We start from the raw sequence: 57671 nt of genomic DNA on the forward strand, positions 1-57671 counted from the left end.
CCGTTTCGCCGAGGGGTACGGGGCGTGGGCGCCCCCGGAGGTGTGGGCGCGCGCGGGGCGGCCCGCGGGGGCGGGCGCGGCCATGACGTTGCGGGCAGCGCCCGAGGGCACCGAACCCGAGCTGGGCGCCGCCGGAGCCGAACCACCGCCGCGCGGTGGCGGTGTCGGCGCCGGGCCGCGGGGCGCGCCGCCACCGGGACCCGCGCCGCCCGGACGCGGACCGGCGCCGCCGCTGCCGAAGTAGCCGGCCGAACCGGGCGCCGCGGCGGGCCGGGAGGCGACCGCCTTGGTACCGATCGCACCGAGCGCCATCGCGCCGACCGCGGTACCACCGGCCACCATCAGACCGGAACCACCGGTGCCGACCGTGGCGACCGCGGGTGCGACCAGGCGCATCAGCGCGGGCAGCACGAACGCCACGCTGCACAGCAGCACCAGCGCGACCAGCATCCGCTGTGCCTGTTCACCTTCCGGCAGCCCGGCAGAGGTCGTCGTCTCGTCGACGTGTCCCGCGGTGGTGAACGCGATCATGTACACGATCGCGGCGACCGGTTTGAACAGCATGAACGCGATGATCCAGCCGACCAGCTTCTGATACGACTGCTTACCGGTCCCGGTCGCCGACGCGGCCGCGGCCAGTGGCAGCACGCCGGCGGCGACCACCAGCAGACCCTGCCGGACGATGGCGAGCACGATCTGGGCGAGCGCGCCGAGCAGACCGACGATCGCGATGATCAGCACCAGACCGGGCGAGAACGCCTGCAGCTTGGACGTTTTCACCATCAACTCGGCCATGTTCTTGGCATTGCCGCCGGTCGCGTCCTCGATGATCCACTCGGAGAACCGGTCCGAGGCCCTGGTGCCCGCGACGATCACCGCGCCGAGCATCCACGAACTGAACACGACCCGGGCGAAGAGCCGGAACGATTCGGCGGCCTCGCTGACGGCCGCCCCGCGTCTGGCCTCGGCCAATCTGCCACCGGTGATGATCACCGAGGCGATCAGCAACAACATCTGGATCTGATAGGTGTAGTCGTTGATCTTGGTGAACAGGGCGCCCGAGTCGCTCACCGCCTCGTTGGGCACCTTCATCCAGAAGGTCAGCGCCAGGATCAGCGCCTCGCCGAGACCCTTCATCAGCGAGTCGACCACCTTACCGAAGGTGGAGTCCCACGCCTTGTCCTTGACCGCGGTCGCCGCGTCGCCGGGATGGGTGGCGGCATTGCCCGCCTTGCACACCGCCGAGGCGGCGTCCCCGAGGGATACACCGGGAATGGCGACACTGTCGAGTGTGTCGTGCAGCTCGTTGCATGCCTGGTCGAAGCCGTAGGTCTGGCCGTAGGCCACCGTCGGCGTCGCGATCATCACGGTGAAGATCACCGCGAATATTGTGACGATCCGCCTCAGCATTGTTGGCACCCCTCGATGGTCCGCAGGGAATCGATCCGGGCTGTGCTGCTGTACACCGATGCTCACCATTTCGTCCACCCCGCCAGCGATTCCACATATTCGGTCTGGGTATTGGTCGTGGTCGACGGCTTGAGCCGCCAGTCGCCCTCGTCCCACACCACGATCATCCGCATGGCGGCATACAACTGCTTGCCGTCGATGACCGGACCGCGCGAGGCGAGTCGCACGATGGCCATGTCGTCGGCGTAATCGTCGATCTTGAACGCGTCCGATGCCACGAAGTAGCGGGTCACCTTCTCCGGCTGCTGTTTCGGCAGCCGGTCGCTCGACAGCGCCGAGTCGTAGGCGGCCAGCTGCGCCGAACTGACCCGCACCTGCGTGACGTACAGGTCGCGATCGGCGGGCCTGGCGTTGAGCCGGTAGGTGATCTGCGCGGCGGCGAGCGCGGCGCCCTGCGGGGTCCGCGCGTAGCCGACGGCCAGACCGTCGGAGATCCTGGTCGGCCCGTCGGAGGTGGAGAACGGCACCGAGGCGCCGTACACCCGCTGCCAGCCATGCGGTTTCGTCGTGCCCTCCGGCGCCCCGGTCAGCCAGTCCGAATCGACGGGCGTGCGCTGGGTTCCCGGTACCTGCGCCAGCGGCTGACCCGCCGGGTTGTTCGGCACGTCGACGCGCCTGCCGAGCAGATCGATCTCGGGATCGGCGAAACCCGTTCCGCCCGCGGCCTGCGCCGGCGGCGGCGCGCTGTCGGTCTCGGCGTCGCTGCTGGTGAAGTACACGACCGCGCCGACGACCAGGATCAGGGCGAGCAGGGCACCCGAGGCGATCATGCCGAAAGAAGCGCGGTCGCGCGCGCCCGGCTCCTTCTCGCTCACGTCGGTGCCTCCAATGTCACAATGTCGGTGGGTAATTCGTCGATCGCGTCGACGGGCCGGTCGGTGGACTGCGGATCGGGTAACTGCAGTCGCCAGTCTCCGCCGTACCAGCTGACCGTGGTGTGGTTCACCGCCCTGGATCTGTCCGAATATTCGGTATAGACATCGACCCGGGACTGTTCGTCACGGTATTCGGTGATTTTGTAACCCAACAATCTCGGCGCGTACTCCGGCGCGGCGGGCCCGGTGATCGACAGCTGCACGCGATTGATCGCCCACTCGTCGCGGGCCGGACCCGGCACGAGTTCCTGATTCACCACGGTGGCCCACTGGTTGTCGGGCGCCACCGACAGCCGGATGGTGTGGGTCAGCGCCGCCAGCCCTGCCCCGCGCGGGGAATGCTCGAAACCCGTTGCGGCGCCCTGGGCCACCGTCGCCGGGCCCTGGTCGGACTGGGGCAGGGCGATGCCCTGGTAGTCCTGCCAGCGCACCCCGGTCGGTGCGGCGGACAGGTCGGGGCCCGCGTCGTCGCCACCGCCGCAGCCGACCGCCGCGGCCAGCAGGGCGATGCCGACCGCGACCGGCCGTGTCACTGTGGAATTCATCTTTCCGTCCGAACCCTCACGCCGGCAGGAACGCCAGCGCGATCGCGGAGGCGGTACTGGCGACCGCCGCGCCGAGCAGGCTCATCAGGACGCCGTGTGAGGCGTCGTTGACGGCCAGGTCGGAGCGGAACGCGATCCACAGCCGACCCGCCGACAGGATCATCCAGGCAAGGCACGACAGCAGGACGAACCAGAGCAGCCAGTTCAGCAGCTGCATCATCGGCGCCAGCACGTCGGCCGGGATCTGCTTATAGGCGAGCACGGTGATCACGTACCGATGACCGCGTTCATGATGGTGCCCGCGCTGGTCGCGACGACACCGCCGATCATGGCGCCGGCCACCATCTTCGGCGACTCGAGGCCACCGCCGGTCCAGCGCTCCCAGGCGAACTTGCCGCCCGCGTAGGTGATGCCGCAGATGCCCGACAACAGCACGAACCAGGTGAGGTATCGCACCAGCTGCAGGATCTTCTCCGAGCCGGGAGGAGCTTCCGGTGTCGGATTACCCACCTGGGCCAGGACGGTGCCGTACGTGTCCTGCACGGCGAGGAGGATCATGCTCATCGGGTGCCTTTCTCCCACTGTAAAGGTGTTGTGCCACAAACACTTCGACGCCGACAACCGTTTGTACACCACCGGCGGCCCGACCGCCCGGCGTTCACGATCGACCCTCCCCCGGGCCAGGCCCGTCGATACTCGCGCGGATCGCGGCGACCAGATCGGTTCCGAGCTCACCGATCTCGGCGGGCACCTCGTCGAGCGGATCGACCCGGCGCTTGCGCGGCGCCACGTCGTCGCCCGGTGACCACACCGGCAGCGCCTCGGACTCGACCAGGGTCCATTCCTCGATCCACGGCACCTGCCAGACGTGCCCGGCGAGTGAGCCGACCACATCCCGGTACCGCCGGATCTCCGGTGGTACCCGTCCCGGGCGCGCGGCGACCGTGATCAGCCCGAGCACCAGCGACGGACCGGCGAGCCCGGCGTGGTGCTGGCGCAGCAGGTCGTGCGCGCGGGTGAGGCCGGAGATGGTCTCGCGCGCGACCAGGACGACATAGGGGGATTCCCGGTCGAACACACCGGGCCACCGGCCGCGGGCGTCGGCGGCGGGGGCGAGCACGTGGGCGAGCGTGGTCGCGCCGGAGCCACCGTGCACGCCGAGCAGCCACACCAGCGGCGCCCGGCCAACCCCGGGCACCGGACGATCCCAGATCGGCGCGCGCAGCGATTCGGGCGGCGCGACGACACCGATTCCGGCGGGCGCCGGTTCACGACGACGACGAAGATTCATAGCGGCCGTCATGATGCCACCCCGGCGAGCAACCGCCCATATGCCGCACGCGTCGCCTCGGTCAGTTCGCTGTGCCGAACCAGCTCACCGCGGGCCAGATGCGGGTCGTAGGGGATCTCGACGACCTCGCGCACCCAGCCGGACAGATGCTCGCGCAAATGCTCGGCTACCCGCGAGTCGTCGTGCGAATACTGGTGTGAGACAACGATGGTGGTGTCGGCGACGACACCGGCGCCATCGTCACCGTAGTGGTCGTCGAGCCATTCCAGCGTGACCCGCAGGCGGTTGGCGGCGTCGACGCGGGCCGGAATCGCCAGTACCAGTGCGATATCGGCGTCGTCGAGCAGCGGGCGCAGTTGCCGACCGGCAATCGGGTTGCCACCGTCGTAGACCGCCGTGTACCCACCGTTGTCCAAAGCCCTGGCGACAGTGAGATATGTCGCGCGCCGCCGCAGCGGAGTCGCGTCGCGCCAGAGCAGTCCGAACCCGGAGGTCGACCGGGACAGGCAGTCCTCGAGCGGGGCCGGTTCGTCGTCGCCGCGGCCGTAGACCCACGACTGCAGGTTCACCGGATGCAGGTGCTTGTCGGCGCCGCGCAGGGCAAGATCGCTGCCCGCCGCGGTGGCGTCCACCGCCACGGTGGCGCCCTCGGTGACCAATTCGCCCGCCAGCCCGAGCGCCGTCGTCGTCGTGCCCGCGCCGCCACAGCCGCCGACCACCAGGATCGGCCTGCGCCCGCCCTCGGCGCGCTCACCGCTCTTGCGCCGCAACCGCACCACCGGAGCCGGATCACGCGCCACGTCACCCGACGGCTCCCCCTCGGGGGCTTCGTCGAGCCATCGGCTCCAGTCGTCTGTCATCGCCTCTGCTCCTTACCCTGCCGCGATGCCCGTGATGAGCGTGCGATCGCCGATCAGCGCGGTCCGCACCGACTGCTTGGTGTAGGTGGCCGGTGCGCCCGCGGGCCGGAACTCGGTGACCTCCACCGTGTACCGGTCCGCGGCGACGGTGGTGATCCGCACGCAGTGGGTGGTCCCCACCGGGATGGAGTCGATACCGCGCTGGATCACGGCGGCCGGCGAGACAGCGGCGCCGGGGGCGGCCAGCGCCCTGGCCTGCTCCCCCGATCGGTTCACGTAGTAGGCGTACTGGAAGGCGAGCACGGCGTCGGGGCCCGAGCCGGTGCCGCCCGCTTCGGCGCTGCGCACCACCGTCTCGGTGCGTTCGGTCGGGCAGGGACCTTGCGGGTCGGCGGCCATGTTGCCCGCCACGAAGTGCAGGGGCGCCGCGCGTTCGGCGGTGTCGCCGCCGCGGCCGAGCAGCAGGAAGAACACGCCGGTCGCGGCGAGGACGAAGACGAGTACCGCGACGGCGAGCACGATCCAGGTGCGGTTGCGGCGGGTTTTCGCGCGCAGCGCGCCGGAAGGCTGGAGTACCCGCGCCTCGTCGTAGTCGTCGGCCGCGGCGTCGGGCCAGGGGAACTGGACCAGTCGGGCGTCGTAGTCGTCATCGGGGCCCGGTGCGGGTTCGGCGACCCAGTCCGACCAGCCGCCGGTGAATTCGCGGCGCCGCGCGGCCAGTTCGGCGGGCGGCGCCGGCTCCGGTTCGGGCTCGGGTTCGATCGGGTACGGCTGGGCGCCGTAGGCCGAGTTGTCGTAGCCGTCGTCGGTGTCCCGGCGATCGGTGTCGAGGCCGGTCGTGCGGTCCGAGTCGTCCCCTGCCGTGGTGGACAGCTCGGGCCCGGTGGGCTCGGCTGCCTGGTCGGCGGACGGGGCGCGCTCGGGGCGCTGCGAATATCGGTCGAGGCCGTCGTCCTCGCCCGCCGCCTGGTCGGCGGTGTCCTGGCGCGCAGGGTCGGCTGCCTCGGTCTCTGGCTCGAGCGCCGAATACCAGCGCGACAGTTCGTTGTACGACTTCAACATTCCCCCCTTTCCGCGGCGCCGGGCACATCGATTCGCATTGCAGACCTCTCGGTGATCAGTTCACAGAGAACGGACGGGTGGTGGGAGCGATGGTTCCGGGTGACGCGGCAGGCGGAGTCGACGCGCCACCGGATGAGGCGCCATCGGCTCCTGTCCCGAACGGAAATTGTCCCCCACGGGAGGGTGTGGGCGTCGTAGACGCGCCGGTCGGGCTGGTGAAGATTCCGGCACTGCGCTGGTCCGACCCGCCGACCGGCACCGCACCCCGTCCGGAGGCGCCCGCGGCGTCTCGCGCGACCGCGGCGAGCCAGTCCGCGACGTACTGGGTCGGGGTCGCGCCCTGCGCGCCGACGCCCATGCGCGAGTACGCGTCGTGGCGTTGCGTGGTGTCCCAGTAGCGCACCCAGGTGGTCACGTCGAGCAGCTCGGAGTTGTCGGTGATGTTCTGCTGGACGGCCGTGTACGCCTCGCTGACCAGCCGGATCCCGGTGGTCGGCGGTACCAGCTGCGGCACGGCGCCGACCAGCTTGGTGCCGAGCAAGGTGAGCCCGACCAGCGGATTCGACAGTGTCGCGGTGGCCAATTCGGCGATGCTCGCCGGGTTGAGCAGGGTCTTCACCACGGTGGTGACGGCGTTGAGCCCGATCATGCCGACCTTCAGCAGCGCCTGGTAGGTGGCGTTCACATCGAGCTGGTTGCGCGGGTCGGAGGCGTCGGCGATGCGCTGGGAGATCGACTTCTTCGGCGAGAGCGAGACATCCGCGAGCGTGCTGCCGGAGATGTCCTCGTTGACGACCGTCGAGGCCGTCTTGATGGACGTGTAGGCCAGCGCCTGCGCGATCGAGACCAGCGAGCCGATCGGGTCGCCGCCGGACAGTTTCACCTGGCTGACGAGATTGGTCACCGCCCGCAGGAGCGGGGCACCCTGCGGCGCATCGCAGGCGAGATCACCTGTCGCGCAGAAGCTCGCGACCCGGCCCGTGAGCTTGCCGAAGTCGGCGGGCTGAGTGCCGCTCGCTCCGAGCCCACCGCCTGGCGCGGGGGCCTGGCGCACCGCGGCGACAGCGTCGAGCGATTCACCCGAGGTACCGGGTGCCGCGCTCGGCGTCGTCCGGTCGGGCGCGCCGGGGAACACCGGGGCGTTCGTGCCACGGGTCGGGTCGGCGAACAACGCGACCGCGGCGACCTTGTCGGCGGGCACCTTGCCGGTGCCCGCGCCCACTTCCTGGGCGAACAGCGAGGCCACGTGGGCGCCTTGGGAATACCCGACCACCGCGATCCGCGAGTCGGGGCAGCGCTGCAAGACCTGGGCGGTCATCGACCGCAGCCGCTCGAGTCCACCGTCGACCGATTGTGTGTAGGGCACAGCCCCACCCGGTACCGCGCCACCGAATCCGGCCTCGTACGGCACATACGCGCGATCGACCAGCCCCGGCTCAGCAGCCTTGGCGAACATCGGCCGGAAGACCGTCGACAGCATGCCGGTGTCGGTACTGGTCGCAGCGTCCGGTGACGATTCGCCTGTGCCCTGAATCCCCAAGGCGTACAGTGCCGGACACGCCGAGATCGATACCTGGGTGGAGGGAGCGTCGGGCGCGCCCTCGTCCGCGGAGGCCACACCTGCCGATGCCGTCACCGAAGCGACGACGAACGAGATCATCGTCGCCGTGAGTCGTGTCGTGCACCGAGCCATATCGATCCGCATCACAGTCCGTTTCGGCTGACCAGTGGAGCGTTGAAACGCAGTAAACCGTAACAGATTCCGGGACTCCCAACCGCTGCCCAAAGTGGCCCTTTCACTGCCCCCGGCAAACACCGTTGTCTCAGCAATCGCCTGGCGATCCGGGCGGCTCGGAAAAGACGAGGGCACCGTCGCGAACGACGGTGCCCTCGCGGGAATTCGGGGTCAGGCGGCGGAGGTCACCCGGTAGACGTCGTAGACGCCCTCGACATTGCGCACGACATTGAGCAGGTGGCCCAGATGCTTCGGGTCGCCCATCTCGAAGGTGAACTTGCTGATCGCGACCCGGTCGCCGTGGGTGGCCACCGACGCGGACAGGATGTTGACCTTCTCGTCGGCCAGCACCTTGGTGACATCCGACAGCAACCTGGTGCGGTCCAGCGCCTCGATCTGAATGGCGACCAGGAACACCGACGACGGCGACGGCGCCCACTCGACGTCGATGATCCGCTCGGCCTGCGACTGCAACGATCCGGCATTGGTGCAGTCGGTGCGGTGCACGCTCACCGCGCCACCGCGGGTGACGAAGCCCATGATCTCGTCGCCCGGCACCGGCGTGCAGCATTTGGCCAGCTTCGCCACGGTGCCGGAGGCGCCGGGAATGAGCACACCCGCGTCGCCGGTGACCCGCTGCCTGCTCGGGGTGGTCGACGGGGTCGACCGTTCGGCGAGCTCGTTCTCCACGTCACCGATGCCACCGAGCTGGGCCATGAGCCGCTGCACCACATGGTGCGCGGACACCTGGTGCTCGCCGACGGCGGTGTAGAGCGCGGAGATGTCGGAGTAGTGCAGTTCGTGCGCGACCGCGGTCATGGCGTCGACGCTCATCAACCGCTGCAGCGGCAGCCCGACCCGGCGGACCTCCTTGGAGATCTGCTCCTTGCCGCTTTCGAGCGCTTCCTCGCGGCGCTCCTTGGCAAACCACTGGCGAATTTTGGCCTTCGCGCGTGGCGAGACTACGAAGTTCTGCCAGTCGCGGCTCGGTCCGGCGTTCTGCGCCTTGGAGGTGAACACCTCGACGACTTCGCCGTTCTCGAGCTGCCGTTCCAGCGCGACGAGCCTGCCGTTGACCCTGGCACCGATGCACTTGTGCCCGACCTCGGTGTGCACGGCGTAGGCGAAGTCGACCGGGGTCGACTTCTGCGGCAGCGTGATCACATCGCCCTTGGGCGTGAACACGAAGATCTCCGGCGATTTGAGGTCGAAGCGCAGCGACTCGAGGAACTCGGCCGGGTCGGCGGCTTCCCGCTGCCAGTCGAGCAGCTGGCGCATCCAGGCCATGTCGTCGACCTCGGCGGCGTCACCGGAGTGCTTGCCCTTGGTCTCCTTGTAGCGCCAGTGCGCGGCGATGCCGAACTCGGCGGTGCGGTGCATGTCCTGGGTGCGGATCTGCACTTCCAGCGGCTTGCCGTCCGGGCCGACGACGGTGGTGTGCAGCGACTGGTAGACGCCGTAACGCGGTTGCGCGATGTAGTCCTTGAACCGGCCCGCCATCGGCTGCCACAGCGAGTGCACGACACCGACGGCGGCGTAGCAGTCGCGGACCTCGTCGCACAGGATGCGCATGCCGACCAGGTCGTGGATGTCGTCGAAGTCCTTACCCTTGACGATCATCTTCTGGTAGATCGACCAGTAGTGCTTGGGCCTGCCTTCGACGATCGCGTTGATCCGCGAGGCGGCGAGGGTGTTGACGATCTCGGCGCGCACCTTGGCCAGGTAGGTGTCGCGCGAGGGCGCGCGGTCGGCGACCAGGCGCACGATCTCGTCGTACTTCTTGGGGTGCAGGATCGCGAAGGCGAGGTCCTCGAGCTCCCATTTGACCGTGGCCATACCGAGGCGATGCGCCAGCGGCGCGATCACCTCGAGGGTCTCCTTGGCCTTCTTGGCCTGCTTCTCCGGCGGTAGGAAGCGCATGGTGCGCATGTTGTGCAGCCGGTCGGCGACCTTGATCACCAGCACGCGCGGGTCCCGCGCCATGGCGATGATCATCTTGCGGATGGTCTCGGCTTCGGCGGCCGCGCCGAGGTTGACCTTGTCGAGCTTGGTGACGCCGTCGACGAGGTGGGCGACTTCCTGCCCGAACTCCTCTTTGAGCTGCTCGAGCGAGTAGCCGGTGTCCTCCACGGTGTCGTGCAGCAGGGCGGCGACCAGCGTGGTGGTGTCCATGCCGAGCTCGGCGAGGATGTTGGCGACCGCCAGCGGGTGGGTGATGTACGGGTCGCCCGACTTACGGAACTGTTTGGCGTGCCGTTCGTCGGCGACGTCGAAGGCGCGCTGCAGCAGCGCCAGATTGGCCTTCGGGTACAGCTCCCGGTGGACGGTGGCCAGCGGTTCCAGGACCGGCTTCACCGCCGCGATGCCGCGCTGACCGGTCATCCGGCGCGCGAGCCTGGCCCGCACGCGCCGCGATGCCGAGCTGGGCACGGAGGCGGTCGGGGACTGTTTGGCGGGTTCGGGGGTCGCCGGGGCACCGTCGGTCCGCGGGGCGCCGGTGGACTCCTGCCCAACCTTCGCCTCGCCGAGTTGTCGAGTCATGCCACCGCCTCTCACGCTGCATTCGGACCCTTCGGCCGAGTGCTGCAACCGCCCGGACCACCAACTTTAGTCCCCACACCGACCAGGCGTTCCATTCCCGGCGGTCACGGGCGTGCGACGGTCCCGACTCGGCCCGAAATCGGCCTCCGACCTGCGGTTCGATCAGCGTTCGTCGATCGCTGCCCGCCGCGTGCGCAGGCTGTGACCGTCGAGGCGGCCGGGCGGGACGCCGAGCAGGTCGAGCACGGTCGGGGTGATGTCGATCAGCGTGTACGCGCTGGTCGTGGCGCCGGAGGTGAAGTCGGCGCCGCGGGCGATGACGAAATTGGCGGTCTCGGCGGGTGTCTGGCCGCCGTGCCCACCCGTCGGCAGGTGGCCGTGATCGGTGGTGACCAGCACGGTCCACTGTTCACGTGGATGCCCGGCGGCGCGCCGGTCGACGGCGGCGACGATCTGCCCGACCAGCACGTCGACGCGGCGGATGGCGGCGAGATAGGCGCGCGATGCGCCACCGTGCTGATGACCGGCCAGGTCGACCTGGTCGAGGTGGGTGAACACCAGATCGGGCCCGCTCCGCTCGATCGCGGCGACCACCTCGGTCGCGGTGGTCGCGTCGGTGAGCGCCTCGTCGCTGTCGCGAGGGTCGGGCGAGGTGGTCAGGGCGACGTCGGCCCGCCGGTCACCACTGGCGGCGATGGTCGCGATCTGGTGCCAGGTGCCGATCGACACGGTGTGCCGCGTGGGGTCGGCGCGTTCGATCCGGGTGAAGACGCTGGGGTAGGCCAGGAACGGGCTCGCGTCGAACTCGTTGCCGGTGATGCCGTGCGCGGTGTCCCACACCCCGGTCAGCACACTCGCCCACGACGGCCCGGAGACGGTGATGTGCCCGGCGATGCTGCCGCGCGAGAGCAGCCCCTGCGCGGCGAGGTGCCGCAGTCGCGGGGCTTGGGCACGGTCGGCCTTGTCGAAGAGCAATCCGTCGATCCCGATGACGACGACCTTCGCCTCCGGTCCACCCCGGCGTGGCATGCCGAACGCGGCCGCCGGATCGATCGCGACACCCGGATCGTCGAAGGTGGTGTCGGAGCCCGCGGCCGACCACAGCAGCGGAAGAGTCACCAGGGCGGTGACCAGTGCCACGAGGACCTTCGCGGGGGCCGACAGCTCGCGCATGTCCTCACGATGCGGGAGCGCGGACGGCCCAGCGAGGCCGCCACGACGGTGTTCATCGACGTTTCACCGGCGCCGCGCACACCGGTTGCCCCGTTGAACGACAAGCCAACGGCGGCAGATCAAGTCGTGGCGCGGAGCTCCTCGGCGAGGATCGCGACGGTGTCGCGGATCTGCTCTTCGGTGTGGCAGGCGGTGACGAAGAAGCGCAGCCGCGCCAGGTCTTCCGGCACCGCGGGGTAGATGATCGGATTGACGTTGATGCCGCGGCGCAGCAGCGTGTTCGACAGTCGCATCGTCTTGAGCGAATCACCCACGATGCACGGGATGATCGGGGTGTCGTGGCTGTCGCCGGTGTCGATCCCGGCGGCGCGGGCCAGTTCGAGGAACAGTCGCGCGTTGTGCCGCAGACGCCCCAGCGCTGTGCCGTCGGCCCGCAGCTGCCGGATCGCTTCCGCCGAGGCGGCGGCGTTCATCGGCGTCATGCCCACGCTGTAGACGAACCCGGGCGTCGTGTACTTCAGGAAGCGGATCAGCTCCGCGCTGCCCGCCACATATCCCCCGCATCCGGCCAGTGCCTTCGACATGGTGCCCGACCACAATTCGACGTCGCCGCGGTCGACGCCGAAGTACTCGCCGATGCCGCCGCCGTGCGCGCCGAGCACGCCGACGCTGTGCGCCTCGTCGATCATCAGCAGCGCCTGGTGCTTCTTCTTGATCTCGATGATCGCGGGCAGGTCGGGAATGTCGCCGTCCTGGCTGTAGACGCCCTCGATGAGGATCAGGACCCGGCGGTAGCGGTGCCGCAGCTCGCCGAGCAGCCGGTCGAGAGCGGCATGGTCGTTGTGCGGGAACGGCCTTCGCGTCGCGCCCGACAGCACGCAACCCTGCAGGATGCTGTCGTGGGCGAGGCTGTCGTGGATCACCAGGTCGTCGGGACCGACGAGGTGCCCGATGATGGTGACATTCGTGGAGTGGCCGCCGACCAGCGCGATCGCGTCCTCGGTGCCCAGCAGCGCGGCGAGTTCGGCCTCCAGTTCCCGGTGCACCGGCTTCTCGCCGGACAGCACCCGGCTGGCCGAGCAGGAGCTGCCGTAGCGGGCGACGGAGTCCTGCACGGCCGCGACGACCGCCGGGTGCCCGGACAGCCCCAGGTAGTTGTAGCTGGAGAAGTTCACCACCGGAGCACCGTCGATCAGCGAGGTGTCGCGGGTGACGCCGTCGTTGACGAGGAAGTACGGGTTGTCCAGGCCCAGTGCCGCAGCGCCGGAGAGCCGGTCCTCGATCGCCTTCACCTCGGGGAAGTCGGCGATCCGGTACTCCGGGGTGACGGCCACCGAAGGCGTTTCCGGCACGACCGGCGCCGGAGCGGGAACGGTCGGGGCCGGAGTGGGTGTCCCGGCGACCTGACCGGTGACGTAGCCGACGACGTCGCCGAGTGTGGTCGCGGCGCTCGGCCAGGAGGGGTCGACCTGCAGTCCCGGCAGCTTGCGCATCAGGCCACCGAACAGGTCCGACAGCATCATCGAGTCGAATCCGAGCTCGCCGGTGAGGGTTTCGGTATCGCGGAGCCGATCGACGGAGTACCCGCTGACCCGGCCGCACTCCGCGCGCACGATGCCGGCGATCGTGCCCGGATCGACTGTGGGACCCGCCTGCGGCGAGGCGAGGGTCGCGGTACCCGGCGCGAGGGGGGCGGTGGCGCCAGGTGCGCGGGTCGCCGTCGCGCCCGGCGCCATGCTCGCCAGCAGCGCGTTCTGTTCACGGAAGAGCGCGATCATCTGGTCCATGGTGGTGTCCTGGTCCATGGTGGTGGCCTCCGCCGGGGTGGCAGGTGGGGTGAGGGTGGTCGGTTCGAGCCAGAAGCGGTGCTCGGTCGAGAAGTCGTAGACCGGCAGCCGACGGCGGACGCGCTGTTCGGCGTCGTACAGGTGATCCCAGTCGGGATCGAGACCGTCGCGGTGCAGCGCGGCAACGGTTTCCGCGAGTTCACGGCCACTCGCGCCGGGCCCGGGGCTCGGCGTCAGGCACCGCGGCAGCAGATCGGGTCGCAGCCGCCCGACGAGCGGGGTCAGCATGCGGCGCGGGCCGATCTCGACGACGTGGGTGGGGTCGGCCTCGACCGCCGCCGCCAGCGCGTCGCCGAAAAGCACGGTGGCACGGACATGTTCGACCCAGTACTCGGCGTCCATCATCTCGGCCGGGTCGAGCAGCCGCCCGCGCACGGTCGAGTAGATCGGCAGAGCCGGTGCCCGGTAGGCGCATTCCCGGGCGACGTCCGCGAACTTCTCCAGCATCGGCGCCATCAGCGGACTGTGGAACGCGTGCGACACGGTGAGCGGCTTGGCGGCCACCTGCTGCTCGGCCAGGACCGTCCGGATCCGGTCGAGCGCCGTCGCGGCACCGGAAAGCACGAGATCGGTGGGCCCGTTCACGGCCGCCAAGGCCACTTCTGGCTCGCCGTCGAGCAGGTCGGCGAGCTGTGCGCGCGTCGCTCGGACCGCGAGCATCCCACCCCCGTCTGGCAATTGCTGCATCAGCCGACCACGGGCGACGACCAGGCGGCACGCGTCTTCGAGGTCGACGACTCCGGCCACGGCCGCCGCCGTGAATTCCCCGATGCTGTGCCCGATCACCCAGGCGGGGCGCACGCCCGCGTCGGCAAGTGACTGTGCCAGCGCGTATTCCATGGCGAAGATCGCCGGCTGCGCGAGTTCGGTGCGATCGATGACGGCGTTGTCGTCGAGCAGCAGCTCGCGGATCGAGGAGCCGAGATGCGCCGTCATCGCCGCGTCGACGGTCCGCAGCGCCCGGTGGAACGACCCGCTCACGGCGTCCAGCGGCCGCGCCATTCCGGCGAATTGGGACCCCTGGCCGGTGAACATCCAGCCTGCCCGAACCGGCCCCGCCACACCGGATTCCGCACCGTCGCGCAGCCGCGTGATCGCCTCGGCCGGGTCGGCGGCAACGACCGCGAGCCGGTGCCGCCCCGACGACTTCACCCGGTTGCTCGTCCAGCAGACCTGCGCGAACCGATCCTCGGGAACCGAGTTCAGCAGCTGCGCCATGCGCAGTGCGTTGCGCTCCAGCCCTTTCGCATTGTCGGCCGACACGGTGAGTACTCCACCGCCACCCGCGGGCGCGTCCTCCGCCATCGGCGCACCGCCGAGCACGAGGTGCGCGTTCGTGCCGCCGATGCCGAAGCTGCTGACCCCGGCCAGCGACGGTCCGTCGAGCGGCATCGGTTCGGCGAGCAGGCGCAGCCCGTTGCGTTCCAGCTGCAACCGCGGATTCTCCTGGTCGGCGAACCTGGTCGGCGCCGCTATGCCATGGTGCAGACTCAGCGCGACCTTGATGATCCCGGCGACACCCGCCGCGCCCTCGGTGTGGCCCAGATTGCCTTTGATGGAACCGATTCCGCAGGCCTTCGCACGATCGCGCCCGTGCAGCCCGCCCAGCGCCTTGACCTCGATCATGTCCCCGAGCACCGTCCCGGTGCCGTGCGCCTCGAGGAAATCGACCGCCCCTGCCTCGACTCCGGCCCTGCGGTACGCCTCGCCGATCACCTGTTGCTGCGCCCACCGGTTCGGCGCGGTGATGCCGTTGCTGCGCCCGTCGGAGTTCACCGCACTGCCCTTGATCACCGCGTAGATCGGCAGCCCCGCCGCCTGCGCGTCGGCCAGGCGGCGCAGCACCAGCGCCGCAACGCCTTCACCCCGGACGATTCCATCCGCGTTGCCGCTGAACGGTTTACAGCGCGCATCGGGCGCCGAGAGCCCCGCCTGGGTGTAGAACACGCCGACCGCCGGAGTGAGCACCAGATTCACGCCGCCGGCCACGGCCTGGTCGCATTCGCCGGAAGCCAGTGCGGCACAGGCGAGATGGACCGCTACCAGCGACGACGAGCAGGCGGTGTCGACCGCCAGGCTCGGGCCCTTCAGGTCGAGCTGATAGGACAGCCGGTTGGCGGTCATGAAGTAGCCGTTGCCCGATCCGTGCTGCGGGGTGATCGCGGCGTAATCCGACATCTGCAGGTTGGCCCATTCATTGGCCATCACCCCGATGTACACCCCGGTGCGCGAACCGGATTGGCCCCTGGGGTCGAGCGTCGCGTCCTCGAATGCGCGCCAGGTCGCTTGCAGCAGCAGCCGCTGTTGCGGGTCCATCGCCTCGGCCTCGTGCGGGGTGATCCCGAAGAACTCGTGGTCGAACGCGTCGGCGTCGTCGATGAACCCGCCGCTGTGGGTGTTGATGGTGCCGGGCCCGCCCGCCGGGTCGTGGAAGTCCTCGGCGTGCCAGCGATTCGCGGGCACCGCCGAGATCGCGTCGCGGCCGTCGATCAGCAGCTGCCACAGCGCGGCGGGATCGGCAGCGCTGGGGAAGCGGCAGTCGAGACCGACGATGGCGATGTCGCTCATGCCGCGAGGACGAACTCGTCGGCGAGATAGGTGGCGATGGCGGCGACGGTGGGATAGTCGAAGACCAGCGTCGGGTCGATCTCGAGGGACCAGCGGTCCTCGATCTCCCCGCACAGCGACACCGCCGAGACCGAGTCCATCCCGAGTTCGGCCAGCGGAGTCGCCGGATCCACCTGGTGGGGGGAACGGCCGAGGTAGTCGGCGACCCGCTCGACGAGCCAGTCCTGGACGGTGTTCGACGTGTGGGTGGTGGTGCTGAACATGGTCGGCTCCTGGCTGGGTACGGATCGATCAGACGGTCAGTGATCGGCTCAGCGCCGGTTCGAGATCCTCGTGCAGAACCCGTTCGAGGCTATGGGTGAGGAACGCCTCGCGCATCGAGCCACGCTGGACTTTGCCGCTGGTGGTGCGATGCACCGAGCGTGCGGATCGGGCGGCGACCAGCACGACGTTCGGCGCGGGCACATCGAACCCGCGGGCCACCGCGATCTTGATCGCGGAGGTCAGCTCGGCGAGCGTGGTCTCACCGAGCAGGTCCGGTTTCACGCCCTGCATCACCACCATCCGTTCCCGGTCGAGCACGTCGACCGAGACCACCGCGCCCGCGTTGCCCGCCAGCGCCGGATGCAGGTTCTGCACGAGTTCCTCGACGTCGGTCGGGTGGACGTTGCGGCCGTTGACGATCAGCAGATCCTTGAGGCGGCCCGCGACGAACAGTTCGCCGTCGTGCAGCAGGCCGAGGTCGCCGGTCCGCAGGAACGGGCCTTCGGTGCCGAGATGAGCGTCGAAGACCTCGCGGGTTTCGGCGGGCCGGTTCCAGTACCCGGCGGCGACGCTGTCCCCGCGCACCCAGATCTCCCCGGTGGCGCCGTCCGGCAGTTCTTCGCGAGTCGCGGGGTCGACGATGCGGATCTCGAGGCCGTGGGGAGCGCGCCCGCAACCGACCAGCGGGGCATCGCCTGCCCGGTCGTAGCGCACCAGCGGCGCGCCCATCGTCGCGGCGCTGGCCAGCAGCGTCACCTCGGCCAGCCCGTAGGCGGGCAGGAACACCGTGGGGCGCAGCCCGGCGGGGGCGAATCTTTCCAGGACCGCGTCCAGGGTCCGGGCCCGCACCGGCTCGGCGCCGCTCAGCGCCACTTCGAGGGTGCTCAGGTCGAGCTCGGCGAGCTGCTTGTCGCTGACCCGGCGCAGGATCAGGTCGTAGGCGAAATTCGGGGCGCCGGTGAACGTCGCGCGGTACCGGTCGATGGCTTGCAGCCAGCGCACCGGGTGTTTGATGAACGTCGTCGGCGCCATGAACACCAGGTTCGCGCCGGAGTACGCCGTGCCGAGCAGCATGCCGATCAGGCCCATGTCGTGGAATTGCGGGATCCAGCTGACGCCGGTCGAGTCCGCGGTCAGCCCCCCGGCGGAGATCGCCGCCAAGTTGTGCAGCAGATTGCGGTGCGTGACGACGACGCCCTTGGGCGTGCCCGTCGATCCCGAGGTGTACTGCAGGAAGGCGATCGTGCCCAGGTCGAGGTCGGGCAGCTGCCAGGCGTCGGCGTCGCCGAGCGGCTGATCGGTCGCGACGACAGTGGCGGTGGTGCTGGTGGCGACCAGCGGTGCGAAGTCGGTGGTGGTGAGCACGAGCTGTGCCCCGGAGTCGGCGATGATGCCGCCCACCCGCTGCGCGGCCCGGTCCTCGTGCGGCAGCGGCGCCGGGACAGCGATGACACCGGCGTACAGGCAGCCGAGGAAGGCACGCAGGAACTCCATCCCGTCGAGATAGAGCAACACCACCGGCTGCGCCGACTCGGGCCGTTCCGACAGCCACTGGGCAAACGCTCGGGCATCGCGGTCGAGTGCACGGTAGGTGACGACCTCCTCGACCAGCTCCCGCCCGGATTCCCGCAGGTAGATGTACGAACGGGTGTCCGCGTACCGGGAAAACTGCTGCCTGACGTGGTGCACGTAGCTGGAGTGCATATCGTGGTTTCCTTCGGAGGTCGGTGGGGTAGCTACTACTCTGCGCTCCTCGGCCGCACACCGGAAGAGACCTCAGGGGCCACCCGCCGAACCCTCAGGGTGTGCTGTCCCGACCCCTTTGGTGGAGGAAGAATGGCGTTGACAGCCGCGCCCCACTGTGGCTGCCTTGGCAGGTGGGGAACATCGCGCCGATCCGTCTCGCCGCCACCGCCGACCTGCACCTGCGACCCGCCGTCGCGGGCAAGTTCCGGCCCGGCTTTCTTCGACTCGATCACCATGCCGACCTGTTGCTCCTGGCCGGCGACCTCACCGAGGGCGGTACCCGAGCCAACACCGAACTGCTCTGCGCCGAACTCGCCGATCTCCCGGTTCCGGTGATCGCCGTCCTTGGCAATCACGACCACGACGAGCACCACGGCGAGTGGATCACGCGGCGGCTCACCGAAACCGGTGTCGTTGTCCTGGACGGTGATTCGACGATGCTCACGATTCGCGGGCACCGTATCGGGGTCGCCGGGGTGATGGGCGGTTCCGGTGGCTTCCCCGCGCACCCGGGTGATCCCGACTCGGGCTCGGCGGAGCATCGGGCCAGGATGCGCCGTGGTCCGATCGACGCCGAGCGCCTCCGCCGGGCACTCGACGCCCTCGACTGCGATACCCGGATCGCCCTCACCCACTTCTCCCCCGTCGTCGACACCCTCGTCGGCGAACCCACGTCCATCTATCCCGGACTGGGCTGTCACGCCATGGGTGCGGCGATCGACGCGGGTCGTGCCACCCTCGCGGTGCACGGTCACGCCCACGCGGGGAGCGAATGCGGCCAGACCACGGGAGGCGTTCCCGTGCGCAATGTTTCGTATCCGGTGCTGCGCCGGACCTACGCGCTCTACGACCTGCCCGCCGATCGGGTCTAGCCCGCACACCGGCTCACAGCCGCCGAGAACAGTCGAACACGGGGGGCGGTCGGGGTTTGCCCGCTCCCGGCGGCCGGACGACCGGCAGCCGTCGGTTACGCCTCGCTGTCGCTGAACGCCCACACGACGGCGGGTCGACCGGTGGCCTTCACCCGCCGCCGTTCGCCGGTGCGGTCCAGACCCGGGATCGCGGCCAGCGTGCGGTTGAGGTTCGCCGGGTCGGGGCGGGTGCCGTGCAAGGACGTGCTGAGGTCGACCGCGCGGGTCGCGGGAAACTCTTCCCCGGTCAGTGCGCGGGTGAGGGCCTGGTCTTTCCACAGCATCCCGGCCAGCAGGCCGCGGCTGGTGTCGACGATGCGGTTGTGGTCGAACGCCAGCGGGGGAACCTCGTCGAAATCGACCCACTCGGCGGGCCCTTCGTGCTCGGCGACGACGGCCCACATGGCGATCGACAGCGTCGGCCCGCGCGGATCACGGTGCGGCTCATCGAAGGTGACCAGCTGACCGACCGCGCCGATCGCCGCACTCGGCACGCCGAGTTTGGTGTGCACCGCACGCCGGGCAGCCTCGGCGAGGCGTTCGCCCCGCCCCAGCAGCACGCCGGGCAGCGCGAGTTCGCCGGTGAACGGTGCGAACTCGCGCGCGGCGATCCCGATGCGCACCCCGCTGTCGGCATCCCAGCACCGCAACGTCACGACATCGATCGACACAACGGATTGCTCCACGTCATCCCATCCTGCCGCAAGCGCGCCCCGGAGGCGAAGCCGCGGTGCCCACAGTCGGCGTCGCGAGCCCGCTGCCTGCGCAACCCACAGCCCGCTATCGGACGTTCCCTCATCCGGGCTGTTCGGCAGCCGCGACGCCGCGATCCCCGCCCACCGGCACAGTGTTCGCCGAACCGGCGCCGAGCGATGGTTCGAGACGAAGGACGCGGTCACGCCGTTCCGGGCCATGGCCGGTCAGCACGACCGGCACGCGGAGATGCTCGGCGAGCCAGTCCGCCGGGTCACCTCGGACCGGCTCGAGGATCGGCGTCGCCTCGGACACCTGGTCGGTGAGCCGCTGCTGGTGGTCGAGATCACGCCATGGGCCCGGGATGAGTTCGGTGACGATGCCCGCGCCGGTGTCGTATGCCGCTGCGGCGCACAGCGTCGCGGGCACGTCGAGGTGGTTGACGACCAACCCGTCGATCCCGCCGCAGACCTCGATCGCGTACCGCAACAGGATCGGGTCGAGGTGGCCCTGCCGGAACGCGCCCTGATACGGGCCGGTGCCGTTGTGCGGCTCCGGGTGTCCCAGTGGCGCTTCGGTCGGTAGCGGACCCGCGCCGTGCCGGGTCATGTAGGTGCGGGTGACACCCAGAACCGTTACGGTGCCACCGATCCCGGCGACCATGGCGCGGGCATGGCGCGGTTCGACGGTCGACCAGGTGGTGTGCGGGTGGAATCCGCGCCATTCGTCGAGGAGAACGCCCTGCGCGCCCTCGAACACCAGCCTGCCGCGCCCGGCGGTGCGCGCGAGTTCACCGTCGTCGGTGACGCGCACGGCCCTGGCGAACTCGCCGTACATCGCGACCAGGGCGTCGATCGATTCGTAGCCGTGCGCGCTCGGGCCGATCAGCTCGTCGTACTGGGCGGCCAGCCGATCCAGCTTGGCGCGCAGGACGACGGGCGTCCGGCAGTCGGCGACGGTCGGCGCCTCGTGTTCGAGTGCGTACCACGCGGTTTCGCCGATGCCACGACCGCAGGAGCCGTGCCGCGAGGAACCCCTCGCGTCCTCGCGCGCACGGTTCGCCGCGATGTGGATCGGCGTGGTGAGCAGGGCGCGACCGTCGACGGCGAGCAGTCCCAGCGGATCACGCACACCGACCGCGGCGAGCTGCTCGGATTCGGCGGCGAGCGCGATCGGCTCCACCAGCATGTGCCGCGAGAGCAGTGTCGGCACACCGTGGAAGGTCCCCGCGCCGAACTGCGCGAAGGTGTGGTGGCGGCCGTCGGCGACGACATTGTGCGCGGCCTGCGCACCGCCGTTGAACCGCACGACCGCCGCCACCCCGAGGCCCGCCTCCGCCGCACACAGCCAGTCGACGGTCGCGCCCTTGCCCGCGTCACCGAATCCCAGATCGACGACGACGATGTGCCCGGCACCGAACATGCTTGCGCCCCTTATCCTTCTCGTACCTCACCGACCGGGCGGCAGCGCCCGCACACCGCGCACCGGCTTCGACCCCAGCGCCCGGCCGACAGCGTCGGCCTCGGCCACCGATCCGACATCGCGCAGGTCGGCCAGTCCGGTGTCGACGTCGACCCGGTCCTCCCCCAGCCCGATCGTCAGCGCGATCAGCTCACACACCGCGCCGGGATCGTCGAGCTTCAGGAAGTTCTGCCCGAGCAGACCTCGCCAGTGCTCGGCGATCTCCGGATCCTGGTAGTAGGACGACTGATTCGGCAGGATGTAGTAGATGTGCCAGCGCTGCGCGAGCTCACGGTAGATCGACTCGACCGACACATCGCGCCGCACGTGATCCCCGATGACCGACCGGATGTGCCGGGCGGCCAGCCGCGGCTTGTTGAGCTCGTCGCCGATCACGAACAGATACCCCCGCTTCCCGCGCTTCTCCCACGCATCGGTCGCGACATGCTCCGCCATGAAATAGGCGGCCAGTTCATAGCTTTCGGACTTCTGCCCGCCACCACCGCCTTCGAGCAGGATCGACCGCAGCTGCTCGTCCATCCGGTTGTCGGACTCGAACTGCCCCACCTGCAACGGCACCCGATCGGTATCGGCATCCCCGATCGCCCCGAACAGGACCTGCGGATCCTGCGCATACCCCTTGCTCTTCAACAGCCCGTGCAACTTCCCGAGCTTGTCCTGCATGATCCGCGGCACCCGCCCCATCGACCCGGTCACATCGAACAGCACCGCCACCGGCAACGAGTTCCCATGCTCCGCCGAATCCCGGCACTCCCGCACTCCCACCCCGAACGGATCAAGCGACGGATGCGCACACCACGTCTCATACGGCTGCTCCCGCATCTCGGCCGTATACCCGAAGTCATCCACCCCAGCCCGCGCGCGGAACGTCTTCCCCGCCCGATAAGCACTGTCATCCCAATGCCCATATCCCATCAGAACCACTCCCTCTCGTTCTCGTAGTTTTAGTCTATTCAACCAAAACAACGATCGTCAAGAGCCCCAGAGAATCCGGCCGATCGGACGCCGGACTGATCTCGCGAGGCGTAGCGACTATTGCCGATCCGGGAGGGGCGTCAGGTAGTTGCCGACCAGGGCTACGCCGGGGCCGGGGCGGCCGCCGGGGCCGGGGTGCCAGGTGACGTTGTCGACGGTGATGGGGTCGCCGCAGTGGCGGCAGACGACTACGCCTTCGGTGAGGTGGTCGCAGGTGCGGTGGAGGACGGACAGGGGTGGGCCGTCGGGGGTGGACAGCCAGCGGTCGCCCCAGGCCAGGATCATTGTCAGGATCGGGTAGAGGTCGCGGCCACGGTCGGTGAGGATGTACTCGGTGCGGACCGGGTTGTCCTGGTACACACGGGTTTCCACGATCTCGTGCTCGCGGAGGGTACCGAGCCGGTCGGTCAGGACATTGGAGGCGATGCCGAGGTCGCGGCGCAGGTCCTCGAAGCGGGTGATGCCGAGGAACAGGTCGCGCAGGATCAGCGGGGTCCAGCGCTCCCCCACGATGCCTACCGTGCGGGCGATCGAGCACGTGATATCGGCGATTTCCAGTTTGGGCATGTCACCCATCCTAGTCCATTGCTTTTTGCAAGCCAGCTGGATACGGTCGGTTCATTCGGAAGATCCGTCCGAAAGGAAGGGACGCGAACATGACCGACGCACTCGCAGACGAGCAGGACACCGATACCGTCGCCCGATTCCGGCGCGCCACCGTCGGCAACGACATCCCCGCACTGCTCGACACCTTGACCGAGGACGCCGAACTCGTCTCGCCGGTCTCGGGACGGCTCGTGTTCCGCGGCCAGGCCGACCTCGCCCCGCTGTTGACCCTCGTCTACCGCGCGATCAGCGACCTGCGGTGGACCGACACCGTCGGATCGGGCGACACCCGAATCCTGTTGGGCGAGGCCAGACTCGGCCCGTTCCGGATGACCGAGGCGATGGTGCTCGACCTCGCCCCCGACGGCCGGATCCGGCGCCTGCGCCCGCACCTGCGGCCGTGGCTCGCGATCACCGCGGTCGCACTGTGGCTGGGCCCCACCATGCTCCGGTACCCGGCGATCGTGCGCCGGGCCGCCGGATTCCAGGGACACCGCCCTACTCGACCAGCCCGTCGGGGGTGAGCTCGAGGGTGCGCGTCACCCCGATGTCGTCGAGGAACCGCGCGTCGTGGCTCACCACGATCAGCGCGCCCTCGAAGCCGGCCAGCGCCTGAGTCAGGTGCGCCAGACTGGGCAGGTCGAGATTGTTGGTCGGCTCGTCGAGCATCAGCAGTTTCGGCGCGGGTTCGGCCAGCAACAGCGTCGCCAGCGCGGCCCGCAATCGCTCCCCGCCGGACAGCGCCGAGGCCGCGATATCGGCATCGCCGCCGCGAAACAGGAAGCGCGCCAACTGACCCCGGATCTGCTCGGCGGTGGCATGCGGAGCGGCCGCTGCCACGTTCTCGAACACGCTGCGCTGCTCATCGAACACGTCGAGCCGCTGCGGCAGCAGCCGCCACGCCACCTTCGGCCGCTCCGCCACGATCCGGCGCAGCAATGTCGTCTTACCCGCACCGTTGCGGCCGGTGAGCGCGATCCGCTCCGGGCCACTCACCCGCAGATCCACCACCGGGCCGTTGGCCAGCCGCGCCTGCTCGAGCGTGACGACGTCCTGCCCCGGATACAGCCGGGTGCCGGGCAGCTCGATCCTGATCTCACGATCCGCGCGCACCGATTCCGCGGCGTGGTCGAGGGTTTCGCGCGCGGTGTCGAGCTTCTCGATGTGGGAGGTGCGCAGTTTGCCCGCCGACACCTCGGCGGCGTTGCGGCGCAGCCCCGCCACGATCTTCGGCACGCGCTTGTTGTCCTGCATCTTCTGCGCGAACCGCTGCCTGCGATCCAGTTTCGTCCGCGCGTCGACCAGCTCGCGCGCCTGCTTGCGCACATCGCTGCGCGCATCACGCACCGCTGCCAGCGCCGCCTCCTGCTCCTGGTCGATGATCCGTTCGTAGTCGCCGAAATTGCCGCCGAACGAACGGATCTCGCCTGCCCGCAGCTCGGCGATGCCGTCCATCCGGTCCAAGAGCTCCCGGTCGTGGCTGACCACGACGACGGTGCCGGCGAACTGCCGGATCACCTCGTAGAGCCGGGCGCGTGCGACCGCGTCCAGATTGTTGGTCGGCTCGTCGAGCAGCAGCACATCGGGTTCGCGCAGGAGTTCCGCGACGAGCCCCAGCAGCACGGTTTCGCCACCGGAGAGGGTGTCGAGGGTGCGGTCCAGGTCGGCGACTGAACCGGCGACGTAGTCGAGCCCGAGCTTGCCGAGCAGGGCGATCGCCTCGTCCTCGATCTGCCACTGCACGCCGACGGTGTCGAAGTCCTCGGGCTCGCCGATGCCGCCTTCGATGCGGTGCAGCGCGGCCCGCACCTCGGCGATGCCGAGCACCGTCTCGACCCGCTGACCGGTCTGCATGCCCAAGTCCTGGCGCAGATAGCCGATCCGTCCCGGCGCCGTGATCGATCCGCGCAGCGGGCGCAACCCGCCGGTGACCAGCCGCATCAGGGTGGATTTGCCAGCACCGTTGCTGCCGACGAGGCCGATCTGGCCCGGACCGACGACGGCGTCGAGGCCGTCGAACACGACGGTGCCGTCCGGCCAGTGGAAGGTGAGATCGGAAAAGGAAAGAGAGGTCATGCGGATCCCCTTGAGGTGCGACGGAAACACGGTGCGCAGAATGCGGACCGTCCGGGAGCGCTACCTCAAGAAATCAACGCGTGACTCCGATCGCCGGGAACAAGACCATTCATTGATAACACCCGGGCGCACCGTCGCGCCACCCCTATTTCGCCCACCGTGAGCCCGCTCACCCGAAGGACGGGAGTGCGGTGCGGCTCACTTATCGTGGAGGACGATCGCGAACAAGGGGGAGGACATGAGCGCTGACGTCGTCATCGTCGGCGCGGGCTACGCCGGGATCAGCGCCGCGAAACGACTGGCCGCTGCCGACGGTGTCCGTGTCACGATGGTGAACCCGAGCCCCTACTTCGTGGAGCGCATCCGGCTGCACCAATACCTGGCGGGCAATCATCCGGCGCGACGGCCACTGCGTGCCGTCCTGCCTGCCTGCGTGCACCTGAGGATCGACACGGTGACGGCGATCGACGAGCGAAATCACCTGGTACACACGGGTTCCGGGCACGAACTGTCCTACGGCCACCTCGTCTACACCCCGGGCAGCCATTCCGACGCCCACGATATCCGCGGCGCCGCCGGACACGCGGTCTCCCTCGGCACCTGGAGCGAAGCCGAGCGCGCCCGGCACCGTTTGCGCGCGCTGCCACCGGGGGCGGTGGTCACCGTGGTCGGCGGCGGCCTCACCGGGATCGAAGCCGCGGCCGAGCTGGCCGAGAGCGGTTCGGCGCGGGTACATCTGGTGACCGGCGAGCTGGGCCACACCCTGTCCGCCGCGGCGCGGGCACTGCTGCGCATCGCACTGGCGGAACTGGGCGTCACCGTCGTCGAACAGGTCGCCGTCGCCGAGATCGGTGACCGCAAGATCGCCCTGACCGACGGCACGGTGCTTGCCACCGATCTCGCCGTCACCACCACCGCCTTCGCCCCGTCGGACCTGGCGCGCGGCAGCGGCATGGAGGTCGACAGTTCCGGCGCGCTGCTCGTCGACGAAACCTTGCTCAGCACAACGTCTCCGGCGATCGTCGGCGCGGGCGACGGTGTCGCCCTCGGGGCCGACCCGCTGCGCATGAGCTGTCAGGCCGCCATCCCGTCCGGCATCCACGCCGCCGAGACGGTCCTGCGTTTGCGCGCCGGACACGCACCGAAACCGTTGCGCCGCAGATACATCGGCCAGGCGGTGAGCCTGGGGCGCAAGAACGCACTCGTCCAGTTCACCGACTTCACCGACCGGCCGCTGCCCCAGCTGGTCCTCACCCACGGCGGTGCCGCCCTGCTGAAGGAACAGATCTGCCGGGCGACCGTGCGCGGCGGGCAGCTCGGACCGGTTCGCTACCGGTGGTCGTGAACACCGGTGTTGTCGGCGTGGAACGCTAACGTGGGCACCAGGCTGTTCCCATCGTCGATGGCCGTACGAGTGAAACCGGAGGACTGTGATGTCGGAGCCGAAGCGAGTACGCGCCGCCGAGCGGGGTGACGTGCGGCCAGCCGCGGCCGCGCTCGGCGCGGCATTCCGGCACGACCCGGTGATGAGCTGGATCCTGCCGGACGAGCGCAGGCGAGCCACCGGACTCCCCCGGTTCTTCGGGGCGGTGGCACGGCACGTCTTCTTCCCGCTCGACGCGTCCGATCTGGCGCTCCACGCGGACGGGACCGTCGCCGGGGTGGCGATGTGGACCCCGCCGAACCGCTGGCAGAGCAACCTCACCACCGACCTGCGCATCATGCCCGGGCTGATCCGCGCGTTCGGGCGCCGTGTTCAGGCCGGAAAAACCGTCGGCGACCTGATCAAACACCACCATCCGAAGGAACCGCACTGGTACCTGGCGATGCTCGGGACCACCCCGGAGGCTCGCGGCGCAGGGTTCGGCAGCGCCCTGCTGCGCTCGCGGCTCGCCCGCATCGACGCCGAGGGCGCCGCCGCCTACCTCGAATCCAGCAACCCCGACAACGTCCCGCTGTACGAACGCTTCGGCTTCACCGTCACCGGCGAGCTCCGCATTCCCGACGGCCCGCCGCTGTGGCCGATGTGGCGCGCACCCCGCTGACGGCCTACAGCTTGACGATCGACGTCAGCGGGTAGTCGCCCTGGTGCTCGCGGCCCTTCAGGAACTCCAGTTCCAGCACGACAGCGGCCGCGACCACCTCGGCGCCGACCTCCTTGAACAGCGCGGCCGCGGCGGCGAGGGTGCCGCCGGTGGCCAGCACGTCGTCGAGCAGCAGGATGCGCTTGCCCTCGAGCTCGACCCCGTCGGCCGGGATCTCCAGTGCGGCGGAACCGTATTCGAGCTGGTACTCGCGCGACACCACCGGCGGCGGCAGCTTGCCGCCCTTGCGGATGGCCAGCACGCCGGTGCCCAGCGTCGCGGCGACGCCGGCACCGAGCAGGAAGCCACGCGCGTCGACACCCGCGACGAGATCGGCGTCGGGGGCCACGGCGGCGAAGCAGTCGATGACCGCCCGGAAGCCCTCGGCGTCGGCGAACACCGGGGTCAGGTCGGCGAAACGCACACCCGGCGTGGGAAAGTCGTCGTGCCAGCGGGTCAGCCGCGACACCGCGTCGGCGGCCCTGCTGGTCCGCTCACTGACCTGGTCGTCGGATTCGACCACCGCGTGCTTGCTCATCGACACCTCTCCGTCACGGTCACGCCCCGCGTGACTGCCACCACTACTCATCGCTGCAACACCCAGCGATCCATGTTCCAGCCGGTACCGGCTTGGGTCGGCCCGGCGATCCCGTTCTGCATGCCGTTGCCGAAGGCGATGGTGCGCGGCGTCGCGAACAACGGAATGCTCGGCAGCTGCGCCCACAGCAGGTTCTCGGCCTCGGTCAGCAGGTTCAGCGTGAAGGTCGAGTTGGACTCTCCCGCAAGCTGATCGGTGATCGCATCGTAGCGACCGTTAGCAAAGCCACCGACGTTGAGGCCGCTACCGGTCCGCAACGCCGCGAACGCCGCGACGCCGGTGGTCGATCCGGCGGGCCCGGGAACTGCGGCGGTGCCGCCGAGCACCGCGTCGACCGCACCCTCGGACAGGCGGACAGGAGTGAAATCCGGTGCGCCCGCGTCGACCACGCTGATGCCGGCGCCACGGCAGGAATCGGCGATCATCGCCACCGTCTTGGCCCGGCGCGCGTCCGGCGCCAGGTAACCGATCCGGACGGTCGGCTGCGCGGCGCGCGCCGAGGCCAGGGTCGCGGTGGCCGCCGGGATGTCGGCGCCCTTGTACCGGTCGGCGGCACCGATCACCGCGGGGTAGTACAGCGAATCCTGCTGCACCACATGGGCGTTCAACGGCCCGGCACCGAGCCCGCTCGGCGGGACCTCCCCCGCCTTGCCCAGCGTGTCGAACAGCGCCTGCCGTGGCACACACTGAGCAAACGCGCGGCGCACCTCCGGCGCACCGAAGACGCCGTCGGTGGCGAGCACGAGCTGTTCGGCGCTGCGGCTCGCGACCGTCTGCTCCGCGAAACCGTCGAGCGTCAGGTCCGACACCGACCCGGCGCCCAGGTCGACGACGCCTAGGGCGTTCTCCTTCGCCTTGGCGGCGTAGTCGGTGCCCTTGGGCCACACCACGATCCGGCTGGTCTCGGGCGCGCTCCCCCACCACTTCTCGTTGGCGACGAGCACCAAACCGTCCTTCGCGCTGAAGGATTCGATCCGGTACGGCCCCGAGGACGGGAACTTGGTGAGGTCGAGCCCACCCGGCTTCATCGCCCAGCCGGAGTTCCAGAAATCGGCGATCCGGCCGAGCACGGCGCCGTCGCCGGTCTGCAGCGCGTTCACCACGTTCGGCGCACCCACCGCCTGCGCCACCACGTGCGCTGGCATGAGCTCGGCCGCGGTGAACAGGGTCCGCCAGGGCAGGTAGTGCCTGCCGGGCCGGAACACCACGGTGGCGTCCTTCGAACCCGGCTGGCAGTCGACCCGCTCGATGTCGGCGTACCCCGCGGTGCTCGCCGCGTCGAACAGCGGGACCGGGCCGCGGTCGCCCGGGCGGGTGAACCGGCCCGAGCGGGCCGACCAGGCCAGCACCAGATCGTCGCAGGAGGTCTGCACCCCGTCGGAGTACACCCCGTCCGGGTTGAGCCGGTACTGCACGGTCTGCGTCTCGCCCGGTACCTCCTTCGCGGTGCCCGCGTCGGTGTCGGCGACCTGCTGGCCGTCGGGTCCGGTGTAGAAGAACCCGGTCAGCACCCGTCCGAACACCGCGGCGGCGCCGCTGCTCGCCCCGAGCGTGCTGCCGCCGTTGTAGCTGGCGACCGCCGCGTCGACGGCGTACCCGATGGAGGGCACCTGGTTCTTGCTCGAGCATCCGGCCACCAGGCCGGTGGAGACGGCCGCCGTGGCCAGCACGGTGATCAGTCGAATCGTGCCGCGTCGCATGATGAGACCCCCTGCTGTCGCCGTCAGTTCCTTCGCTTGTGCCGCTTCCCGCTCGGTCGCGCACCGGGCCGCGGCGCCGACGCGTCGGCCGGTCGCGGGCCACGGGTGGCGCCCGCGGCCACCGGAACCCGGGGGCTCACGCCGCCACCGGCCCGCTTGGCGAGCACCTTCTTGGTGTGCGCGGCCACCGGACCCCAGCGTTCCTTGATCGACACCAGCACCGGGACGGCGAGGAAGATCGAGGAGTAGGCGCCGACGATCATGCCGACCAGCTGCACCAGCGCGAGGTCCTTCAGCGTGCCGACGCCGAGCAGCCACACCGCGATCACCAGCATGCCGATGATCGGCAGGATGCCGATGACGGTGGTGCTGATCGAGCGCATCAGGGTCTGGTTGGCGGCGAGGTTGGCCTGTTCGGCATAGGTGCGCTTGTTCAGGTGCAGTACTCCGCGGGTGTTCTCCTCGACCTTGTCGAAGACGACGACATTGTCGTAGAGCACGTAACCCAGAATCGTGAGCAGACCGATCACCGCGGCCGGGGTCACCTCGAACCCGACCAGCGAATAGATGCCCGCCGTGACGACAAGGTTGAAGAACAGCGACACGATCGCCGCGATCGACATGTCCCGCTCGAAGCGGATCGCGATGTAGATCATCGTGAGCGCGACGAACACCGCCAGCGCGATCAAGGCCTTCTGGGTGATCTGCCCGCCCCAGGTCTCGCTGATCTCGGCGATGCTGATGGCGTTGCGGCTGACCTCACCGTTGGAGTCCTTCGGCTGGAACGCCTCGAACAGCGCGGTCTGGATCTGCTCGGTCTGGGTCGCGTCGAGGGTTTCCGAGCGCACCTGGATGGTGGCTGCCTCGCCGGAGCCGACCTTCTGCACCGTCACCGGTCCGTGGCCGAGCGTCTGGGCGTAGACGTCTTCCACCTGCTGGGTGCTGACGTTGTCGGCCGCGGGGATCTGGATGCGCGAGCCGCCCTCGAAGTCGATGCCGAGGGTGAAGCCGCGCACCGCGATGCTGAGCAGCGAGATCAGCAGCAGCGCCGCGGACAGCGCGTAGAAGAACTTGCGCCGGTTGACGATCCGGAATCCGCCGGTGCCGGTGTAGAGACGTTCGAAGAACCCGTGCTTGGGACCCTGCGACGGCTCGGCCTTGTCCAGGTACACCGTTTCCTCGGTGGGATGGGTGTTGCTCATCGTGACATCTCCTTCGGCCGAGCCTGGCCTGCACCGCGTTCCCTGGCGATCTGCTGCACCGAGCCGAGACCGTTCACCGACGGCTTCGCCCAGAACGGCGAGCGCGCGGCGAGCATCATCAGCGGTGCGGTGACCAGGTAGAGCACGATCACGTCGAGGACGGTGGTGATACCGAGGGTGAAGGCGAAGCCCTTCACCTGACCGGCGGCGAGCAGGTACAGCACGACCGAGGCGATCAGGCTGACGGTCTTTCCGGACAGGTTGGTGCGCTGCGCCCTGGCCCAGCCGCGCGGCACCGCCGAGCGGAAGCTGCGGCCCTCGCGCATCTCGTCCTTGATGCGTTCGAAGAACACGACGAACGAGTCGGCGGTGAGGCCGATACCGATGATCAGACCGGCAATACCGGCCAGATCGAGGGTGAAGCCGATCCAGCGCCCGAGCAGCACGATGATGCCGTAGACGGCGGCACCGGCGGCGAGCAGCGAGAACCCGGCCAGCAGGCCGAGCATGCGGTACACCAGCAGGCAGTACAGCAGCACCGCGATCAGGCCGACCGCGCCGGCCAGCAGACCCGCCTTCAGCGAGGACAGGCCGAGGGTGGCCGAGACCGTCTCGGCTTCCGAGGTCTGGAACGACAGCGGCAGCGAGCCGTACTTCAGGGTGTTGGCCAGCTCGGCCGCGCTGTCGGCGGTGAAGCTGCCCGAGATCGAGGTGCGCCCACCCAGCTGCGGACCCTGCTGCACCTGCGGGGCGCTGACCACCTTCGAGTCGAGCACGAAGGCGACCCGCTTGTAGACGTATTCACCGGTCAGATCGGACCAGGCGTCGGCACCGGCGGACTTGAACTCCAGGTTCACCTCGTGCCGGGCCTGCTGAGCGTTCAGGCCCGAGGTCGCGTCGGCGATCTCCTGGCCGTCGATGCGGCTCGGGCCGAGCAGGAACACCTCGGTGCCGTCCTGCGAGCAGGTGACCAGCGGCAGCGCCGGGTCGTCGTTGCCTGCCAGCGGGTCGGGCTTGGTGCAGTCCATGGCCGCTACGGCGACCTGCTGCACGGCCTGATCGGTGCTCTGCCGCAGCGCCTTGGCGTCGGCGATCTCCTTGGCCTGCTGCTGCTGGACGCTGCCACCCCCGGGGGCCGGGGTCGGCGTCGGCGGCGCCTGCGCCGGGAACACCCGCGACTGCGGTGCCGGGGTGGTCGGCTCGCCTGCGGCGGGGGCGGTGGTCTCAGCGGGCGCCGGACTGTCGGTCGCCGGGGTCTGCGGCGCGCCGGGCTGGGTCGGTGGCACCTGGGCGCCACCGGCCTGCGGCTGGGTGGCCGCCAGCACGGGACGGATGTAGAGCTTGGCGGTGGTGGCCAGCGCGCGGGCCTGCTGGCTTTCCTCGCCGGGCACCGTGATGACGATGTTGTCGCCGTCGATGACCACTTCGGAGCCGGAGACGCCGAGACCGTTGACCCGGTTCTCGATGATCTCCTGGGCCTTCTTCAGGCTGTCCTGGCTCGGCCTGCTGCCGTCGGGGGTGCGCGCGGTCAGGGTGACGCGAGTGCCGCCCTGCAGGTCGATACCGAGCTTGGGCGTGGGGGAATGATCACCGGTGAAGAACACCAGCGCGTAGATCACGGCCAGCAGCGCGGCGTAGACGCCGAGCAGCCGGAACGGATGCGCCGATCCCTGGGAAGGTGGCACAGCAGGTCATCTCCTAGGCGGAAGTCGAGGTCGGAACGGTGGGCACGGCAGTGCCCGCGCCGGGTGCGCGACGCGGAGCGCGCGCACCGGCGATGACGGGAGTGATCAGTCCTTGGTCAGCCGGGTCTCGGTCTGATCCGCGGACTCCTCGACGGGGGCGTCGGTCGCGGCGGTGGTCTCCTCGGCCGCCTGCTCCTCGGCACGCACCTCACGGATCGCCTGACGCAGCCAGGTGGTCACGACCTCCTCGGCGATCTCCAGGTCGACGGTGGTGTCGTCGAGGTCTACGACGGTGCCGTACAGGCCCGACGTGGTGATGACCTGGTCACCGACCTTCAGACCCTCCTGCATGCTCGAGACCTTCTCGGCCTCCCGCTTCTGTTTGCGGATACCGAAGAACATCGGCACGAGCAGGGCGAGGATCAGCAGCGGAAACAGGAAGTCCATCGTCGAAGTCAGTCCCTAGTCAGTGGTGGACGTGCAAGTACGCCTGACAGTCTGCCAGTTCCCGGCGGCGGCGACACACCGGACACCGACGCGCGGGCGAAAACGGCCCCGGTCCGCGGTGACGCGAACCGGGGCCGGGCAGTGCGCAGCGGCCGCTCAGGCGCGGCCGTAGGTGTAGTCGTCGAGGGGGAAGGTGACCGCCTCACGGTGTGCGTTGGCGGTGCTGGTCGGGCGCAGCAGCGCCGCCTCACCGTGCTGGTTGAAGTAGTAGCTGCGCGCGGTGGCGCAGTCGCCGCCGTAGAAGACCGAGCTGCCCAGCTTGCCGGTGACCCGGTCCAGGAACTCGGCGTTGGCCCGCTCGGTGACCTCGAAGGTCCGCTCCCCGCGCCGGAACAGCTCGGTGAACAGCCTGCCCATGTGCTTCATCTGGGCCTCGATGGTGGTGAAGTAGGACAGCCCGCTGTAAGAGTACGGGCTGTTGAGGCTCAGGAAGTTGGGGAACTTGGGCACGGTGATGCCCTCGTAGGCCTGGAAACGGTTGTCGCGCCAGAACTTTCCGAGATTCACCCCGTCGCGCCCGACGATCTCGATGGCCGGGAAGTTCACGTCCCACAGGTTGAAGCCGGTGGCCAGCAGCAGGGTGTCGATCTCGGTCTTGTGCCCGTCGGCGGTGACGATGCCGTCGGGTTCGACGTGGTCGATCGAGTTCGTCTCCAGCCGCACGTGCGGTGCGTTGAACGTCCTGAAGTACTGGTTGGAGAAGGTCGGGCGCTTGCAGCCGAAGTCGTAGTGCGGGGTGAGCTTGGCCCTGGTCTCCTTGTCGCGCACCTGCGCGAACAGATGCGCCTTGGCCAGCGCGGCGGCCGCCTTGTTCAGCGGTTTGGCCTGCGCGTAGTGCAGCACGCCGACGACCATCAGCGCCTCGAGCATGCCCGTGTTGACCAGCCGGGCCGCCTTCTGGGTGAGCGGCACCTTGGCGAACATCTCCTGCACGACGCCGGGGATCGGGGCGTCGACCTTGGGCACCACCCAGATCGGCGTGCGCTGGAAGACGGTCAGCGCGTCGACCTGCTTGGCCACCTCGGGCACGAGCTGGACCGCGGTGGCACCGGTGCCGATGATGGCGGCCTTGCGACCGGTCAGGTCGTAGTCGGCGTCCCAGTCGGTGGTGTGGATGATCTTGCCCGCGAAGGACTCGATGCCGGGGAACGGCGGGGTGTAGGGCTGGGACAGGAAGCCCGTCGCCGCGAGAAGGTAGCGCGCCGTGAGGGTCTCCCCGCCGGCGATCGAGACCACCCACTGCTGGTTGTCCTCGTCCCAGCGGGCGCCGTCGACGACGGTGCCGAACCGCATCCGCCTGCGCAGGTCGTACTTGTCGGCGACGTGCTCGGCGTACTTCTTGAGCTCGGCGCCGGGGGCGAACAGCCGGGTCCAGTGCGGATTCGGCTCGAAGGAATAGGAGTAGGTGACCGAGGCGATGTCGACCGCCAGGCCGGGATACCGGTTCACATGCCAGGTACCGCCGAGGTCGTCCTCGCGCTCCAGGATCACGAAATCACGCAGTCCGAGCCGGTCGAGCTCGATGCCGGCGCCCATGCCGCCGAATCCTGCCCCGACCACGACCGCGTCCAACTGAGGTGCCACGCCGAACCTCCACATACATCAGGTGTCTGTTACAGAATGACACATCATTCCGTCGGCGGCGATGGGGGTGGTGGTGGCGGGCCTCGCGCACGGCATCCGAACGCCGGATCCGGCGCTGACGGCGGTGTACAGTCACGCGGTACGGCGGCTGTTCATCGACGGCGTCCGAGTTGCCGCGCGATGACGAAAACCCGTGGGATAGAAGGGCGATCCTGACACAATGACGGCTGTGACGCCCGACGACGTGAGCCGCACCCACTTCGCCATGCCGACCCTGGGCCATCGCGGTTACCACGCGGAAGAGGTCGACGCGTTCCTGGAACTGGTCTCGGCCACCCTCGACGGACAGGGCGTCCTCACCGCCGACGACATCCGTCACGTGCACTTCGGCGCACCGCGTTTCGGCGGCCGCGGCTATCAGGCCGATCAGGTCGACGACTTCCTCGACCGGGTCAGGACCGAACTCGAATACCGCCAGAAGGGCGGCGCCCCGGTGCCCGCGGCCCGGCTCGGCGACGATGTCGCCGACATGCTCACCCCCGACGACGTGCACCGCATGCGGTTCAGCCAGTCGGCGGTCGGCAGGCGCGGCTACCACGAGGAAGAGGTCGACGCGTTCCTCGATCTGGTCGCGGCGACGCTGGCCCACAACGGTCCGGGCAGCCTGACCTCGGAAGACGTGCGCGGCGTCCGGTTCACCGACACCAGGCTCGGCACCCGCGGCTACTCCCGCGAGGAAGTGGACGCGTTCATCGACCTGGTGATCACCGCCCTCGAGCACGCCGAGGGCAGGCACTAGGCAGCTCAGCCCTGGATGCTGTGCAGTTCGGCTTCGCGCAGGTCGTCGGGGAAGACGTAGCGGCGGAACGCCCAGAATCGGAACGCCATCGCCAGCAGCACGCCCAGGATCTGCCCGGACACGAAGTTCGCGACCGCCTGCACCACCGGATCCACGTGCGGCACACGCAGATTCAGCACGTACAGCGAGATCGCCTGCGGAATCATGGTGACGCCGATGCCAAGGGCGCTGATCGTGAAGAACAGCGCGGCCTCGTGACTGCGCTGCCTGCCGCCGCGGGTGCGGAAGGACCATTCGCGATTGAGGATGTAGGAGGCGATGGTCGCGATCAGCGCACCGAGCAACCGCGCGGTCAGCGGCTTGTCGCCGAGCACGGTCAGCTTCACCGCGTACACGACACCGGTGTCGATGAACCACGTGATCCCGCCGACCACCGCGAACTTGAGGAGCTCCCGATGCTTCAGGAGCAGGGAACGCAACGGCTCGGGGAGGCGCTGCACCACCGCATGGACTGCCACAGGGCCGACAGTAGACGACGATCCGGCACCGTGCCCGCCCGGTATCGACGGGCTCAGTCGAGCAGATCCATGCTCGGGTGTGGTTCGCGGCCACGCACTTCGATGGCGCCGATGACCAGATCCGGCGGCGGCACCAGCCCGAGATGCTCCCACGCGGCGGCGGTGGCGACCCGGCCGCGGGGCGTGCGGGCGACCAGTCCGGCGCGCACCAGGAACGGTTCGCACACCTCTTCCACGGTGGCCGCTTCCTCGCCGACGGCGACCGCGAGCGTGGACACACCCACCGGTCCTCCGCCGAAACCGCGCACCAGCGCGCCGAGGACGGCACGGTCGAGCCGGTCGAGGCCGAGCGCGTCGACGTCGTAGACCTCGAGTGCGGCCATCGCGATCGGATGGGTGATCACGCCGTCGGCCCTGACCTCGGCGAAGTCGCGCACGCGGCGCAGCAGGCGGTTGGCGATGCGGGGCGTGCCGCGTGAGCGTCCGGCCACCTCGGCGGCGGCGTCGTGGTCGATCTGCACGCCCAGGATGCGGGCCGAGCGCTGCAGGATCCGCAGCAGTTCGCCGGGTTCGTAGAAGTCCATGTGGCCGGTGAAGCCGAAGCGGTCGCGCAGCGGGCCGGTGAGCGCGCCCGACCGGGTGGTCGCGCCGACCAGGGTGAAGGGGGCGATGTCGAGCGGGATCGAGGTGGCGCCCGGGCCCTTGCCGACCACCACGTCGACGCGGAAGTCCTCCATCGCCAGGTACAGCATTTCCTCGGCGGGGCGGGCCATCCGGTGGATCTCGTCGATGAACAGCACATCGCCTTCGACCAGGTTCGACAGCATCGCGGCGAGGTCGCCCGCGCGTTCCAGGGCGGGGCCCGAGGTGATGCGCAGGGCGGTGCCGAGTTCGGCGGCGATGATCATCGCCATGCTGGTCTTGCCGAGGCCGGGCGGGCCCGACAGCAGGACGTGATCGGGGGTGGCGCCGCGCTGTTTGGCGCCGCGCAACACCAGGGCGAGCTGTTCGCGGACCCGGGGCTGGCCGATGAAATCGTCGAGCGAGGTGGGGCGCAGGCCGGTCTCGGCTTCGCCGTCGGAGTGCAGATACCGCGCGGTGAGCGCGGATTCGTCGGTCTCGAAGTCGTCGGTCTCGAAGTCGTCCATGACCTACCTGTTCTTGCCGAGCAGGCCGAGAGCGGCGCGCAGCGCAACGGAGGTGGTGGCGGCGGGCTGGTCGGCCAGCACGGTGTCGACGGCCTGTTCGGCCTGTTTGGCGGGGAAACCGAGACCGATGAGCGCTTCTGCGACCTGCTCGCGTACCGGCGTGACGGGGACCTGCGCGCCGGGCGGGCCCGCGGGCACCGGCACCAGGTTCACCTTGTCGCGCAGCTCGACGACCATGCGTTCGGCGCCGCGCTTGCCGATGCCGGGGACCCTGGTCAGCGCCGCGACATTGCTCTCGGCCAGCGCTTTTCGCAGCGCCTCGGGCTCGAGCACGGCCAGCACGGCCATCGCCAAACGCGGGCCGACGCCGGAGACGGTCTGCAGCAGGCCGAACAGGTCGCGGGCCTCGGTGTCGGCGAAGCCGAACAGCGTCATCGAGTCCTCGCGCACGATCATCGCCGTGTACAACCGGGCTTCCTCCCCGCGGCTGAGCCCGGCCAGCGTCGCCGGCGTGACATTGAGCCGGTACCCGACCCCCGCGGCTTCGATCACCACATGGTCGAGCGCGATCTCGAGTACCTCGCCGCGTACCGACGCGATCACCCGCGCACCACCTTCCGTTGTTCGGCCAGCCGTTGTTCGTAGCGGCGGCGGACCTCGTCCGCCTGTGCCTGCGCGGCCGCCATCCGGTCCATCAGCGGCGCCCGCCAACAATGACAGATCGCCAGGGCGAGCGCGTCGGCGGCGTCGGCCGGTTTCGGGGCGACCCGCAACCCGAGGATCCGGGTCACCATGGCGGTGACCTGCGCCTTGTCGGCGGTGCCGTTGCCGGTGACGGCGGCCTTCACCTCACTGGGCGTATGGAAAGCGACCTTGATCCCGCGCCGCGCCGCGGCCAGCGCGATCACGCCACCGGCCTGCGCGGTCCCCATCGCGGTTCGCACGTTGTGCTGGGCGAAGACTCGTTCGATGGCGACGGCCTCGGGACGGTGCGTATCCATCCACTCCTCGGCGGCGTCGGCGACCGCCATCAGCCGCAGCGCCAGCTCCGCCTCCGGCGGTGTCCGCACCACCCCGACATCGAGCGCGACGACCTTACGCCCCGGCCCACTGTCCACCATGCTGAGCCCGCACCGGGTGAGCCCGGGATCGACGCCCATCACCCGCACCGGCAGCCCCTTCGAAGAAACGAACAGTTGTTCGAAAGTCTAGAGCATTCCGCCGCTGCCACCGACCAGCGACACGAGCCCCGGGCGCCCGCCACGACAGCCGCCGGTCGGGGTGTCCTCGTCGAGAACCTTGCCGCCACGCGGGATTCCGCAGCTCAGGCTAGGTCAGTGCCGTGCGGAACACCGTGAGCGCCCGGTCGTCGAACAGGACGAACCGCACCTGCTCCACCGCGGTCTCGGCGGATCGCACGGTGTCGACGGCGATGCGGGCGCCGTCGTCCATCGGCCAGCCGAAGATGCCGGTGGAGATCGCGGGGAAGGCCACCGTGCGGGCACCCAGTTCGTCTGCCACGCGCAGGGATTCGCGGTAGCAGGAGGCGAGCAGGTCCGAGCGGTCCTCGGTGGCCGACCACACCGGGCCGACGGTGTGGATCACCCAGCGGGCGGGCAGCCGTCCCGCGGTCGTCGCCACCGCCCGACCGGTCGCCAGGCCCTTCCCGTAGCGCGAGGCGCGCAGGTCACGGCACGCGGACAGGATCTCGGGCCCACCCCTGCGGTGGATCGCGCCGTCGACGCCGCCACCGCCGAGCAGCGAGGAGTTGGCGGCATTGACCACCGCGTCGACCTGCTGTTCGGTGATGTCCCCGCGCACCGCCTCGATTCGTGTCACAGGTCCATTGTGCTGGCCGCGCCGAGCACGACACCACCGGATATCGCGGCGTACCGTCGACACCGTCGCCGATCGTCGCTCCACCCGAGTCGAGGAGAACCGCGCATGCCCACACCCACCGGCGAGGTCCTGCCGACATCCGACGGCCGGGATCTGGTGATCACCCGCTCCTTGGGTCTGCCGATCGAGGAGGTCTGGGCACGGCTGACCGATCCGCACCTGACCGTGGCCTGGTACGGCACCTGGGAGGGCGACGCGGGCACCGGCAACACCATCAGCGTGCAGCTGCGGTTCGAGGAGGGCCAGCCGTGGACCGGGATGAACATCGACGACTGCACGCCGCCGATCCACCTCGGCCTCTCCGCCACCGACCAGATCGGGGTGTGGCGGCTGGAGGTGACGCTGCTCGACACCGGAGCGGCCACCGAGGTGCGTCTGGTCCACCACCTCACCTCGGAGTACCAGCTGGCCGAGATCCCGCAGATCGGTCCGGGCTGGGAGTACTACGCGGACATGTTCGTCGCCGCCTGCACACACACCGAGCGACCGGACTTCGCCGACTACTACCCGGCCATGGCGGGCTACTACCAGCAGCGCGTGTCCTAGCCGAAACGCGAACCGCCCCAGCCGATGTCACGGCCGGGGCGGTTGCGAGGTAGTGCCTGAGCTACTCGTCGTCGAGCTCGGCGGCGACCTCGTCGGAGATGTCGACGTTGGTGTAGACGTTCTGCACGTCGTCGCTGTCCTCGAGCGCGTCGACCAGCTTGAGCACCTTGCGGGCGCCCTCGGCGTCGACCGCGACCGACACCGACGCCTGGAAGCCGGACTCGGCGGAGTCGTAGTCGATGCCCGCGGCCTGCAGTGCGCTGCGCACGGCGATCAGATCGCCGGGCTCGCTGATGATCTCGAAGGACTCACCAAGGTCGTTGACCTCTTCGGCGCCGGCGTCGAGGACGTGCTCGAGGATGTCGTCCTCGGACAGGCCGTTCTTGTCGAGGGTCACCACGCCCTTGCGGCCGAACAGGTACGCCACCGAACCCGGGTCGGCCATGTTGCCGCCGTTACGGGTCATGGCCACGCGGACCTCGCCCGCGGCGCGGTTGCGGTTGTCGGTGAGGCACTCGATCAGCACGGCGACACCGTTGGGGCCGTAACCCTCGTACATGATCGTCTGCCAGTCGGCGCCGCCGGCTTCCTCGCCGCCGCCGCGCTTGCGGGCGCGCTCGATGTTGTCGTTGGGGACCGACGACTTCTTCGCCTTCTGGATGGCGTCGTACAGCGTCGGATTGCCCGCAGGGTCACTACCACCAGTGCGGGCCGCCACCTCGATGTTCTTGATCAGCTTGGCGAAGAGTTTGCCGCGCTTGGCGTCGATTCCCGCCTTCTTGTGCTTGGTGGTGGCCCATTTGGAGTGGCCGCTCATGCCCTACTTCCTTCAGGTCGGTTGCGCGTCTGCCCGGGCGGACAAGCTCGATCCAGCCTACTCGGACCGCGCACGACCGTGGACGCGGGCGTTCACCGAGCCTTGCGCACCAGGTCCACGAACAGCTCGTGCACCCGCAGATCGCCGGTGACCTCGGGGTGGAACGAGGTCGCCACGACATTGCCCTGCCGGGCGGCGACGATGCGGCCCTGCGCCGGTCCGTGCGGCACGCGCGCCAGCACCTCGACGCCGTCACCGACCCGCTCGACCCACGGCGCGCGGATGAACACGGCCCGCACCGGTGTGTCGAGGCCGGTGAAGTCGAGGTCGGTCTCGAAGGAGTCGACCTGGCGGCCGAAGGCGTTGCGCCGCACCGTCATATCGATGCCGGACAGGTGCTGGGCGTCGGCCCTGGTGTCGAGCACCTCCGAGGCAAGCAGGATCATGCCCGCGCAGGAACCGAAGGCCGGCATCCCGTCGCGCAGTCGCGCACGCAGCGGTTCGAGCAACTCGAAGGCCACCAGCAGCTTGGAGATGGCGGTCGACTCGCCGCCGGGCAGCACAAGCCCGTCGACGGCGGCGAGCTCGGATTCGCGGCGCACCAGCACCGCCTCGGCGCCACAGTGTTCCAGCGCGGCAACATGTTCGCGCACGTCACCCTGGAGCGCGAGGACGCCGATGGTCGGCCGGGCGGCAGCGGAGAATGCGTTCACAGGCGCTGAGCTTACGAGCCGCGCCGATGTGCGCCCGCTCACGGTCACCGTCGAGGTTGCGTCGACGCCGGACCACCTACTTGTGGCGCGGCGTCCGGATCAGACCCTCCTGGACGACCGCGGCGACCAGGTTGCCCTCGCGATCCCAGATCTTGCCGCCGGTGAGCGCGCGGCCGAAACCGGCCGAGGGCGAGGACTGGTCGTAGAGCAGCCACTCGTCGGCGCGGAACGGGCGAAGGAACCACATGGCGTGATCGAGCGAGGCGTCCTGGGTCGGTTCGCCGGGGTGGGCCACCTTCGACGAGCCGAGCAGCGTCATATCGCTCATGTAGGCGAGGGTGCAGACGTGGAACAGCGGGTCGTCGGGCAGCTTGTGGCGGTACCGGAACCACACCTGCTGCTGGGAGACGTAGCCCTCGCGCTGGGCAACCTGGTCCGACGGGACCGTGCGGATGTCCCAGTGCTCCCATTCCCGCATCGCCCACAGCCGCTCGGGACTCATGGTGACGCTGGCGTCGGGCAGCAGGTCGGGCCCTTCGACCTCGGGCATCACGTCCTGGTGCTCCGGACCCTCGTCGCCGCGATGGAACGACGCCGACATCGTGAAGATCGCCTGCCCGTCCTGCACGCCGGTGACCCGGCGGGTGCAGAAGGACCGGCCGTCACGGATGCGCTCCACCAGGTAGACGGTGGGTTCCTCGGGGTTGCCCGGCCGCAGGAAGTAGCCGTGCAGCGAGTGCACCTGGAAGGAGTGCTCGACGGTCCGCACCGCCGAGACCAGCGCCCGGCCCGCCACCTGACCGCCGAAGGTGCGCGTCAGCTGGGACTCGGTGGCCGCACCACGGAAGATGTCCCGTTCCAGCTGCTCGATCTCGAGCGCCTCTTCGATAGTCGCCATGCGCTCGAGATTATCCGGTCGCCGACCGCCCGGTCTGTCCGGCTCGGCGCCGCGTCGCGGAATTTGCTGTGATAGTGCGGTGCCGTCGTACACGCCCGTCTCCCCCGCTGCCATGGCCGGGATCGTCGCCGACCGGCTGACCGAGTTGTCCGGGCGGCGCGTGCTCGCCGTCGACGGCGCCGATGCCGCGGCGCCGGTCGAGCTGGCCCGGCTGATCACCGACACGCTGAGCGCGCGGGGCCGGTCGGCGGAAGTGGTGTCGCTGCACGACTTCGTGCGGCCAGCGTCGCTGCGGATGGAATACGGGCGCGACGACGAATGGTCCTATCGCACAGCCTGGTTCGACTACGACGCGGTGCGCCGCGAGATCCTGGACGCACTACGGTCGTCCGGCCGCTGGCTGCCCGCCCTCTGGGACGAGGAACGCGATCGATCGGCGCGGGCGGCGGTCCGCACGGCGCAGGCCGACCTGGTGCTGGTCCTGGCCGGACCGATGCTGCTGGGCCGCGGCCTCGACTTCGACCTCACCGTGCGCCTGGAACTGAGCGAGCAGGCGGCGCTGCGCCGCACCCCACCCGATCAGCACTGGACGCTGCCCGCCTTGCGCGATCACGCCGCCGGCCATCGCGAGGCCGCCACGTGGACGCTGCGCTGGGACCATCCCGACCGGGCCGCGCTGCGGGTCGGCACGTAACCGGCCGCCGCACACCCGGATACGCGAAGGGCCCCGGCCGGAACGGATTCCGGCCGGGGCCCCATGCTACGCGATCAGGCGCAGGCGACCGACTGCTGACCGAGGTTGGTCAGCATGCCGCAGGCCCACGACTTCTGCACCTTCCACTTGCCGTCCTCGGCCACGAACGGCACATCCACCACATTGGTCTGACCGTTGAGCGTGAAGTTGGCCTTGGCGTTGACGCTCTCACCGAAGGAGGTCACCTCGGTGACCTGCACCTGGACATTGGCATCCTTGGCCGCCTGCGCCAACCGGTTCGGCAGCTCGGGATCGGCGGCGCCACCCTGCACGAAGTCCAGCTTCTGCTCGTTCGGGATCGAGGGATCCAGCGCGGTGTTGAGCTGCGTGTTGAGCTCCTCGACGGTCGGCACCGCGGGCAGGTTGGCGGCGGCCGAGGTCGAAACCTTGGCGCTGGTGGTGGTTTTCGCGGCGGGCTTGTCACCCTTGTCGTCGCTGCATGCGCTCAGCCCCAGGGCCGCAACAACAGCCAGGCCCGCAATCGCGATACGTCCGGTCCTACCAAACTTCATCCACTCGTCCTTACGTCGGGTCCTCTTCGCCCTGCCGGGCGACGGCACGAACCAGCGCCACACGACGCAGGCCTCGATGCCACGGCACCGGACGCTACCCAGCGATGGTGAGGAAACTCTGAGAGGGGGGTCGCGGTGGTCTGTGAGAGGCGTGGTCCGCGTCATGCGGGCGCGGCCGACAATGCGGCGGCGATCACGTGCGGGTCGACGCGGGTCGGCAGCTCGCATTCCTCGGGAATCGGCAACCGCGCCAGCAGATCCGCGGCGTCGGTGAGCGAGCAACGATCCCGCCCGACGACCTCACGCACCACGACAAGGCGAAACAGCGTGGGCCGCGGATGCCGGTCCATCTCCGCGGCCAGACCGGTCAGCCCCCGGTCGGTGTACACACCGCGCAGGCGGTCGGCCCAGTCGGCGAAATCGGCCGCGTACCGGTCGTAGGCGGCGGCCAGATCGCCCCGGCTGGTTCGGGTGAGCGCGGTGAGCAGACGCCAGACGAAGGTGTCGTGATCGTCGGCCACCCCGGGACGATCTTTGGCGAATTCTGTCCAGTCGGCCTTCGCGGCCCAGTGCGCCACGTCGAGGAAGTCCACGACCGGCCTGCGTTCGTGCGCGCGCGGCGAGATCACGGCGCGGAACAGCTCGAACGGCAGTTCGGCGCGTTCGGCCAGCAGTACCGCGTCGAAGAGGTCTTTGCCCTCGGGGTAGGTGTCGCTCGCCAGCCACAACAGTTTCCACGCCAGCGACAGCCGCGGGCTTGCCGTGTACAGCAGCGCGCCGGGGCCTTCGGTGCCGATCCGGGCGACTTCGGTACGCACCGGCGGCTCGGGCAGGTCTTCACCGAAAACGAAGTCCAACTGCACGGTTCCGCCCGGGATCGCGGCCTCGGTGGTGCGCCATGGCAGGACGAGCCTGCGGCCGGGGACGCGGCAATAGGTCCAGATCTCGTCGGCGACGGCCCCGTCGGCCTCGATACGGACGATCCCACCGGCCGCCGCCGAGGTCTGCTGCGCCGCCGCGGCGAGTTCGTCGAGCATGGTCGCGGTCCGCGCGTCGTGCAGCGTCCAATCCGGTGTCAGCACAACGAAGTCCAGGTCGCCCGGTTCCCGCGCGTCGGCGCCGTACCAGGCGCGAAGGAGCACGCTGCCGCGCACCATCAACTGCTCCGCCCATGCGGTGCCCGCGACCGCGGCCAGCACGTGGTCGAGCGCGGCGCGACGCGCGGCGCGCCAGGTCTCGGCGACCGCCGGATCGTCGAAATACGGCTCGCTCAACCGCATGCCGTACTGCCGATCCTGCACCGAGGGGTCGAAGACCGGCCGCTGCCGGACTCCGTCGCCGACCACCGGAACCAACGTCGGCGGGAATCCCTCGGCCGCCGGCGGCGCATGACCGGGGACCCACTGCTGCTCACCAAGCCACGGTCCGAGCCGGAAGTGCTCCCACGGGATCGGCTGCGCCGGTGGCAGGTCCCCGTCCAGCCAGCCGTCGTCCACCGATTCGTCGCTGTCGTAGACGACGTACTCGTGTTCCCGCGACAGCACCTCGTAGCCGTGCTCCCCCAGAGCCAGCTCCAGCAGCTGCAATCGAGTGCCGGAGGTGTGTCTGCCGACCGAGCGGCACCGCTGCGTCACGAACCGTTCGACGCGTCCGTCGGATCGGGTTCGCCTGGCATTGGCCGAGACATGTGCGTTGTGCCCGGCACAGGCCGCCACGACCGCCGCCACGGCGGTATCCGGGGGTAGCAGAAGTTTGAGGTGGTGCTCGAAGTACCGATGCGGCCCCCTGGCCCGGCCCTCCTTGTCGGTCACCGGCACACCCCGCCCCCACGGGTGGACCTCGATCTTCGTCCGGATCACCGGCAGTCCGGCGGCCGCCAGCTCCCGTGCCGCCGCCGCGGCCGCCTCGGCCACCGGTGCGAGGTCACCGGTCCGGCGCAGTGTGAGCATCGGCTGATCGGCGACACGGCCGCGCGCGAGGACGATGTGGGTGAACTTCATCTCCCGGCGCACCGCGAAAGCCTCGGCGGCCGCCAGGGTTTCCGCGTCGGCGGCGCGAACGGTCAGATGCACTTCGAAGGTGCCGTGGAAGTCGACGTCTGTGCTCACCCGCCCATCGTCACACGGCCTCGCGGATCAGCGCAGGGCGGCGATCGCGGCGACGAGGCGGGCGTGGGTTTCCGGGTCGGCGGCGGCGATCAGCCCGTGTGGTTCGGTATGCAGGGGTTGCCCGGCCAGGTTGGTGACCACGCAGCCCGCGGCCTGGCAGACGGCGATGGCGCTGGTGAAATGGACGCTGTCGCGCAGGTCTCCACCGGTGATGTAGGCGGCGCGGCGCCCGGCAGCGACCCAGGCCAGGGCCAGCGAGGTGGACAGGACGCGGGGATGGAATTCCCCCGCGAATCCGGGGGCGTCGAACAGGCTCGCGGGGCTCGACCAGGGAAAGGGGTGGTCGAGATCGACGTCGACGAGGTGGCTGTCGGCCTGGGGTAGCAGCGGCTGATCGTGTCCGTCGGCACGTAGGTGGGCGCCCTGACCGGCCGTCCAGAACACCTCGTCGGCGAAGGGAGCTCCGACCGCGGCGGCGGTGACGGTGGAACCGGTCCGCAGGGCCACGTTCACCGCGACCGACGGCGTGCCGACCGCGAAATTCCGGGTGCCGCAGAGGGGATCGATCATCCAGGTGCGGTCGCTGCCTACCGCCCCGCTGACCCCCGATTCCTCGGCCAGGAAGCGGTCGCCGGGACAGGCGGCGGCCAGCACATCGAGGATGGCCTTCTCCGCGGCCAGATCGGCCTGGGTGGCGAAATCATCGCCAACTTTTTCATACCGGGTGACTGGTCCGTGAAACGCGGACCGGATTACTTCCGAAGCGACTTCTGTTGCGTGGATAGCGATTTCAACATCGGTGTGGTGCACCGTCTCCACGGTACGGGCGCGCGAGGTCTCCAGCGGGCGAACACGTACCGGTCACATCTCGATCGGTCCGGCGGGATCAGCGCGCCAGGTACACTGCCAGCCCCAGCCCCGCGACACCGACACTCACCCGCAGCAGGTTCGGTGGGATCACCTTGACCACCGGCGGCCCACACCATCCGCCCGCCAGCGCGCCGAGCGCCAGCGCCAGCGCCGCCCACCAGTGCACCGGACCGAAGGCCGCGAAGCCGACCGCGGCGACCAGATTCGCGATGCCGAGCAGGAAACTCTTGAGAACCGATGCGCTCCACAGTGATTCGGACGTGCACAGCAGCATCATCGACAGGTAGATCACGCCTGCCCCGGCGCCGAAGTACCCGCCGTAGACGGAGATGAGCACGATGCCGGCGGGCACGATCCACGGTGCGTTCAGTTCGCCCACATGGCGGCGCACCAGCGGCTGCACCAGCAGCGCGATCGAGGCGGCGGCGACGAGGAACGGAACGACGAGCTCGAACGCACCGGCGGGCGCCACCAGCAGCGCGAGCGCGCCGAGCAGCCCACCGATCGCCGAGAGCACCGCCCAGCGCACCAGTGTGGCGCCACGCCCGGTGAGTTCGCGCCCCGAGTTCGCCGTCGCCCCCACCCCGACGGCCACCATCGCGACCGTATTGGTGACATTGGCCGCGACCGGCGGCAACCCGACAGCCAACAGCGCCGGATAGGAGACGATCGAGGCCATCCCGGTGACGAACCCCACCAGGCCGGTGAAGAATCCCGCGACGACCAGCAAGAAGAAGTCGAGCGCGGTCACAGACCGACTGTACGGTACGCCCATCTGGGACCAATCCCAGGGCTGTGCCGCCATGGAGACCGCCGGGCAGCAACGAAAAACGGGCGCCCCGAGAAGAGTTCGGGGCGCCCGTCGATCAGGAGGCTAGCAGCCGGTCACCAGCCGCGCTCGGCGAGGCGGTGCGGCTGCGGGATCTCCTCGACATTGATGCCGACCATGGCCTCACCCAGGCCACGCGAGACCTTGGCCAGCACGTCCGGGTCGTCGTAGAAGGTGGTGGCCTTGACGATGGCGGCGGCGCGCTGCTCGGGGTTGCCCGACTTGAAGATGCCGGAGCCGACGAACACGCCCTCGGCGCCGAGCTGCATCATCATCGCGGCGTCGGCGGGGGTGGCGATGCCACCGGCGGTGAACATGACGACCGGCAGCTTGCCGGTCTGGGCGACCTCACGGACCAGCTCGTACGGCGCCTGCAGTTCCTTGGCGGCCACGAACAGCTCGTCCTCGGACAGCGAGGTCAGGCGGCGGATCTCGGCGCGGATGGTGCGCATGTGGGTGGTCGCGTTGGACACGTCGCCGGTGCCGGCCTCGCCCTTGGAGCGGATCATGGCCGCGCCCTCGGTGATGCGGCGCAGGGCCTCACCCAGGTTGGTGGCGCCACAGACGAAGGGGACGGTGAAGTTCCACTTGTCGATGTGGTTGGCGTAGTCGGCGGGGGTGAGCACCTCGGACTCGTCGATGTAGTCGACGCCGAGGCTCTGCAGGATCTGCGCCTCCACGAAGTGGCCGATGCGGGCCTTGGCCATCACGGGAATGGACACGGCGGAGATGATGCCGTCGATCATGTCCGGGTCGCTCATCCGGGAGACGCCGCCCTGGGCGCGGATGTCGGCCGGGACCCGCTCGAGCGCCATGACGGCCACCGCGCCGGCATCCTCGGCGATCTTGGCCTGCTCCGGGGTGACCACGTCCATGATCACGCCGCCCTTGAGCATCTCGGCCATGCCGCGCTTCACGCGGGCGGTGCCGACGGTGTTGGTGGTCTCAGGCGTAGTCACGGCTGTCTCCTGTGTCATGTGCGCCAATCAGGTCGCTCGTTATGGACACCGTCGATTCTAGAGCCGTCCGAAATCGACCTTCATAGCCAGTTGGGCTCCACTGGCCTTGCCACGACCTGCGGCGATGCGCGTCACGCCCGCCGCTGGCCTGCTCGAGTGGCCCGCGTCTCAGCCCGGACCGGACGCGTCGAACTCGACGTGGACGTCCGTGGCGCCGCGCAATGCCGCAACAGCCGCCGCCGAACTCGACCGGGGTGAGCTCGTCTGCCACGCCGGTCCACCACGGGTCCACGTCACCGGCGTCGATGCCGAGCCAGGCGGCGAAATCCTTGCGTGTCGACGGTCCGTAACACCGCAGGTAGCGGCGCAGAAGGGTCGCGCGGGTGGCGGCGGGATCCGTGTGCGGCAGTGGCGTGCCGAGCCAGTCGCCGAGCAGGACGAACGGCGCGGTGTTCTTGACACGCGGCGCCAGGCAGACGAGGCCGCGCAGGGTGTGGATGCGCAGGCAGAAGTGCACGACCGCCTCGCCCAGCGGCTGGTTCGCGCCGTAGGGTCCGGCGGCCCGCCAGTGCGTTCGCTGGGCGGGCGGCAGTGTGTCCGCGATGCGCGCGGCCAGTTCTTCACCGAGTTCGGTGATCGCCATGGCCCGCCGGGAGAGCACCGGCCCGAGCTGCGCGGCGGTGCGGTCCACCACCTCGTCGAGGCCCATACCGAGGGTATCCAGCGCCTGCCCGATGCCGCGGATCAGATGCCGCCGTGCCGTCTCGGTGGTCGGCAGGACGCCGGTGGTGAACACGGGGGCGTCGGCGGTCGGGAAGAAGTACGGCGAGCCGCGCATGCACCAGGTCTGCAGCAGCGACTTCTCCTCGCCGACAAGGTGATCGACACGCTCGGCGGTGACGTCCTCGACGCGGGCGTGCAGGGCCGACAGCGCCGAACCCGGCGGACTGTTCTGGATTCCGCACGCACCGGCCACCGCGAGTAAGTCGTCGGCCGGTCGCCGCGCGGTGAGATGATGCGCGCGAAGCCGGAATCCGATGACCTCGCCGATCTCGGCGGTACATTTCCGAGCTGCCACCGATCGCCTCCCGATCGTCGCCTCTCTGGTGAAACCGGCCCGCCACGCACCGGTTGATCCGCAGGTCAGCGGATCGAGCGCACCACGTGCTCGGTGTCGTCCGCCGCCACGGTCACGGCCTCGGCAAGCAGTTCGTCGAGGTGATACGGGTACACCGCTTCGCCCTTGTCGTCGAGGGCACGGATATCGGTGGGGGCACACCAGCGGTGGTCGGTGATGGTGCGGCGCTCCAGCGCGTTCAGCGCGGCCGGACGCCATTCGAAGCGCGGGGCACGCAGGGCGAAGAACAGTTCCTCGGACCGGATGAGTTCACCGTTGAACGGGAACACCGCGACCCGGCGCCACAGCGGACCGCGCAGCGCCGCCGGATCGACCCGCTGACCGGTCTCCTCGTGGATCTCGCGGACCGCGGCATCACGCAGGCTCTCCCCCGGCTCGACCCCGCCACCGACGGTGAACCAGAACGCGACCTCGGGCAGCATCGGATCGTGGCCGCGCAGCAGCAACACCCGGTCCTGCTCGTCGAGCAGCACCACCCGCGCCGAGGTGCGGGTGGTGTTCACCTCGAGGCCGGTGGCCGCGGCGGGCGTCGCCCGTTCGGTGATCTCGAAGTAGTGCGGCAGCGGCGCGGTACCGCCGAGGTGCAGCACCCGCACCGGGCGCCGGGTCCGCAGCGCGAGGGTGTCGCGCACGGCGTCGTTGTGGAAGCGGCGCGCGATCAGCACCCTTGCCTCGGCGTCGGCGAGCTCGGCGACGAGCTGGGGCCGCAGCTGATCGATGTCGACCAGCGACAACGCCGCCGAGAGCTGATTCTCGATCGTCTCGCGGTCACCACGGTCGGCGCGTTCGGCGCGGTCGGCCAGTGCCGCGAGCTGGGCGGCCCGCTCGGCGCGGCGCGGATCGGTGCTCACCGGACCGGCGATGGCCATCGCCACCGCACGCGCCACCACGGCACGCCGGGCCAGGGCCGAGTCGAGGGCGTGCCAGGACTGGTCGGAGCGTACGTGCAGCCGGTCGAGCCGGTTGGCCGTCGAGTAGGCCCAGACGCCGAGTGCGAGCACGAGCAGCGCGATCAGCCCGAGAACGAGGACCGTTGTCGCGGAGAAAGTGATCATCCGGCTGCCCTGACCCTGTTGTCGCCCACGGTGACGGTCTCGTACACCCGCAGGATCTGCTCGGCGACCACCGGCCAGTCGTAGCCCGCGACCACCTGGGTGCCGGTACGCACCAGCCGCTCGCGGGCCGTGTCGTCGGTGAGGACAGTGTCGATCGCGGTGGCCAGCGCGGCGGAGTCACCGACCGGGGTGAGCATGCCCGCGGTCCCGTCGCGCAGCACGCGCCGGAACGCATCGAGCTCGCTGGCCACGACCGGGGTGCCCGCGGCCATCGCCTCGATCAGGATGATGCCGAAACTCTCGCCGCCCAGATTCGGCGCGACGTACACATCGGCGCTGCGCATCGCGGCGGCCTTCTCCGCGTCGGAGACCTGGCCGAGGAAACGCAGATGCCCCGCGTGCTCGCCCGCCTCGCGGCGCAGCCGGTCCTCGTCACCGCGGCCGACGATGAGGATCTGCACGCCGGGATGGCGTTCGGTGAGCGTGGGCAGCGCGCCGAGCAGCACATCCATGCCCTTGCGCGGTTCGTCGTAGCGGCCGAGGAACAGCACCGTCTTGCCCGCGCGCGGGTACCCGTCGAGCAGCGGACCGCGGGCGAACGCGGAGACGTCGACGCCGTTGGGGATCTCCACCGCGTCCGAACCGAGCGCCTCGACCTGCCAGCGCCTTGCCAGCTCCGACACCGCGATCCGGCCGTTGATCTTCTCGTGGTACGGCCGCAGCACACCCTGAAAGGTGCTCAGCACCAACGACTTCGTGGTCGAGGTGTGGAAGGTGGCGACGATCGGGCCCTCGGCGATCTTGAGCGCCAGCATGGACAAGCTCGGAGCGTTGGGCTCGTGGATGTGCAGCACGTCGAAGTCGTTGCTGTCGATCCAGCGCCGGATCCGGGTGTAGGCCATCGGGCCGAACGACAACCGCGCCACCGACCCGTTGTACGGAATCGCCACCGCGCGCCCGGCCGACACCACGAAATCGGGCAGCGGGGTGTCGTCGGAGGCGGGCGCGAGCACGCTCACCTTGTGGCCGCGTTCGAGGAAGACCCTGGCCAGTTCGACCACATGGGCCTGCACGCCGCCGGGAACGTCGAACGAGTACGGGCACACCATGCCGATCTTCACCGCGCGCCACCTCCCTGGTTCGCCGTGATCCGTGCCAGCCGTTCCGGCGACAGGTCGGCCGCCCACTGCGGCTGCAGCATGTGCCAGTCGGCCGGGTGCGCGGCGATGTTCGCCGCGAACACGTCGGCCAGCCCCTGCGTCGCGGCGGCCACGCCACCGGAGACATCCACCGGCGTACAGGTTTTCAGACCCCAGCCCTCGGTGCCGTCGGCCTCGGTGGTGAACCAGGCGTGCACCGGGATCAGGGCGGCGCCGGTCTCGATCGCCAGCTTGGCCGCACCCGCGGGCATCCAGGTGCGCTCGCCGAAGAAGTCGACGGGCACGCCCTTGCCGGTGAGGTCGCGCTCGCCCATCAGGCAGACGATCCGGTTCTGCCGCAACCGGTCCGCGAGCTGCCCGAACGGCGGCTGCTCACCACCGGTCAGCGGGAACACCTCGAAGCCGAGGCTCTCCCGGTAGGCGACGAACCGCTCGAACAGCGACTCCGGTTTCAATCGTTCGGCCACGGTCGTGAAGGTGCCGTAGTGCTGCACCAGCCACACACCGGCCATGTCCCAGTTCCCCGAGTGCGGCAGCACGAAGACGACGCCGCGGCCCCGCTCCAGGGCCGCGTCGAGGTGTTCGAGACCGTCGACGTAATAGTCGACAGTGCTGTGGTCCATGCTCGGCAGCCGGAACGCCTCGCGCCAATACCTGGCATAGGAGCGCATACTCGCGCGCATCAGCTCCGCGGGCACCTGCTCCGGGCCGACCCCGAGCACGCGGGCGAGGTTGCGCCGCAGCTGCTCCGGCCCGCCGCCCTTGACGGCACGGTCGGCGCCGATATCGAAGACCTTGCGCACCAGGCCTTCCGGCGCCGAACGCACGATCCGCCAGCCCGCGGCGTACCCCCAGTCGCTCAACCGTTCGGTGAGGCTCACGACGCCGCACCTCCGGTCGTGTCCGGCTGCTGCGGCGCCGGCGGGATCACGGTCCGCGCGCCCGGCGAATTGCGGACCGCCAGCACGCGCTGGAACACCGTGATGATGCTCAGCACCGCCAGCGCCCACATCGCCACGTACACGGCCCCGGTGAGCCACCCGATGCCCCACTGCCCGCCGATGCCGGTGAGCCCGGTGCCGACCAGCACGATGACGAGCCGGTCCGGGCGTTCGATCAGCCCGCCGTCGGCCGAGAGCCCGCTGGCCTCGGCGCGCGCCTTCGCGTACGAGATCACCTGCGAGGTGACCAGCACGACCAGCGTCGCCGCGAACAGCTGCTTGCTGTGCTCGTGGTAGACCGCCCACCAGGCCAGGCCGCCGAAGATCGCGCCGTCGGCCACCCGGTCACAGGTGGCATCGAGGACCGCGCCGTACTTCGTGCCGCCACCGCGGGCCCGCGCCATCGCCCCGTCGAGCATGTCGAACATGACGAACAGCCAGATGACCATCGTTCCCCAGAACAGGTGCCCGGAGGGGAACAGCGTCACCGCGGCCGCGATCGTCGCGGTGGTGCCGATCAGTGTCATCGCGTCCGGCGTCAGCCCGGTACCGACGAGCGCTTTGCCCAGCGGCGCAGTCGCTTTCGCAAACGTCTGGCGGCCGAAGAAGCTGAGCACAGTTGTTATTCCTCCTGCGACCCGCGGGACACCCGCACCCGATCGGCTGCGGTGTGCGCCTCCCATGCCTCCGCCAGCAGCTGCCGCGTCTCGCGCAACAGCTGCGGCATCACCTTCACTCCGCCGACCACGGTGATGAAATTCGCATCCCCGCCCCAGCGCGGCACGATGTGCTGGTGCAGGTGGTCGGCGAGCGAACCACCGGCCACCCCACCGAGATTGAGACCGACGTTGAATCCGGCGGGCCGCGAGACCCGCTTCATCACCTGGATGGCCCGCTGCGTGAAGGCCATCAGCTCCGCGCTCTCGGCGGGCGTCAGATCCTCCAGGTCGGCGACCCGGCGGTACGGCACCACCATCATGTGCCCCGGGTTGTACGGGTACAGGTTGAGCACCGCGTAGACCTGTTCACCGCGGGCGATGATCAGGCCGTCCTCGTCGGACATCTTGGGAATGTCGGTGAACGGGTGCCCGGTGGCGTCCTTGGGCTTCACCTCGCCGGTGATGTAGGACATCCGGTACGGCGTCCACAGCCGCTGCAGCCGGTCCGGCTGACCGGCGCCGGTGTCGACGATCGAACCGGCCTCCGAGGCGATGCTCTCACTCATGCTGCATCCTTTCGGCATGAGCGGGCGCCCTGCGTGGTCACGCAAGCTACCGCCTCCGGGCGCTGACCGCTCATGCTTGTGCCTTCGCCGCGCTGACGACCTCGAACCCCTCGGCGGTGGGCGAGGCGTTCTCGCGGTTGCCGACCCAGGTCAGGATCGTGGCGACCGCGTCGTCGACCGGAACGCCGTTGACCTGGCTGCCGTCGCGGAACCGGAAGCTCACCGCGCCGGCCTCCACGTCGCGCGCGCCCGCCAGCAGCATGAACGGCACCTTCTGCGCGGTCTGGTTGAAGATCTTCTTCTGCATCCGGTCGTCGCTGCGGTCGACCTGGGCACGCACGCCCGCGTCCCGCAGCCGCTCGATCACCGAATCCAGATGCGGGGCGAAGTTTTCCGCGACCGGGATACCGACGACCTGCACCGGCGCGAGCCAGGCGGGGAACGCGCCGGCGTAGTGCTCGGTGAGCACGCCGAAGAACCGCTCGATCGAGCCGAACAGGGCGCGGTGGATCATCACCGGACGCTGCTTGGTGCCGTCGGAGGAGGTGTATTCCAGGTTGAACCGCTCGGGCAGGTTGAAGTCGAGCTGGACAGTCGACATCTGCCAGGTGCGGCCCAGCGCGTCCTTGACCTGTACGGAGATCTTCGGGCCGTAGAACGCGGCGCCGCCCGGGTCGGGCACGAGATCCAGCCCGGAGGCCTCGGCGACCTTGGCCAGGGTCTCGGTGGCCTCTTCCCACAGCTCGTCGGAGCCGACGAACTTCTTCGGGTCCTTGGTGGACAGCTCGAGGTAGAAGTCGTCGAGACCGTAATCCTTCAGCAGTCCGAGGACGAACTGCAGGGTGCTGGTCAGCTCCGCGTGCATCTGCTCCTTGGTGCAGTAGATGTGCGCGTCGTCCTGGGTCATGCCACGCACGCGGGTCAGGCCGTGGACCACGCCGGACTTCTCGTAGCGGTACACCGAGCCGAACTCGAACATCCGCAGCGGCAGCTCACGGTAGGACCGGCCACGCGAGCGGAAGATCAGGTTGTGCATCGGGCAGTTCATCGGCTTGACGTAATAGTCCTGGCCGGGTTTGCGCACGGTGCCGTCTTCGTTGAGTTCGGCGTCGAGGTGCATGGCCGGGAACATGCCGTCCTTGTACCAGTCCAGGTGACCGGAGACCTCGAACAGATGTCCCTTGGTGATGTGCGGGGTGTTGACGAACTCGTAGCCGGCGTCGATGTGGCGCTGACGCGAGTACTCCTCCATCTCCTTGCGGATGATGCCGCCCTTGGGGTGGAACACCGGCAGGCCCGAGCCGAGCTCGTCGGGGAAGCTGAACAGGTCCAGCTCGAGGCCCAGCTTGCGGTGGTCGCGGCGCTCGGCCTCGGCCAGCAGATGCAGGTACTCGTCCATCGCCTCGGTCGATTCCCAGGCGGTGCCGTAGATGCGCTGCAGGTCCTCGCGGTCCTGGTCACCACGCCAGTAGGCGGCGGAGCTGCGGGTCAGCTTGAAGGCGGGGATGAACTTGGTGGTGGGGATGTGCGGGCCGCGGCACAGGTCGCCCCAGATCTTCTCGCCGGTGCGCGGGTCCAGGTTGTCGTAGATGGTCAGCTCGTTGCCGCCGACCTCCATGATCTCCGGGTCGTCGATGCCGGACTTGTCGCTGATCAGCTCGAGCTTGAACGGCTCCTTGGCCAGTTCCACCTTGGCCTCGTCGATCTCGACGACGCGACGCGAAAAGCGCTGCGCGCCTTTGATGATCTTCTTCATCCGGGATTCCAGCTTGGCCAGATCCTCGGGGGTGAAGGGCCGGTCGACGCGGAAGTCGTAGTAGAAGCCGTCCTTGATCGGCGGGCCGATGCCCAGCTTGGCGTCGGGGAACTCCTGCTGCACGGCCTGGGCCAGCACGTGCGCGGCCGAATGCCGGATCACGCTGCGGCCGTCCTCGGTGTCGGCGGCGACGGGCTCGACCTCGACGTCTTCGGCGGGGATCCAGGACAGATCCTTGAGCGCGCCCTCGGCGTCGCGGACCACCACGATCGTGTCCGGCCCCTTGGTCGGCAGGCCCGCTTCCCGCACCGCCGCGCCCACGGTAGTCCCGGCCGGCACCCGGACGAGGGCGACAGGACTGAGGGGTGCAGAGGTGGTCACGGGGATGCTCTCCTTGACGTTTGGGTCCGGCGGGGCTGTCCCCGCCCGGTTGCAGCCACGATCCTACTGGCGGCCCGCCACTCCGCGACTATTGGCCAGACTCTGGACGGGTGTCGCCTTTCGCGGGCGGCAGGCGGTCACATTGACGATCTGTTCGCCCGTACCCGGTGAGTTACCCATGTGCTCGCGAGCTCGGCGCTTACGTGGGGATCAAGCTTGGGCCAGCAGGGCCACGCGCTCGGCCGCCGGGCGCTTCGGGCAGCTGGTGCACATGGCACAGCCGGGCACTTCGTACACCAGGCAGCAGGAGAGGCGTTTGACGAAGGTGCGTTTGCCGACGGTGACGAACCGGGGGGCGAGCAGGCGGGCACCGATTTCGGCTGCCAGCTTGGTTCCGGCCGCCTGGTCGCCCGCGTCGAGCGCCCGGTTGCCGATCGCGTCGGTGACGACGGCCCAGAGTGCGGGCACGCCCGCTCCGGAAACGGCGGCGACCTGCAGGATCACTGCCGTCAATGTCTCGCGCAGTGCGGTGCCGACGGCCTCGGCGGCGTCGTCGAGGACGGCGGTCGACCGGAACCGCACATGCTCGACTCCCCCATCGGGCCTGACCTCGCAGTCGAGCTCGTCGAGCGCGGCGACCGGGGCCGGCGTTCCGGCGGCGTAGGCGCTGGTGATCTGGTCGACCAGGGCCGAGGCGACCATGCACCACCACAGTGTGCCGCCGACGCGCGGCGTCTCGGTTCCCCACGAGCGGCTCATCTCGCCGATTCGGGCCGAGACCCACGCGGGATCGGTGAGCAGGTGTCCTGGGACGATGCTCACGACATCAGGGGACTGCGCAACCATGGCCAATCGACTCCGATCCACCCTGCCACCAACGAGAAGGTTCCGAGCAGCCACAGCGTCGCCAGGACGAGGGCGCAGGTGGCCACCGCGCCGAGGATCTTGATCGTCCACCCACGCGAGGTGTACCAGTCCATGACGATCCGGTACTTGCCGCGCACCCACGTCAGTGTGTGATGGGCCCAGACGAACTCGGTGGCCAGGATGCCGAACCCCGCGAACACCAGCGCCCAGCCGGGCCCCGGGTACGGGATCGTGACGATCCCGACGAGCAGCACCAGCCCACCGAACACGCCGACGGCGATGCGGTAGCCGACGTTCAGGGTAGGGCGGTGCTCGATGCTCGCCCGGAAGGCGCGCCAGCGCTCTGCGAAGACCGGCTTGCCCGCCGATGCCCCGGCGGTGGAATCCGCCGGGGCATCGGAGGTGTCGGCGGTCGGCTTGCTCATCATCGTTCCAGCCTACGAGCCGCCGACGCCCCCGCTCACACCGTGACGGGGACCTCGTCCCGGTCGGCGATGGTGCGCACACCGTCGACGGTCACCTCGATCACCCGCGCGCCCGCGATGTCGAAGAACAGCCCCGACACCTCGACCCCGCGCTCGGCCACCGCGCGACGGACCGCCGGATGGCGATGCAGCGTCTCGAGCTGCACGGCGACGTTGACCATGCTCAGCTGGTCGGTCTCGTCGAAACCGGCCGCTCGCGCGGCCAGCGCGACCGGGTGGTCGGCCCGGAACCGGTGCAGGCTCGGCTCGGCGTGGCGCAGCCAGGAGCTCAGCCCGCCGTCGGCGTCGGCCCCGGAGTACACCGCCTTCATCGCGCCGCAGGCCGAGTGCCCGCAGACCACGACCGAGCGCACCGCCAGCTCCTCCAGCGCGAACACCAGCGCGGCCTCGACGGAGTCGTCGCCGCTGGTCGGCACCAGATTGCCCACGTTGCGGACGGTGAACAGGTCACCGGGACCGCTGGAGGTGATCACGTTGGGCACGATCCGCGAGTCCGAGCAGGTGAGGAAGAACGAATCCGGGTCCTGCCGGTCGCGGAGCCCGTCCAGGTGCGGGCGCACCACGTGGGCGTGGCTGCGATGGAAGGCCGCGACGCCCGCGTTGAGCGCGTCGCTGCCGGACTTCTGGTGCCGCCACGGGCCGAGCAGCTCGTCCCAGGTCGCGCGCCCGAAGCCGCGAGCGGGCGGAGCGCCGGTGGTGTCGGCCATCTTGGCGCTGCCGATCTCCACGAAATCGACGCGGCCACCGCCGCTTTCCTGCTGATGCTGCCAGGATTCGATGGCCTCGAAGGCGGCGTGGTCAAGGAAGTCGACCGTCATCTCCACGGTGACATCGGCGCCTGCGGGCACCTTCGCGAACTCGGCCGACAGCTTCGGCAGGGCCAGGAAGGTGCACGAGCCGTCGATCCGGACCAGCCAGCGCGCACCGTCGGGCAGCGGCACCGCCGAGACCTGCACCCGCACGACCCGCCACAGCAGCAGGCCGAAAGCCAGTCCGAGCCCGATGATCACGCCTTCGAGCAGGTTCAGGAACACCACGCCGAGCACGGTGACCAGGTACACCAGCAGGTCGCCGGTGCGCCGGGCCAGCCGGATGTGGGCCAGCTTCACCAGCTGGATGCCGATGACGATGAGCAGGCCGGCCAGCGCCGCCTTCGGAATCTGCTCGACCAGGCCGACCAGCGCCACCGAGAACAGCAGGATCCAGCAGCCGT

55 protein-coding genes (1 of these 55 running past the window's edge) are annotated in these 57671 nt (G+C 69.6%); 7 read left to right on the top strand and 48 right to left on the bottom strand.

From position 1 onward, the window contains the following. The 14 genes from ACWF9G_RS11730 to ACWF9G_RS11795 form a co-directional block, all read right to left on the bottom strand. Window positions 1-1380: hypothetical protein (locus tag ACWF9G_RS11730; RefSeq protein ID WP_452515070.1), on the bottom strand; the 1380-nt coding region annotated here is incomplete at its 3' end. Window positions 1381-1472: 92 nt separating this feature from the next. Then, window positions 1473-2285, bottom strand: a complete 813-nt coding sequence (locus tag ACWF9G_RS11735) for a hypothetical protein (RefSeq protein ID WP_379309953.1) — start codon at window positions 2283-2285, stop codon at window positions 1473-1475. Continuing rightward, a complete protein-coding gene (locus ACWF9G_RS11740; protein WP_379309952.1) occupies window positions 2282-2890 on the bottom strand; it encodes a hypothetical protein in 609 nt (202 codons plus the stop codon). The genes ACWF9G_RS11735 and ACWF9G_RS11740 overlap by 4 nt, the downstream gene beginning before the upstream one ends. Before the next feature lie 16 nt (window positions 2891-2906). Next, window positions 2907-3161, bottom strand: a complete 255-nt coding sequence (locus ACWF9G_RS11745; protein ID WP_378849371.1) for a hypothetical protein — start codon at window positions 3159-3161, stop codon at window positions 2907-2909. After that, complete coding sequence (locus ACWF9G_RS11750; protein ID WP_022566424.1) at window positions 3158-3454, bottom strand: hypothetical protein; 297 nt, start codon at window positions 3452-3454, stop codon at window positions 3158-3160. Before ACWF9G_RS11750 ends, ACWF9G_RS11745 begins: the two co-directional genes overlap by 4 nt. A gap of 94 nt (window positions 3455-3548) precedes the next feature. Next, on the bottom strand, window positions 3549-4181 hold the full coding sequence (locus tag ACWF9G_RS11755) for a P-loop NTPase family protein (RefSeq protein WP_379309951.1): 633 nt from the start codon (window positions 4179-4181) through the stop codon (window positions 3549-3551). Window positions 4182-4189: 8 nt separating this feature from the next. Next, window positions 4190-5041, bottom strand: coding sequence for a MinD/ParA family ATP-binding protein (locus ACWF9G_RS11760; RefSeq protein ID WP_452515072.1), 852 nt, complete (start codon window positions 5039-5041; stop codon window positions 4190-4192). 12 nt (window positions 5042-5053) lie between these two features. After that, window positions 5054-6103, bottom strand: a complete 1050-nt coding sequence (locus ACWF9G_RS11765; protein ID WP_452515074.1) for a hypothetical protein — start codon at window positions 6101-6103, stop codon at window positions 5054-5056. A 55-nt stretch (window positions 6104-6158) separates the two neighbouring features. Continuing rightward, window positions 6159-7763, bottom strand: a complete 1605-nt coding sequence (locus ACWF9G_RS11770) for a cutinase family protein (RefSeq protein ID WP_452515076.1) — start codon at window positions 7761-7763, stop codon at window positions 6159-6161. Window positions 7764-8009: 246 nt separating this feature from the next. Further along, window positions 8010-10379, bottom strand: coding sequence for a RelA/SpoT family protein (locus ACWF9G_RS11775; RefSeq protein WP_189023761.1), 2370 nt, complete (start codon window positions 10377-10379; stop codon window positions 8010-8012). A 162-nt stretch (window positions 10380-10541) separates the two neighbouring features. Continuing rightward, window positions 10542-11552 (bottom strand): alkaline phosphatase family protein, encoded by a 1011-nt coding sequence (locus ACWF9G_RS11780; RefSeq protein ID WP_452515078.1) that lies wholly within the window; start codon window positions 11550-11552, stop codon window positions 10542-10544. Between the two features lie 119 nt (window positions 11553-11671). After that, window positions 11672-15967 carry a type I polyketide synthase gene (locus ACWF9G_RS11785; protein ID WP_452515080.1) on the bottom strand — a complete coding sequence of 1432 codons (4296 nt, stop codon included), beginning with the start codon at window positions 15965-15967 and terminating at the stop codon, window positions 11672-11674. Beyond that, window positions 15964-16230 carry an acyl carrier protein gene (locus tag ACWF9G_RS11790; RefSeq protein WP_452515082.1) on the bottom strand — a complete coding sequence of 89 codons (267 nt, stop codon included), beginning with the start codon at window positions 16228-16230 and terminating at the stop codon, window positions 15964-15966. The genes ACWF9G_RS11785 and ACWF9G_RS11790 overlap by 4 nt, the downstream gene beginning before the upstream one ends. A 28-nt stretch (window positions 16231-16258) precedes the next feature. Continuing rightward, the gene (locus ACWF9G_RS11795) at window positions 16259-17935 is read right to left on the bottom strand and encodes a fatty acyl-AMP ligase (RefSeq protein WP_379309944.1); all 1677 of its coding nucleotides are present in this window, start codon (window positions 17933-17935) and stop codon (window positions 16259-16261) included. A gap of 173 nt (window positions 17936-18108) precedes the next feature. Between ACWF9G_RS11795 and ACWF9G_RS11800 the strand changes: the two genes are divergently transcribed. Next, window positions 18109-18849 carry a metallophosphoesterase family protein gene (locus ACWF9G_RS11800; RefSeq protein WP_452515084.1) on the top strand — a complete coding sequence of 247 codons (741 nt, stop codon included), beginning with the start codon at window positions 18109-18111 and terminating at the stop codon, window positions 18847-18849. Between the two features lie 95 nt (window positions 18850-18944). Here the strand turns inward: ACWF9G_RS11800 and ACWF9G_RS11805 are convergent, their stop codons facing one another. The 4 genes from ACWF9G_RS11805 to ACWF9G_RS11820 form a co-directional block, all read right to left on the bottom strand. Beyond that, window positions 18945-19574 carry an NUDIX domain-containing protein gene (locus ACWF9G_RS11805; protein ID WP_452515086.1) on the bottom strand — a complete coding sequence of 210 codons (630 nt, stop codon included), beginning with the start codon at window positions 19572-19574 and terminating at the stop codon, window positions 18945-18947. Window positions 19575-19683: 109 nt separating this feature from the next. Next, window positions 19684-21003: an adenylosuccinate synthetase gene (locus ACWF9G_RS11810; RefSeq protein WP_452515088.1), complete on the bottom strand. Its 1320-nt coding sequence runs from the start codon at window positions 21001-21003 to the stop codon at window positions 19684-19686. Window positions 21004-21030: 27 nt separating this feature from the next. Next, window positions 21031-21978 (bottom strand): hypothetical protein, encoded by a 948-nt coding sequence (locus tag ACWF9G_RS11815; protein ID WP_452515090.1) that lies wholly within the window; start codon window positions 21976-21978, stop codon window positions 21031-21033. 117 nt (window positions 21979-22095) lie between these two features. Further along, a complete protein-coding gene (locus tag ACWF9G_RS11820; RefSeq protein WP_452515092.1) occupies window positions 22096-22605 on the bottom strand; it encodes a winged helix-turn-helix transcriptional regulator in 510 nt (169 codons plus the stop codon). Window positions 22606-22694: 89 nt separating this feature from the next. Here ACWF9G_RS11820 and ACWF9G_RS11825 point away from each other — a divergent pair, with 89 nt between their 5' ends. After that, entirely contained in the window at window positions 22695-23168 is a 474-nt protein-coding gene (locus ACWF9G_RS11825; protein WP_452515094.1) for a nuclear transport factor 2 family protein, read from the top strand. Here ACWF9G_RS11825 and ACWF9G_RS11830 read toward each other — a convergent pair. Then, window positions 23143-24720, bottom strand: coding sequence for an ABC-F family ATP-binding cassette domain-containing protein (locus ACWF9G_RS11830; protein WP_452515096.1), 1578 nt, complete (start codon window positions 24718-24720; stop codon window positions 23143-23145). The two genes, ACWF9G_RS11825 and ACWF9G_RS11830, sit on opposite strands and share 26 nt — an antisense overlap. A gap of 238 nt (window positions 24721-24958) precedes the next feature. On the opposite strand from ACWF9G_RS11830, the gene ACWF9G_RS11835 reads away from it, so the two are divergent. After that, window positions 24959-26065: an NAD(P)/FAD-dependent oxidoreductase gene (locus tag ACWF9G_RS11835; protein WP_452515098.1), complete on the top strand. Its 1107-nt coding sequence runs from the start codon at window positions 24959-24961 to the stop codon at window positions 26063-26065. Window positions 26066-26153: 88 nt separating this feature from the next. Then, window positions 26154-26765: a GNAT family N-acetyltransferase gene (locus tag ACWF9G_RS11840; protein WP_452515100.1), complete on the top strand. Its 612-nt coding sequence runs from the start codon at window positions 26154-26156 to the stop codon at window positions 26763-26765. A gap of 4 nt (window positions 26766-26769) precedes the next feature. Here the strand turns inward: ACWF9G_RS11840 and ACWF9G_RS11845 are convergent, their stop codons facing one another. From ACWF9G_RS11845 to ACWF9G_RS11870, 6 genes are all read right to left on the bottom strand, one after another. Next, window positions 26770-27342 (bottom strand): adenine phosphoribosyltransferase, encoded by a 573-nt coding sequence (locus tag ACWF9G_RS11845; protein ID WP_378847008.1) that lies wholly within the window; start codon window positions 27340-27342, stop codon window positions 26770-26772. A 47-nt stretch (window positions 27343-27389) separates the two neighbouring features. Then, entirely contained in the window at window positions 27390-29102 is a 1713-nt protein-coding gene (locus tag ACWF9G_RS11850) for an ABC transporter substrate-binding protein (protein WP_452515102.1), read from the bottom strand. 23 nt (window positions 29103-29125) lie between these two features. Beyond that, window positions 29126-30304 carry a protein translocase subunit SecF gene (secF, locus tag ACWF9G_RS11855; RefSeq protein ID WP_379309933.1) on the bottom strand — a complete coding sequence of 393 codons (1179 nt, stop codon included), beginning with the start codon at window positions 30302-30304 and terminating at the stop codon, window positions 29126-29128. Then, window positions 30301-31989: a protein translocase subunit SecD gene (gene secD, locus ACWF9G_RS11860; RefSeq protein WP_379309932.1), complete on the bottom strand. Its 1689-nt coding sequence runs from the start codon at window positions 31987-31989 to the stop codon at window positions 30301-30303. Before secD ends, secF begins: the two co-directional genes overlap by 4 nt. A 105-nt stretch (window positions 31990-32094) precedes the next feature. Beyond that, entirely contained in the window at window positions 32095-32436 is a 342-nt protein-coding gene (gene yajC, locus ACWF9G_RS11865; RefSeq protein ID WP_189023805.1) for a preprotein translocase subunit YajC, read from the bottom strand. 156 nt (window positions 32437-32592) lie between these two features. Continuing rightward, on the bottom strand, window positions 32593-34080 hold the full coding sequence (locus ACWF9G_RS11870) for a flavin-containing monooxygenase (protein ID WP_452515105.1): 1488 nt from the start codon (window positions 34078-34080) through the stop codon (window positions 32593-32595). Window positions 34081-34300: 220 nt separating this feature from the next. Between ACWF9G_RS11870 and ACWF9G_RS11875 the strand changes: the two genes are divergently transcribed. Next, entirely contained in the window at window positions 34301-34879 is a 579-nt protein-coding gene (locus ACWF9G_RS11875; RefSeq protein WP_379311300.1) for a DivIVA domain-containing protein, read from the top strand. 5 nt (window positions 34880-34884) lie between these two features. Here the strand turns inward: ACWF9G_RS11875 and ACWF9G_RS11880 are convergent, their stop codons facing one another. The 5 genes from ACWF9G_RS11880 to ACWF9G_RS11900 form a co-directional block, all read right to left on the bottom strand. Then, the gene (locus ACWF9G_RS11880; RefSeq protein ID WP_379311299.1) at window positions 34885-35397 is read right to left on the bottom strand and encodes a GtrA family protein; all 513 of its coding nucleotides are present in this window, start codon (window positions 35395-35397) and stop codon (window positions 34885-34887) included. 53 nt (window positions 35398-35450) lie between these two features. Further along, window positions 35451-36545 (bottom strand): Holliday junction branch migration DNA helicase RuvB, encoded by a 1095-nt coding sequence (gene ruvB, locus ACWF9G_RS11885; RefSeq protein WP_379311298.1) that lies wholly within the window; start codon window positions 36543-36545, stop codon window positions 35451-35453. Between the two features lie 3 nt (window positions 36546-36548). Then, the gene (gene ruvA, locus ACWF9G_RS11890; protein ID WP_379032241.1) at window positions 36549-37148 is read right to left on the bottom strand and encodes a Holliday junction branch migration protein RuvA; all 600 of its coding nucleotides are present in this window, start codon (window positions 37146-37148) and stop codon (window positions 36549-36551) included. Beyond that, on the bottom strand, window positions 37145-37714 hold the full coding sequence (ruvC, locus tag ACWF9G_RS11895) for a crossover junction endodeoxyribonuclease RuvC (protein WP_218721171.1): 570 nt from the start codon (window positions 37712-37714) through the stop codon (window positions 37145-37147). Before ruvC ends, ruvA begins: the two co-directional genes overlap by 4 nt. A 160-nt stretch (window positions 37715-37874) precedes the next feature. Next, window positions 37875-38384 (bottom strand): O-acetyl-ADP-ribose deacetylase, encoded by a 510-nt coding sequence (locus ACWF9G_RS11900; RefSeq protein ID WP_452515108.1) that lies wholly within the window; start codon window positions 38382-38384, stop codon window positions 37875-37877. A gap of 105 nt (window positions 38385-38489) precedes the next feature. On the opposite strand from ACWF9G_RS11900, the gene ACWF9G_RS11905 reads away from it, so the two are divergent. Next, window positions 38490-38990, top strand: coding sequence for an SRPBCC domain-containing protein (locus ACWF9G_RS11905; protein ID WP_452515110.1), 501 nt, complete (start codon window positions 38490-38492; stop codon window positions 38988-38990). 61 nt (window positions 38991-39051) lie between these two features. Here ACWF9G_RS11905 and ACWF9G_RS11910 read toward each other — a convergent pair whose 3' ends face one another. The 3 genes from ACWF9G_RS11910 to ACWF9G_RS11920 form a co-directional block, all read right to left on the bottom strand. Next, complete coding sequence (locus ACWF9G_RS11910) at window positions 39052-39807, bottom strand: YebC/PmpR family DNA-binding transcriptional regulator (RefSeq protein ID WP_357344921.1); 756 nt, start codon at window positions 39805-39807, stop codon at window positions 39052-39054. Window positions 39808-39899: 92 nt separating this feature from the next. Then, complete coding sequence (pdxT, locus tag ACWF9G_RS11915) at window positions 39900-40520, bottom strand: pyridoxal 5'-phosphate synthase glutaminase subunit PdxT (RefSeq protein WP_379311295.1); 621 nt, start codon at window positions 40518-40520, stop codon at window positions 39900-39902. A gap of 76 nt (window positions 40521-40596) precedes the next feature. Further along, window positions 40597-41418: an acyl-CoA thioesterase gene (locus ACWF9G_RS11920; protein ID WP_379308796.1), complete on the bottom strand. Its 822-nt coding sequence runs from the start codon at window positions 41416-41418 to the stop codon at window positions 40597-40599. 79 nt (window positions 41419-41497) lie between these two features. Between ACWF9G_RS11920 and ACWF9G_RS11925 the strand changes: the two genes are divergently transcribed. Beyond that, window positions 41498-42112: a hypothetical protein gene (locus ACWF9G_RS11925; protein WP_452515113.1), complete on the top strand. Its 615-nt coding sequence runs from the start codon at window positions 41498-41500 to the stop codon at window positions 42110-42112. Between the two features lie 74 nt (window positions 42113-42186). On the opposite strand, the gene ACWF9G_RS11930 is transcribed toward ACWF9G_RS11925, so the two are convergent. The 15 genes from ACWF9G_RS11930 to ACWF9G_RS12000 form a co-directional block, all read right to left on the bottom strand. Continuing rightward, entirely contained in the window at window positions 42187-42684 is a 498-nt protein-coding gene (locus ACWF9G_RS11930) for a hypothetical protein (protein WP_379308794.1), read from the bottom strand. 161 nt (window positions 42685-42845) lie between these two features. Beyond that, window positions 42846-44792: a nucleotidyl transferase AbiEii/AbiGii toxin family protein gene (locus ACWF9G_RS11935; protein ID WP_452515115.1), complete on the bottom strand. Its 1947-nt coding sequence runs from the start codon at window positions 44790-44792 to the stop codon at window positions 42846-42848. Between the two features lie 27 nt (window positions 44793-44819). Further along, window positions 44820-45602, bottom strand: coding sequence for an inositol monophosphatase family protein (locus tag ACWF9G_RS11940; RefSeq protein WP_452515117.1), 783 nt, complete (start codon window positions 45600-45602; stop codon window positions 44820-44822). A 76-nt stretch (window positions 45603-45678) separates the two neighbouring features. Next, the gene (locus ACWF9G_RS11945; RefSeq protein ID WP_189023839.1) at window positions 45679-46413 is read right to left on the bottom strand and encodes a sulfite exporter TauE/SafE family protein; all 735 of its coding nucleotides are present in this window, start codon (window positions 46411-46413) and stop codon (window positions 45679-45681) included. Window positions 46414-46547: 134 nt separating this feature from the next. Continuing rightward, complete coding sequence (gene pdxS / locus ACWF9G_RS11950; protein ID WP_378847483.1) at window positions 46548-47468, bottom strand: pyridoxal 5'-phosphate synthase lyase subunit PdxS; 921 nt, start codon at window positions 47466-47468, stop codon at window positions 46548-46550. Next, window positions 47437-48528 carry a DNA glycosylase AlkZ-like family protein gene (locus ACWF9G_RS11955; protein ID WP_452515119.1) on the bottom strand — a complete coding sequence of 364 codons (1092 nt, stop codon included), beginning with the start codon at window positions 48526-48528 and terminating at the stop codon, window positions 47437-47439. The genes pdxS and ACWF9G_RS11955 overlap by 32 nt, the downstream gene beginning before the upstream one ends. A 65-nt stretch (window positions 48529-48593) precedes the next feature. After that, window positions 48594-49640, bottom strand: a complete 1047-nt coding sequence (locus ACWF9G_RS11960) for an NUDIX hydrolase (RefSeq protein ID WP_379308798.1) — start codon at window positions 49638-49640, stop codon at window positions 48594-48596. Beyond that, entirely contained in the window at window positions 49640-50764 is a 1125-nt protein-coding gene (locus ACWF9G_RS11965) for a glycosyltransferase family 4 protein (protein WP_379308790.1), read from the bottom strand. The genes ACWF9G_RS11960 and ACWF9G_RS11965 overlap by 1 nt, the downstream gene beginning before the upstream one ends. Continuing rightward, on the bottom strand, window positions 50761-51684 hold the full coding sequence (locus tag ACWF9G_RS11970; protein ID WP_379308789.1) for a phosphatidylinositol mannoside acyltransferase: 924 nt from the start codon (window positions 51682-51684) through the stop codon (window positions 50761-50763). The genes ACWF9G_RS11965 and ACWF9G_RS11970 overlap by 4 nt, the downstream gene beginning before the upstream one ends. Continuing rightward, window positions 51681-52361, bottom strand: coding sequence for a phosphatidylinositol phosphate synthase (pgsA, locus tag ACWF9G_RS11975; RefSeq protein ID WP_452515121.1), 681 nt, complete (start codon window positions 52359-52361; stop codon window positions 51681-51683). Before pgsA ends, ACWF9G_RS11970 begins: the two co-directional genes overlap by 4 nt. A 5-nt stretch (window positions 52362-52366) precedes the next feature. After that, on the bottom strand, window positions 52367-52969 hold the full coding sequence (locus ACWF9G_RS11980; RefSeq protein WP_189023853.1) for an HIT family protein: 603 nt from the start codon (window positions 52967-52969) through the stop codon (window positions 52367-52369). Between the two features lie 70 nt (window positions 52970-53039). Next, window positions 53040-55106 (bottom strand): threonine--tRNA ligase, encoded by a 2067-nt coding sequence (thrS, locus tag ACWF9G_RS11985; RefSeq protein ID WP_452515123.1) that lies wholly within the window; start codon window positions 55104-55106, stop codon window positions 53040-53042. 210 nt (window positions 55107-55316) lie between these two features. Then, the gene (locus tag ACWF9G_RS11990; protein ID WP_452515125.1) at window positions 55317-55928 is read right to left on the bottom strand and encodes a (2Fe-2S)-binding protein; all 612 of its coding nucleotides are present in this window, start codon (window positions 55926-55928) and stop codon (window positions 55317-55319) included. Continuing rightward, window positions 55925-56401, bottom strand: coding sequence for a TIGR02611 family protein (locus tag ACWF9G_RS11995; protein ID WP_379308785.1), 477 nt, complete (start codon window positions 56399-56401; stop codon window positions 55925-55927). The genes ACWF9G_RS11990 and ACWF9G_RS11995 overlap by 4 nt, the downstream gene beginning before the upstream one ends. Window positions 56402-56433: 32 nt before the next feature. Next, window positions 56434-57671, bottom strand: partial view of a SulP family inorganic anion transporter gene (locus tag ACWF9G_RS12000; RefSeq protein WP_452515127.1) — the 3' portion only. It continues 997 nt past the right edge of the window; only the last 1238 of its 2235 coding nucleotides appear in the window; its start codon lies beyond the right edge, outside the window; it ends in the stop codon at window positions 56434-56436.

This window comes from Nocardia sp. NPDC055029, from assembly GCF_053608525.1.

Excerpts from the sequence above, each read along its gene's own strand:
- ACWF9G_RS11740 (WP_379309952.1), bottom strand. The coding sequence starts at position 2,890 with ATGAATTCCACAGTGACACGGCCGGTCGCGGTCGGCATCGCCCTGCTG.
- ACWF9G_RS11750 (WP_022566424.1), bottom strand. The coding sequence starts at position 3,454 with ATGAGCATGATCCTCCTCGCCGTGCAGGACACGTACGGCACCGTCCTG.
- ACWF9G_RS11755 (WP_379309951.1), bottom strand. The coding sequence starts at position 4,181 with ATGAATCTTCGTCGTCGTCGTGAACCGGCGCCCGCCGGAATCGGTGTC.
- ACWF9G_RS11760 (WP_452515072.1), bottom strand. The coding sequence starts at position 5,041 with ATGACAGACGACTGGAGCCGATGGCTCGACGAAGCCCCCGAGGGGGAG.
- ACWF9G_RS11765 (WP_452515074.1), bottom strand. The coding sequence starts at position 6,103 with ATGTTGAAGTCGTACAACGAACTGTCGCGCTGGTATTCGGCGCTCGAG.
- ACWF9G_RS11770 (WP_452515076.1), bottom strand. The coding sequence starts at position 7,763 with ATGATCTCGTTCGTCGTCGCTTCGGTGACGGCATCGGCAGGTGTGGCC.
- ACWF9G_RS11775 (WP_189023761.1), bottom strand. The coding sequence starts at position 10,379 with ATGACTCGACAACTCGGCGAGGCGAAGGTTGGGCAGGAGTCCACCGGC.
- ACWF9G_RS11780 (WP_452515078.1), bottom strand. The coding sequence starts at position 11,552 with ATGCGCGAGCTGTCGGCCCCCGCGAAGGTCCTCGTGGCACTGGTCACC.
- ACWF9G_RS11785 (WP_452515080.1), bottom strand. The coding sequence starts at position 15,967 with ATGAGCGACATCGCCATCGTCGGTCTCGACTGCCGCTTCCCCAGCGCT.
- ACWF9G_RS11790 (WP_452515082.1), bottom strand. The coding sequence starts at position 16,230 with ATGTTCAGCACCACCACCCACACGTCGAACACCGTCCAGGACTGGCTC.
- ACWF9G_RS11795 (WP_379309944.1), bottom strand. The coding sequence starts at position 17,935 with ATGCACTCCAGCTACGTGCACCACGTCAGGCAGCAGTTTTCCCGGTAC.
- ACWF9G_RS11810 (WP_452515088.1), bottom strand. The coding sequence starts at position 21,003 with ATGTTCGGTGCCGGGCACATCGTCGTCGTCGATCTGGGATTCGGTGAC.
- ACWF9G_RS11815 (WP_452515090.1), bottom strand. The coding sequence starts at position 21,978 with ATGGGATATGGGCATTGGGATGACAGTGCTTATCGGGCGGGGAAGACG.
- ACWF9G_RS11820 (WP_452515092.1), bottom strand. The coding sequence starts at position 22,605 with ATGCCCAAACTGGAAATCGCCGATATCACGTGCTCGATCGCCCGCACG.
- ACWF9G_RS11825 (WP_452515094.1), top strand. The coding sequence starts at position 22,695 with ATGACCGACGCACTCGCAGACGAGCAGGACACCGATACCGTCGCCCGA.
- ACWF9G_RS11830 (WP_452515096.1), bottom strand. The coding sequence starts at position 24,720 with ATGACCTCTCTTTCCTTTTCCGATCTCACCTTCCACTGGCCGGACGGC.
- ACWF9G_RS11835 (WP_452515098.1), top strand. The coding sequence starts at position 24,959 with ATGAGCGCTGACGTCGTCATCGTCGGCGCGGGCTACGCCGGGATCAGC.
- ACWF9G_RS11840 (WP_452515100.1), top strand. The coding sequence starts at position 26,154 with ATGTCGGAGCCGAAGCGAGTACGCGCCGCCGAGCGGGGTGACGTGCGG.
- ACWF9G_RS11845 (WP_378847008.1), bottom strand. The coding sequence starts at position 27,342 with ATGAGCAAGCACGCGGTGGTCGAATCCGACGACCAGGTCAGTGAGCGG.
- ACWF9G_RS11850 (WP_452515102.1), bottom strand. The coding sequence starts at position 29,102 with ATGCGACGCGGCACGATTCGACTGATCACCGTGCTGGCCACGGCGGCC.
- secF (WP_379309933.1), bottom strand. The coding sequence starts at position 30,304 with ATGAGCAACACCCATCCCACCGAGGAAACGGTGTACCTGGACAAGGCC.
- yajC (WP_189023805.1), bottom strand. The coding sequence starts at position 32,436 with ATGGACTTCCTGTTTCCGCTGCTGATCCTCGCCCTGCTCGTGCCGATG.
- ACWF9G_RS11875 (WP_379311300.1), top strand. The coding sequence starts at position 34,301 with ATGACGGCTGTGACGCCCGACGACGTGAGCCGCACCCACTTCGCCATG.
- ruvB (WP_379311298.1), bottom strand. The coding sequence starts at position 36,545 with ATGGACGACTTCGAGACCGACGACTTCGAGACCGACGAATCCGCGCTC.
- ACWF9G_RS11905 (WP_452515110.1), top strand. The coding sequence starts at position 38,490 with ATGCCCACACCCACCGGCGAGGTCCTGCCGACATCCGACGGCCGGGAT.
- ACWF9G_RS11910 (WP_357344921.1), bottom strand. The coding sequence starts at position 39,807 with ATGAGCGGCCACTCCAAATGGGCCACCACCAAGCACAAGAAGGCGGGA.
- ACWF9G_RS11920 (WP_379308796.1), bottom strand. The coding sequence starts at position 41,418 with ATGGCGACTATCGAAGAGGCGCTCGAGATCGAGCAGCTGGAACGGGAC.
- ACWF9G_RS11930 (WP_379308794.1), bottom strand. The coding sequence starts at position 42,684 with ATGAAGTTTGGTAGGACCGGACGTATCGCGATTGCGGGCCTGGCTGTT.
- pdxS (WP_378847483.1), bottom strand. The coding sequence starts at position 47,468 with ATGACACAGGAGACAGCCGTGACTACGCCTGAGACCACCAACACCGTC.
- ACWF9G_RS11980 (WP_189023853.1), bottom strand. The coding sequence starts at position 52,969 with ATGAGTGAGAGCATCGCCTCGGAGGCCGGTTCGATCGTCGACACCGGC.
- ACWF9G_RS11995 (WP_379308785.1), bottom strand. The coding sequence starts at position 56,401 with ATGATGAGCAAGCCGACCGCCGACACCTCCGATGCCCCGGCGGATTCC.